At 69.7% G+C, this 57,671-nt stretch carries 53 protein-coding genes (1 of these 53 running past the window's edge); 27 read left to right on the top strand and 26 right to left on the bottom strand.

What is annotated here, in order from left to right; all coding sequences use genetic code 11:
- Positions 1-568 carry the 3' portion of a cobalamin-binding protein gene (locus OXN85_13045; GenBank protein MCY3600886.1) on the top strand. Its footprint begins 350 nt before the window's first position, so the window shows 568 of its 918 coding nt (coding positions 351-918); its start codon lies beyond the left edge, outside the window; the stop codon is at positions 566-568.
- Positions 569-577: 9 nt separating this feature from the next.
- Here OXN85_13045 and OXN85_13040 read toward each other — a convergent pair whose 3' ends face one another.
- Positions 578-994, bottom strand: coding sequence for a PIN domain-containing protein (locus tag OXN85_13040; GenBank protein ID MCY3600885.1), 417 nt, complete (start codon positions 992-994; stop codon positions 578-580).
- A 44-nt stretch (positions 995-1,038) separates the two neighbouring features.
- Here OXN85_13040 and OXN85_13035 point away from each other — a divergent pair, with 44 nt between their 5' ends.
- Positions 1,039-1,359 carry a hypothetical protein gene (locus OXN85_13035; protein MCY3600884.1) on the top strand — a complete coding sequence of 107 codons (321 nt, stop codon included), beginning with the start codon at positions 1,039-1,041 and terminating at the stop codon, positions 1,357-1,359.
- A 58-nt stretch (positions 1,360-1,417) separates the two neighbouring features.
- On the opposite strand, the gene OXN85_13030 is transcribed toward OXN85_13035, so the two are convergent.
- Together OXN85_13030 and OXN85_13025 are read right to left on the bottom strand one after the other, a co-directional pair.
- The gene (locus tag OXN85_13030) at positions 1,418-1,693 is read right to left on the bottom strand and encodes a hypothetical protein (GenBank protein ID MCY3600883.1); all 276 of its coding nucleotides are present in this window, start codon (positions 1,691-1,693) and stop codon (positions 1,418-1,420) included.
- A 2-nt stretch (positions 1,694-1,695) separates the two neighbouring features.
- Positions 1,696-1,959, bottom strand: coding sequence for a hypothetical protein (locus OXN85_13025; protein ID MCY3600882.1), 264 nt, complete (start codon positions 1,957-1,959; stop codon positions 1,696-1,698).
- Positions 1,960-2,081: 122 nt separating this feature from the next.
- Between OXN85_13025 and OXN85_13020 the strand changes: the two genes are divergently transcribed.
- Both OXN85_13020 and serA read left to right on the top strand, forming a co-directional pair.
- Positions 2,082-3,182 (top strand): alanine--glyoxylate aminotransferase family protein, encoded by a 1,101-nt coding sequence (locus OXN85_13020; protein ID MCY3600881.1) that lies wholly within the window; start codon positions 2,082-2,084, stop codon positions 3,180-3,182.
- Positions 3,183-3,210: 28 nt separating this feature from the next.
- Positions 3,211-4,821 carry a phosphoglycerate dehydrogenase gene (serA, locus tag OXN85_13015; protein ID MCY3600880.1) on the top strand — a complete coding sequence of 537 codons (1,611 nt, stop codon included), beginning with the start codon at positions 3,211-3,213 and terminating at the stop codon, positions 4,819-4,821.
- Between the two features lie 13 nt (positions 4,822-4,834).
- Here the strand turns inward: serA and OXN85_13010 are convergent, their stop codons facing one another.
- Positions 4,835-6,187, bottom strand: a complete 1,353-nt coding sequence (locus OXN85_13010; GenBank protein MCY3600879.1) for a sodium:alanine symporter family protein — start codon at positions 6,185-6,187, stop codon at positions 4,835-4,837.
- Positions 6,188-6,421: 234 nt separating this feature from the next.
- Between OXN85_13010 and OXN85_13005 the strand changes: the two genes are divergently transcribed.
- Positions 6,422-8,029: a DbpA RNA binding domain-containing protein gene (locus tag OXN85_13005; protein ID MCY3600878.1), complete on the top strand. Its 1,608-nt coding sequence runs from the start codon at positions 6,422-6,424 to the stop codon at positions 8,027-8,029.
- The gene (locus OXN85_13000) at positions 8,026-9,090 is read left to right on the top strand and encodes a potassium channel protein (GenBank protein ID MCY3600877.1); all 1,065 of its coding nucleotides are present in this window, start codon (positions 8,026-8,028) and stop codon (positions 9,088-9,090) included. Before OXN85_13005 ends, OXN85_13000 begins: the two co-directional genes overlap by 4 nt.
- 1 nt (position 9,091) lies before the next feature.
- Here the strand turns inward: OXN85_13000 and OXN85_12995 are convergent, their stop codons facing one another.
- Together OXN85_12995 and OXN85_12990 are read right to left on the bottom strand one after the other, a co-directional pair.
- Positions 9,092-10,591 (bottom strand): sodium:solute symporter family protein, encoded by a 1,500-nt coding sequence (locus OXN85_12995; protein ID MCY3600876.1) that lies wholly within the window; start codon positions 10,589-10,591, stop codon positions 9,092-9,094.
- A gap of 3 nt (positions 10,592-10,594) precedes the next feature.
- Entirely contained in the window at positions 10,595-11,263 is a 669-nt protein-coding gene (locus tag OXN85_12990) for a hypothetical protein (GenBank protein ID MCY3600875.1), read from the bottom strand.
- Positions 11,264-11,436: 173 nt separating this feature from the next.
- On the opposite strand from OXN85_12990, the gene OXN85_12985 reads away from it, so the two are divergent.
- The 6 genes from OXN85_12985 to OXN85_12960 all read left to right on the top strand — a co-directional run bounded on the left by OXN85_12985 (position 11,437) and on the right by OXN85_12960 (position 18,007).
- The gene (locus tag OXN85_12985; protein MCY3600874.1) at positions 11,437-11,772 is read left to right on the top strand and encodes a metal-sensitive transcriptional regulator; all 336 of its coding nucleotides are present in this window, start codon (positions 11,437-11,439) and stop codon (positions 11,770-11,772) included.
- A gap of 17 nt (positions 11,773-11,789) precedes the next feature.
- Positions 11,790-14,075 carry a heavy metal translocating P-type ATPase gene (locus OXN85_12980; protein MCY3600873.1) on the top strand — a complete coding sequence of 762 codons (2,286 nt, stop codon included), beginning with the start codon at positions 11,790-11,792 and terminating at the stop codon, positions 14,073-14,075.
- 80 nt (positions 14,076-14,155) lie between these two features.
- Entirely contained in the window at positions 14,156-14,497 is a 342-nt protein-coding gene (locus tag OXN85_12975) for an SPW repeat protein (protein MCY3600872.1), read from the top strand.
- A 210-nt stretch (positions 14,498-14,707) separates the two neighbouring features.
- Entirely contained in the window at positions 14,708-15,733 is a 1,026-nt protein-coding gene (locus tag OXN85_12970; GenBank protein MCY3600871.1) for a PAS domain-containing sensor histidine kinase, read from the top strand.
- Positions 15,727-16,380 (top strand): response regulator transcription factor, encoded by a 654-nt coding sequence (locus OXN85_12965; protein ID MCY3600870.1) that lies wholly within the window; start codon positions 15,727-15,729, stop codon positions 16,378-16,380. The genes OXN85_12970 and OXN85_12965 overlap by 7 nt, the downstream gene beginning before the upstream one ends.
- Positions 16,381-16,510: 130 nt before the next feature.
- Positions 16,511-18,007, top strand: a complete 1,497-nt coding sequence (locus OXN85_12960) for a hypothetical protein (protein ID MCY3600869.1) — start codon at positions 16,511-16,513, stop codon at positions 18,005-18,007.
- 988 nt (positions 18,008-18,995) lie between these two features.
- Here OXN85_12960 and OXN85_12955 read toward each other — a convergent pair.
- The 5 genes from OXN85_12955 to OXN85_12935 all read right to left on the bottom strand — a co-directional run bounded on the left by OXN85_12955 (position 18,996) and on the right by OXN85_12935 (position 25,385).
- On the bottom strand, positions 18,996-20,021 hold the full coding sequence (locus OXN85_12955) for a hypothetical protein (protein ID MCY3600868.1): 1,026 nt from the start codon (positions 20,019-20,021) through the stop codon (positions 18,996-18,998).
- Positions 20,022-20,233: 212 nt separating this feature from the next.
- Positions 20,234-21,688, bottom strand: a complete 1,455-nt coding sequence (locus OXN85_12950) for a carboxypeptidase-like regulatory domain-containing protein (protein MCY3600867.1) — start codon at positions 21,686-21,688, stop codon at positions 20,234-20,236.
- A gap of 129 nt (positions 21,689-21,817) precedes the next feature.
- Positions 21,818-22,924, bottom strand: a complete 1,107-nt coding sequence (locus OXN85_12945; protein MCY3600866.1) for a hypothetical protein — start codon at positions 22,922-22,924, stop codon at positions 21,818-21,820.
- Between the two features lie 97 nt (positions 22,925-23,021).
- Complete coding sequence (locus OXN85_12940) at positions 23,022-23,720, bottom strand: hypothetical protein (GenBank protein ID MCY3600865.1); 699 nt, start codon at positions 23,718-23,720, stop codon at positions 23,022-23,024.
- Between the two features lie 459 nt (positions 23,721-24,179).
- Complete coding sequence (locus tag OXN85_12935) at positions 24,180-25,385, bottom strand: 2,3-bisphosphoglycerate-independent phosphoglycerate mutase (protein ID MCY3600864.1); 1,206 nt, start codon at positions 25,383-25,385, stop codon at positions 24,180-24,182.
- 53 nt (positions 25,386-25,438) lie between these two features.
- Here OXN85_12935 and OXN85_12930 point away from each other — a divergent pair, with 53 nt between their 5' ends.
- From OXN85_12930 to OXN85_12905, 6 genes are all read left to right on the top strand, one after another.
- Positions 25,439-26,089 carry an ABC transporter ATP-binding protein gene (locus OXN85_12930; GenBank protein MCY3600863.1) on the top strand — a complete coding sequence of 217 codons (651 nt, stop codon included), beginning with the start codon at positions 25,439-25,441 and terminating at the stop codon, positions 26,087-26,089.
- Complete coding sequence (locus OXN85_12925; protein ID MCY3600862.1) at positions 26,086-26,766, top strand: heme exporter protein CcmB; 681 nt, start codon at positions 26,086-26,088, stop codon at positions 26,764-26,766. Before OXN85_12930 ends, OXN85_12925 begins: the two co-directional genes overlap by 4 nt.
- A gap of 10 nt (positions 26,767-26,776) precedes the next feature.
- Positions 26,777-27,436: a cytochrome c biogenesis protein CcsA gene (gene ccsA, locus OXN85_12920; protein MCY3600861.1), complete on the top strand. Its 660-nt coding sequence runs from the start codon at positions 26,777-26,779 to the stop codon at positions 27,434-27,436.
- A gap of 7 nt (positions 27,437-27,443) precedes the next feature.
- Positions 27,444-27,596, top strand: a complete 153-nt coding sequence (locus OXN85_12915; GenBank protein MCY3600860.1) for a heme exporter protein CcmD — start codon at positions 27,444-27,446, stop codon at positions 27,594-27,596.
- Between the two features lie 103 nt (positions 27,597-27,699).
- Positions 27,700-28,590: an RNA polymerase sigma factor RpoD/SigA gene (locus tag OXN85_12910; protein MCY3600859.1), complete on the top strand. Its 891-nt coding sequence runs from the start codon at positions 27,700-27,702 to the stop codon at positions 28,588-28,590.
- A gap of 40 nt (positions 28,591-28,630) precedes the next feature.
- On the top strand, positions 28,631-29,572 hold the full coding sequence (locus OXN85_12905; protein ID MCY3600858.1) for a creatininase family protein: 942 nt from the start codon (positions 28,631-28,633) through the stop codon (positions 29,570-29,572).
- Positions 29,573-29,587: 15 nt separating this feature from the next.
- Here the strand turns inward: OXN85_12905 and OXN85_12900 are convergent, their stop codons facing one another.
- From OXN85_12900 to OXN85_12870, 7 genes are all read right to left on the bottom strand, one after another.
- The gene (locus OXN85_12900) at positions 29,588-30,028 is read right to left on the bottom strand and encodes a vitamin K epoxide reductase family protein (protein MCY3600857.1); all 441 of its coding nucleotides are present in this window, start codon (positions 30,026-30,028) and stop codon (positions 29,588-29,590) included.
- Between the two features lie 3 nt (positions 30,029-30,031).
- A complete protein-coding gene (locus OXN85_12895) occupies positions 30,032-30,634 on the bottom strand; it encodes a thioredoxin domain-containing protein (protein MCY3600856.1) in 603 nt (200 codons plus the stop codon).
- Positions 30,635-30,818: 184 nt separating this feature from the next.
- The gene (locus OXN85_12890; protein ID MCY3600855.1) at positions 30,819-32,252 is read right to left on the bottom strand and encodes a hypothetical protein; all 1,434 of its coding nucleotides are present in this window, start codon (positions 32,250-32,252) and stop codon (positions 30,819-30,821) included.
- Complete coding sequence (locus OXN85_12885) at positions 32,249-32,971, bottom strand: HAD family hydrolase (GenBank protein ID MCY3600854.1); 723 nt, start codon at positions 32,969-32,971, stop codon at positions 32,249-32,251. Before OXN85_12885 ends, OXN85_12890 begins: the two co-directional genes overlap by 4 nt.
- Entirely contained in the window at positions 32,968-33,966 is a 999-nt protein-coding gene (locus tag OXN85_12880; GenBank protein ID MCY3600853.1) for a threonine/serine dehydratase, read from the bottom strand. Before OXN85_12880 ends, OXN85_12885 begins: the two co-directional genes overlap by 4 nt.
- Complete coding sequence (gyrA, locus tag OXN85_12875) at positions 33,963-36,479, bottom strand: DNA gyrase subunit A (protein MCY3600852.1); 2,517 nt, start codon at positions 36,477-36,479, stop codon at positions 33,963-33,965. The genes OXN85_12880 and gyrA overlap by 4 nt, the downstream gene beginning before the upstream one ends.
- Positions 36,480-36,572: 93 nt before the next feature.
- Positions 36,573-37,205 (bottom strand): metallophosphoesterase family protein, encoded by a 633-nt coding sequence (locus OXN85_12870; protein ID MCY3600851.1) that lies wholly within the window; start codon positions 37,203-37,205, stop codon positions 36,573-36,575.
- A 26-nt stretch (positions 37,206-37,231) separates the two neighbouring features.
- On the opposite strand from OXN85_12870, the gene OXN85_12865 reads away from it, so the two are divergent.
- Complete coding sequence (locus OXN85_12865) at positions 37,232-38,383, top strand: saccharopine dehydrogenase NADP-binding domain-containing protein (protein MCY3600850.1); 1,152 nt, start codon at positions 37,232-37,234, stop codon at positions 38,381-38,383.
- Positions 38,384-38,543: 160 nt separating this feature from the next.
- Here the strand turns inward: OXN85_12865 and OXN85_12860 are convergent, their stop codons facing one another.
- Positions 38,544-39,590, bottom strand: coding sequence for a glycosyltransferase (locus tag OXN85_12860; GenBank protein MCY3600849.1), 1,047 nt, complete (start codon positions 39,588-39,590; stop codon positions 38,544-38,546).
- A gap of 16 nt (positions 39,591-39,606) precedes the next feature.
- Positions 39,607-42,546: an excinuclease ABC subunit UvrA gene (gene uvrA / locus OXN85_12855; GenBank protein ID MCY3600848.1), complete on the bottom strand. Its 2,940-nt coding sequence runs from the start codon at positions 42,544-42,546 to the stop codon at positions 39,607-39,609.
- Positions 42,547-42,621: 75 nt separating this feature from the next.
- On the opposite strand from uvrA, the gene OXN85_12850 reads away from it, so the two are divergent.
- Together OXN85_12850 and OXN85_12845 are read left to right on the top strand one after the other, a co-directional pair.
- Positions 42,622-44,514 carry an ABC transporter ATP-binding protein gene (locus OXN85_12850; GenBank protein MCY3600847.1) on the top strand — a complete coding sequence of 631 codons (1,893 nt, stop codon included), beginning with the start codon at positions 42,622-42,624 and terminating at the stop codon, positions 44,512-44,514.
- Positions 44,511-44,729 (top strand): PLD nuclease N-terminal domain-containing protein, encoded by a 219-nt coding sequence (locus OXN85_12845; GenBank protein ID MCY3600846.1) that lies wholly within the window; start codon positions 44,511-44,513, stop codon positions 44,727-44,729. Before OXN85_12850 ends, OXN85_12845 begins: the two co-directional genes overlap by 4 nt.
- A 37-nt stretch (positions 44,730-44,766) precedes the next feature.
- Here OXN85_12845 and OXN85_12840 read toward each other — a convergent pair whose 3' ends face one another.
- Positions 44,767-46,098: a hypothetical protein gene (locus OXN85_12840; protein ID MCY3600845.1), complete on the bottom strand. Its 1,332-nt coding sequence runs from the start codon at positions 46,096-46,098 to the stop codon at positions 44,767-44,769.
- 70 nt (positions 46,099-46,168) lie between these two features.
- Between OXN85_12840 and OXN85_12835 the strand changes: the two genes are divergently transcribed.
- From OXN85_12835 to OXN85_12825, 3 genes are read left to right on the top strand one after another with little or no spacing between them, the layout of a single operon-like run.
- Positions 46,169-47,266, top strand: a complete 1,098-nt coding sequence (locus OXN85_12835) for a DNA adenine methylase (GenBank protein MCY3600844.1) — start codon at positions 46,169-46,171, stop codon at positions 47,264-47,266.
- Entirely contained in the window at positions 47,263-48,315 is a 1,053-nt protein-coding gene (locus OXN85_12830; GenBank protein MCY3600843.1) for an aminopeptidase, read from the top strand. Before OXN85_12835 ends, OXN85_12830 begins: the two co-directional genes overlap by 4 nt.
- Complete coding sequence (locus OXN85_12825; protein ID MCY3600842.1) at positions 48,312-48,599, top strand: Fe(2+)-trafficking protein; 288 nt, start codon at positions 48,312-48,314, stop codon at positions 48,597-48,599. Before OXN85_12830 ends, OXN85_12825 begins: the two co-directional genes overlap by 4 nt.
- A gap of 48 nt (positions 48,600-48,647) precedes the next feature.
- Here the strand turns inward: OXN85_12825 and leuS are convergent, their stop codons facing one another.
- Together leuS and OXN85_12815 are read right to left on the bottom strand one after the other, a co-directional pair.
- Positions 48,648-51,143 (bottom strand): leucine--tRNA ligase, encoded by a 2,496-nt coding sequence (gene leuS / locus OXN85_12820; GenBank protein ID MCY3600841.1) that lies wholly within the window; start codon positions 51,141-51,143, stop codon positions 48,648-48,650.
- Between the two features lie 316 nt (positions 51,144-51,459).
- A complete protein-coding gene (locus OXN85_12815) occupies positions 51,460-51,867 on the bottom strand; it encodes a DoxX family protein (protein ID MCY3600840.1) in 408 nt (135 codons plus the stop codon).
- Between the two features lie 77 nt (positions 51,868-51,944).
- Between OXN85_12815 and OXN85_12810 the strand changes: the two genes are divergently transcribed.
- The gene (locus OXN85_12810; protein MCY3600839.1) at positions 51,945-52,628 is read left to right on the top strand and encodes a hypothetical protein; all 684 of its coding nucleotides are present in this window, start codon (positions 51,945-51,947) and stop codon (positions 52,626-52,628) included.
- On the opposite strand, the gene OXN85_12805 is transcribed toward OXN85_12810, so the two are convergent.
- Both OXN85_12805 and OXN85_12800 read right to left on the bottom strand, forming a co-directional pair.
- Positions 52,625-53,497: a cation diffusion facilitator family transporter gene (locus tag OXN85_12805; GenBank protein ID MCY3600838.1), complete on the bottom strand. Its 873-nt coding sequence runs from the start codon at positions 53,495-53,497 to the stop codon at positions 52,625-52,627. The genes OXN85_12810 and OXN85_12805 overlap by 4 nt on opposite strands.
- Positions 53,498-53,507: 10 nt before the next feature.
- Positions 53,508-53,828, bottom strand: a complete 321-nt coding sequence (locus OXN85_12800) for a hypothetical protein (protein MCY3600837.1) — start codon at positions 53,826-53,828, stop codon at positions 53,508-53,510.
- A 199-nt stretch (positions 53,829-54,027) separates the two neighbouring features.
- Here OXN85_12800 and acs point away from each other — a divergent pair, with 199 nt between their 5' ends.
- Entirely contained in the window at positions 54,028-56,013 is a 1,986-nt protein-coding gene (gene acs, locus OXN85_12795; GenBank protein MCY3600836.1) for an acetate--CoA ligase, read from the top strand.
- 48 nt (positions 56,014-56,061) lie between these two features.
- Entirely contained in the window at positions 56,062-57,297 is a 1,236-nt protein-coding gene (locus tag OXN85_12790) for an MFS transporter (GenBank protein MCY3600835.1), read from the top strand.
- An 18-nt stretch (positions 57,298-57,315) separates the two neighbouring features.
- Here OXN85_12790 and OXN85_12785 read toward each other — a convergent pair whose 3' ends face one another.
- A complete protein-coding gene (locus OXN85_12785; GenBank protein MCY3600834.1) occupies positions 57,316-57,585 on the bottom strand; it encodes a type II toxin-antitoxin system RelE/ParE family toxin in 270 nt (89 codons plus the stop codon).
- Positions 57,586-57,671: the final 86 nt, after the last annotated feature.

Raw genomic sequence — 57,671 nt, 5'->3', positions numbered from 1 at the left:
CTCGCTCGACGCCCATACGATCGAGGACATCCTCGCCTCGATCACGCAGGTGGCGCGCGCCGCGGGCGATCCGGACGTCGCCCGGGACGCGGGGGGATCGCTCCGGAAGCGACTCGACGCGGTGCGCGAGGCGGTGGGGGACGCGGACGCGCCCGGGGTGCTCGGGATCGAATGGTTCGATCCGCCGTTCGCGCCCGGTCACTGGGTGCCCGAGATGGTCGAGCTTGCCGGCGGCCGGAACCTGGCGGGCGAGGCGGGGCAGCCCTCCCGCGAGGTGTCGTGGGAGGAGATGGGAGATCTCGATCCCGACGCGCTCCTCCTCATGCCGTGCGGCTACGGCTTGGAGGCAGCGCGGGCCGATGCCGACGCGCACGCCGAACGTCTGCGGGAGGTGGCGCCGCGCGCGGTCGCCGACGGCCGCACCTGGGTCGTCGACGCCTCCTCCTACTTCAACCGCTCGGGTCCCCGCTTCGTCACCGGCGTCGAGATCCTCGGCGGACTGCTCCACCCCGACCGCCTCCCCGCCCCGGATCCGGCGGTCGCCGCCGTGTGGACGCCCCCAGCCTGACGAGCCCGTTCAGGTCGCGGCGGGGACCATGACGAATCCCGCCGTCCCGAAGTGTCGATCGAGTGTCAACGCTTCGTGGATCCGCAGCTCGGACATGATAGCGAAGCTCGTGGCGTCGGCGAGCGAAAAATCCTGGTCCGTGAAACGTCGGATCCACTCGTCGACAGCCACGTCTTCGCGTGCCGGTGTCACATGCTCGATCCGATTTGGAGGTCGCCGGACCGCTTCGAGGAAAGCGAGCGCAACCTCTCGCCCCACGCGCCGCAGCAACAGCGCGTGGCTCTCGGCAACCACGAGGTTGGAAGTCACGACGGCGACGCCCCGCCGAACCCGGACGCGGAGAGCCTCGACAAGCGCCTGATGATCCGGGTGTGCGCCGTCAGCCAAGGGATACCAGGCGCTGGTATCGACGAATACCGCTCTCACTTCGAGCCGCCGCCGGACTCACCGCTCCGGTCGGATGACCACGAGTGGATCTCGGCGTCGGCAAGAACTTCATCGTGAGCGCGCGCGACATCCAGACTCGCTTCGCCTTCGCATGGCGTCCCGCGGAAGAGGCCAACGATCGAGAGCGCCGGGTGGCGATCCGGATCCAGGAGTTGGGATTCCAGCGCCTTGAGACCCTTCCTCAGCACGTCCGACTTGGTCGTATCGAGGGTTTCTCGCAGCCGCTCCAAGCGCCTCCGTTCGGAGGGCGCAAGGTAGACCTGGACAGGCTCGCGCGCCCGCCCCGCGTCACGCATCCGCTCGACCTCACGCTTGGAATCATGAATAGACATCATGATTCATGATATCGCGCGACATCAGGAAATGCGAATGGCCTCGAAACGCGGACCGGGATTCTGTCTGCTAGCCCCGGAAGGGGGGGTAGTGGCCGAGGTCGTAGGCGCGGATCGAGAGGACGCCGCGCGACCCAATCCCCACGTCGGCGAGGGTGCGCGTTTCGTCGCGGATGCGGCGCTCGGCGAACTCGGTGTAGAAGTCGCCCGGGTCGTCCGAGGAGCGCTGGAGCATCGCGCGGATTCCGAAGGCCTTGGCGTCGGCCACGGTCGTGTCGGCCGGCAGGTCGGCCACGTGCTCGAGCCAGCGGTCGGGCATGATGAGGCGAACCGTGATGGCGTTCATTCTCAGTGGACGTTGCGTAGGGTGTAGAGGAAACGCTTCGCGAGGTCGGTCACGTCGAGGCCCACGACGCGGTCCGTCTCCACGCGGACGTTCGTGTGGCCGCCCGCGCGGTCGACCGCGAAGCGGGCGAGACCGATCTCGCCGGCGAAGGTGACGGATGCGTCGGTCTCCTCGTGAACCCGAAGCCCGGAGTGCTCGCCGAAGAAGCTTTTCGCGCGGTCGAGCACATCTTCCGGGGACAGGTCGGTGATCGTGACGTATCGCATGTGGAGAACCCCCTGTTCGGGCCGGAAAATCTTGCCCCTCCGGCGGCGCGTCAACCGGACTGCGCGAGGACCGCGAGCGAACGATTGGCGACAGGCCCCCGGGGGCGATACCATCTCCCGCCATGAGCCCGCCCATCTCGTTCGGCCGCTTCTTTCTGCCCGGCCCGACCGAAGTCCCTCCGGATCTGTTCGACGCCATGCGGCGACCCGTCGTCGGGCACCGGAGCGCCGAGGTCTCGGGCCTCGTGGAAGCGATGCAACCGTCCGCGTCGCGACTCTTCCGGACGTCGCGCCCGGTGTACCTGTCGACCTCGTCCGCCACCGGCATGATGGAGGCGGCGATCACGAACCTCACGCGCCGCCGCGTCCTCTGCCTCACGAACGGGTCGTTCAGCAAGCGGTTCCACGCGATCGCCGAAGCGACGGGGCGCCCCGCGGACGCGCTCGAGGCGGAGTGGGGCGAGCCGAACCTGCCGGAGCGGCTGCGCGACGCGCTCGCCGCGGCGCCGGGCCGGTACGACCTCGTCACCGTCGTCCACTCGGAGAGTTCGACCGGCGTCCTCAATCCGCTGGAGGAACTCGCCGCCGTCGTCCACGAGTTCGACGACGTGCTGATCGCGGTCGATACGGTCTCATCCCTGGCGGGGGCGCCGGTGGAGACCGACGAGTGGGGATTGGACTTCGTTCTCACGGGGTCGCAGAAGGCGGTGGCGCTGCCCCCAGGCCTCGCACTGGCCGTCGCGTCCGAGCGGGCGCTTGCCCGCGCGAAGGAGGTCGAACACCGCGGCTTCTACTTCGACATCCTCAAGTTCGAGAAGAACCTTGAGCGCTGGCAGACGCCGAATACCCCGGCCGTCTCCCTCTTCTTCGCCCTCGAACGGCAGTTGAACCGGATGATGGAGGAAGGGCTGGAGGCGCGCTGGGAGCGACATGACGCGATGGCCCGCCGGACGTACGAATGGGTGGACCGAACGGCCGCGCGCACGGGCCGGCCGTGGCGCGTGCTCGCGCCGGAAGGCTACCGTTCGCCCTGCGTGACCGTCATCATGCTTCCGGACGGTCTGACGGGTCCCGAGGTCGTCTCCCGCGCGCTGGCGCACGGATACACCGTGGCGGCGGGCTACGGGCCCCTGAAGCAGCCGTCGTTCCGGATCGGACACATGGGCGAGCACACGCTCGACGAGTTGGAGGCGCTTCTGGCCGTCCTCGACGAAGTTCTGTGATATAGCCACATAACGTGAGCGAGACGTCGTGAGCGATTCGGCCGGGGACACGCAGCGCCTTCTCATCGCGGACCCCCTTCTCCCGGAGGGGATCGAGACGCTGCGCGCCGCGCCGGGGATCGCCGTCGAAGACCTCAGCGACGGGGACCGCGAGGGGCTCCTGCGTGCGCTGCCGGGCGCATCGGCGCTGATCGTGCGCAGCCGTACGAAGGTGGATGCGGAGCTCATCGAAGCCGGCGACTCCCTCCGGGTCATCGGCCGCGCGGGCGTTGGCGTGGACAACATCGATATCCCGGCCGCGACCCGCCGCGGGATCGCGGTGCTGAACGCCCCCGCCGCGAATACCCAGTCGACCGCCGAGTTGGCCTTCGCGCTCCTCCTCGCGGCGGCGCGCCGGATTCCGGAGGCGGACGCGAGCATCCGCGCGGGGGAGTGGCGGCGCAAGGAACTGCGGGGCATCCAGCTCAGCGGCAAGACGCTGGGGGTCATCGGGCTCGGCCGCATCGGGGCGGAGGTCGTGTGGCGCGCGCGGGCCTTCGGCATGCGCGTGATCGCCCACGACCCGTTCGTGAGCGCCGAGCGGGCGAGCGACCTCGGCGTCGAACTCGCCGACCTCGACGCGCTGCTGCCCGCGTGCCACGCGATCACCGTCCACGTCCCGCTCTCCGACGAGAACCGCGGCTTCATCGGCCGCCGGGAGATCGCGGCCATGCGGCCGGGTACGATCCTGATCAACGCGGCGCGGGGCGGGCTCATCGACGAGGCTGCGCTGGCCGACGCACTGCAGAGCGGCCACCTGGGCGCGGCCGGGCTCGATGTGTTCGCGACGGAGCCGCTCCCCGCCGACAGCCCGTTGCGCGACGCGCCGCAGCTCGTATGCAGCCCCCACCTCGGGGCCTCGACCTTCGAAGCCCAGCGGCAGGTCTCGCGGCAGATCGCCATCTCCGTGCGCAACGCGCTGATCGAGGGCGATTTCAGCGCCGCCCTCAACGCCCCGTTCGAGGCCGAAGATCGGGACGGAGCGGGACCCATCATGTACCTCGGCCGCTGCCTGGGCCGACTGCTGGCCGGGCTCGACGACGCGGCGCCGAGCCGGATCGAGGTCCGTTACGGCGGGCCGCGCGACGGCGTCCTCGGCCCCCTCGCGGCGAGCGTGGCGGTGGGCTTTCTCGAACGTCGGGTCGACCCGCCGCTCAACGTCGTGAACGCGCTGTCGATCGCGGGCGAGCGCGGTCTGGAGATCGTGCGCGTCCGCACGCAGGCCGTGGGGGACTACACGAACTACGTCGAACTCGGAGTGCGGTACGGCCGGCGTGAGACCGAGGTCGTGGGAGGGGCGCTGATGGGGGCGGGGATGGAACCGCGGATCGTGCGCGTGGGGACGTTTCGCGTCGACACGCAGCCGCTCGGCACGTGCCTCTTCATCCGCAATCGCGACCGGCCGGGCGTGATCGGTGCCGTGGGCACCGTGCTCGGCGAGGCGAACGCGAATATCGCCGAATACCACCTGGCGCGGCGGCGCGGCGGGGGCCGTTCTCTCGGCGTCGTGCGGATCGACGGAGAAGTTCCTCCCGAGGTGCTGCGCGGCCTGAGCGAACTCGAGGGGATCGACGAAGTCCGCCAGATCCACTTCGACTGAACGCTAGCGAACTCTAGCGGCTGAAGTAGCTCCGGGTCTCGCGCCATACGACGCCGGACAGGAGCAGGAGTCCCACCAGGTTCGGCGCCGCCATGAGGCCGTTCAGGATGTCCGAGATGAGCCACACGACATCCAGTTCCACGACGGCCGCGAGCCCGACCACGATCACGAACACCAGCCGGTAGGGGCGGATCACGCGTTCGCCGAACAGGTAGGCGAAGCTCCGTTCTCCGTAGTAGGACCACCCGAGCATCGTGCTGAAGGCGAAGGTCGCGAGGCCGAGCGCGACGACGATGTCCCCCGCGCCCGCGAGCAGGCTCGTGTCGAAGGCGAGTTGCGTCATGTTCGCGCCCTCGGCCCCCGACTGCCACGCGCCCGTCGTCAGGATCGCGAGTCCCGTCAGGGTGCAGACCACGATGGTGTCGATGAACGTCTGCGTCATGGAGACCAGGGCCTGCCGCACCGGCTCGCGCGTCTGCGCCGCGGCGGCGGCGATCGCCCCCGTGCCCAGTCCGGATTCGTTCGAGAAGATCCCGCGCGCGACGCCGAAGCGCATCGCCTGGAGCACGGTGTAGCCGAGCGCCCCGCCGGCCACCGCCTGCCCCCCGAACGCGTGCTCGAACACGAGCCGGAAGGCCGCCGGGATCTGTGCCGCGTTGGAGATGAGGACGACAGCAGCGACGCCCATGTAGAGGATGATCATCGTCGGCACGATGACGCTCGCCACCCGCCCGATGGACCGGATCCCCCCGATGATGACGAGGCCGACGGCCGACGCCGTGACGAGTCCCATGACCCAGTGCGGCACGTGAAACGACTCGTTCATGGCGTCGGCGACCGCCTGCGACTGGACGCCGTTGCCGATCCCGAAGGCCGCGAGGGTCGCGAAGAGCGCGAAGGCGATCGCCAGGCCCCGACCGATGCTGCCCCGTCCGAGACCGTGCTCGAGGTAGTACATGGGACCGCCCGCCTTCTCGCCCCGGGCGTCCGTCTCCCGGTAGCGGACGCCGAGCACCGCTTCCGCGTACTTCGTCGCCATCCCGAGGAGTCCCGTCACCCACATCCAGAAGAGCGCCCCCGGGCCGCCCGCGCCGATGGCCGTCGCGACGCCCACGATGTTCCCGGTGCCGACCGTGGCGGCCAGCGCGGTCATGAGTGCCTGGAAGTGCGAGATGTCGCCCTCGCCGCCCGGTTCGCGGCGCTTGACGAGCGCCAGCCAGAGCGCGTGCCCCAGCCGGCGGAACTGGAGGCCCCGCAGCAGCAGCGTGTAGACGAGGCCGGTGGTGAGGAGGAGGATGATGAGGGGGACGCCCCACACCCAGGCCTGAACCGCCTCCAGCATTCCGATGGTGGAAATTGCTGTCACCTCGTACTGGAGGTCATCGGGGAGAGCGCGCCGGACGGTCGCGCCGGGCGACCACGGCGAGCGAACCGTGACGTTAGACGCGTGTCCGAGCCGCCGTCAACGTAACGGGACCTGCGCGGGGTTTCCGCCGGTGGGCCCGCACTTTGGACGGACGGACGGCTTGCGTACCTTCCTGCCGCTGGGCGAAGGCCCGCGTACGACCCCTTGTCCAATTCGTTCTTCGGGATCCCGCGCTTGAACCAGGACCAGTCGGAGCCCGCGGCGGGAACGGTCCCGCCGCAGCCGGAAGCGCTCGAGACCCTCTCGGGCGCGATCGAGCGGGGGCGTCACCTCGCGCTCATCGCCGCCGAGGGAGCGGGCCTTGCCGCCCTCTACGCGGCTGCCGCCGTGCGGGACCTTGCCGCCGGCGAGGCGGAGGGCCGCGCCTTCGTGCTCACCGCAACGGTGGACCGCGCGCGGCGCTGCGCGGCGGGCATGCATGCCGTCGCGCGGGCCGCCGGACGCGAGGTCGTCGTCGTGCCGGGCGCCGCGGGCGGGGCGGTGGCGCGGGCGCCGATCCTGGTCGGGCCTCCGGCGGTGCTGCTGGAGGGCGTGCGCAGGGGCGACATCCCGGCCGCGGCGCTGTGCACCCTGGTCCTCGATGATGTGCGTGCGCTCGAGCCGGCGCGGGCGGCCGTCGAGGCCGTGGTGCAGGCCTCGGGCGACGGGGCCCGTCGGATCGCGACGACCCACGCCCGGGATGCGGCGTTCGACGAGCTGGTCGAGCGCTGGCTGCCGCGCGCGCGCCGGTGGCCGAACGAACTGTTCGCCGAGTCGCGGGCCGGGGAGTCGGAGGCGGGCCGCGCGGCCGGCCCTGCGATCGCGGTCGCGAGCCGGGCGACGCGCGAGGGGCGGCTGGCCCGCGTGGCCGAGTTGCTTCACGACCTCACGCGGGGCGGAGCGGCCGCCGTCAGCATCGAGACAGCCCACGACGCCGTCGCCGATGTGAGCGCCGCGCTCTCGCTGGCCGGGCTGCGCGTCGCCGGGTCCGACGCAGCCGGCACGGCGGAAACGGACGACGGAGAGGCCGAGACCGGGGGCGGCGCGGGCGAGACGGACGGCGACGCTGCCGAGACGGACGGCGGCGACGCGGTGCGGGTCGGGGGGTGGGGCGAGGTCGACCCCGCCGCCCATGCGGTCGCGTTCGAACTGCCGCCCGCGCCGGAGCCCCTCGCCCGCGCGGCGGCGGCTGCCGAGCGCTGTTACGCCATCGTCGACTCGCTGCACGAACGGCAGCTCGAGCTGACGGCGTTGCGGGCCGGGCTGCGGGTCGCCCCCCTGGCCGAGTCCGCCGACCCCGCGCTCATGGACGACGTTGCCGCCTTCCGGGCCCGCGTCGCCGACGCGCTGGAGCAGCAGGACCTCGCGAGCGGCGCGCTCCTCCTCGCCCCTCTCATCCGCGAGCACGGCGCCGCGCGCGTGGCCGCCGCCCTCGCCGGACTCCTCCGGGCGGCGGACCGGCCGGCCGCCGGGGAGAGGGAGGCCGCACCCGGCGGCGCACCGCCCGGCGACGCCGCGACCGCGCCTCCCGACAGGAGCGCCCGGCGCGCCACTCGCCCCACCTGGACCAAGGTCTTCGTCGGCGTCGGCAAACGCGACGGCGCGGGCCCCGGCGACCTCGTCGGCGCGATTACCGGCGAAACGTCCGTGGCGGGCGGGCAGATCGGCCGCATCGACATCCGGCAGAACTTCACCCTCGTCGACATCGATTCGCTGGCCGCCGACGCCGTGGTCCGCGGCCTCGACGGCAGCCGGATCAAAGGGCGTCAGGTCGTCGCGCGCCTGGACCGCGGGGCGCGATGAGTCGGATGGGCCTCGTGCGGCGCCTGTTCGACTTCAGCCGGTTCGAAGGCCGCCTCCTCGGCGCCACCGTCTTCACGGTGAGTCTCACGATCATCGGGACGATCGGCTTCGCCGCCATGCCCGACTACAACCTGTCCGACGCATTCTTCATGACCGTGATCACGGTCTCGGCGGTCGGGTACGGCGAAATCCGGACGCTCACGGACGGCGGCCGCATCTTCGCGAGTTTCATGATCGCGGGCGGCATCGTCACGCTCGCGATCTGGTTCGCCCTCATCACCGCCACCCTCGTCGAGATGGACCTGACCCAGTCACTCAAGAGACGAAGAACGATGAAGAGGATCGACCGCCGCAGGGACCATGTGATCCTGTGCGGGGCGGGCCGCACCGGCCTGGCCGCGCTCAAGAGGCTCGCCACGCGCGGGACTCCGTACGTCACCATCGAACACGACCCCACGCAGATCGAGGAGGCACGCCGGATCGACCCCGACGCGCTGGTCATCGAGGGGGATGCGACCGATGACGACGCGCTCCTTTCGGCCGGGATCGAGCGAGCGCGCGGGCTCATCGCCTCGCTGAGCGCGGACACCGACAACGCGTTCGTGTGCCTGGCCGCGCGCGAACTGAACCCGGACCTGACGATCGTGGGGCGGGCGCGTTCCGAGGACGCGGTGAGCAAGCTCAAGAAGGCCGGCGCCGACCGCGTCGTCACCCCGAACTCGACGGGCGGCATCCAGATGGCCTCGCTCGTCCTGCGGCCCGACGTCACGCTCTTCGTCGACTTCGATACCCCCGGCAACGCCGGCGGCATGGGGCTTCTGCTGGAGCAGGTATCCGTGCCGGAGTCCTCCGAGGTCGCCGGACTCACCCTGGCCGAAGCGAAGATCCAGGCCAAGACGGGCCTGCTCGTCGTCGCGATCCAGCGCGGAAGCGAGGGGGGCGGCGACGCCGATGGCTTCGTCTACAACCCGGGACCGGATGAGAAGCTACGGGCCGGCGACGATCTCGTGGTGCTCGGACCCCGGTCCAGCTTCGCCGAACTGCGCAACTTCCTGAGCTGACTCAGAGCTTCTCGGGGTTCTCCTGGAAGAAGGGCCGCCACTTCTCCTCGGGCGAGGGCGGCGTCAGGAGGCTCACGACGATCAGGAGTCCGAGCGACATGAGCACGCCGGGAATCACGATGTAGTCGCTCGAAGCGAAGTCGAACGCGGTCCCCCCGATCGTGGCGGTGAAGTTCACGCCGAACTGGGACAGGAGCGCGATCCCAACGATGCTTCCGAGTCCGCCCGCGATACACGCCACCCCTCCCTGCGGCGTCACGCGGCGCCACAGGAAGGCGGCAAGGAGCGCCGGCGTGAGGCTCGCCCCAACGAGCGAGTAGGCGTAGAGCGCCATCTCGAGCACGGTGTCGAACCGCGTCAGCAACACGAGCCCCAGCCCGCCGAACAGGACGACGCACAGGCGCTGCAGCGCCAGCTTCCGCCCTTCGCTCGCGTCCGGATCCACGAAGCGTTCGTAGAGGTCCCGGCTCACGTTCGTCGAGGGCACGAGCAGGAAGGTGTTGCCTGTCGAGAGGACGATGGCGACCGCCGCTGCGAGGAGAATCGCGCCCCCGACGATCGGCAGGCCGTTGGCGGCGATGTGAAGGATGATCGTCTCCGATGCGGCGCGACCGACGAGCGACACCTGCTCGGGGTCCGCGAGTTCGGGGAAGACGGCGCGGCCCACGATCGCGATCAGGGCCAGCGTCGTCTCGATGAAGACGACCCCGAGGAACATGCCGACCACGGCCTTCTTGGCGGATCCCGCGTCCTTGGCGGAGAAGAACTTCTGGTACATCCCGCTCTCGCCCAGGATGAGCAGGAAGGTGGGCATCGCGACGCCGATGACCCAGAGCACGTTGTGCCCCCCGAGGACCGTGAGGTGCTCCTCCGGGAGCCCGGCCGCGATCGCGCCCACGCCGCCGTTGGAGAGGACGAGATAGGGGAGGCCGATGACGATGCCGAGCGTGATGATGATCCCGTTCAGGATGTCGACGGAGACGATGGACACCATTCCGGCGAGCGCCGTGAACGCCACGATCGTGACGCAGGTGATGATCATCCCGGTGGTGGGCGAGATCGCGCCGTCGGTGACGATGCTCAGGATCCAGCCGCCGCCCCGGAACTGGTAGGCGGCGATCGTGACGTAGGCGAGGATGATCGCGACCGTGCCGAGGATGCGCGCCGCCGCGTTGTAGCGCTGTTCGAGGATGTCCGGGACGGTGTACTTGGCGATCGAGCGCACGCGGGGCGCGAGGTAGAAGGCGACGAGGAGCCCGACCCAGGCGCCGAAGGAGAACCACAGCTCCGCGATCCCCGTGCGGTAGGCCAGGCCGGCCCCGGCGAAGAGCGACCCCGACCCGATCCAGGTGCAGATGAGTGTCCCCACGAGGAGCACCACCGGCACGTTCCGGCCCGCCACCATGAAGTCCGCGTGGCTCTTGATCTGCCGGGAGCGCCACACGCCGATCGCGATGAGGATGAGCGGGTAGCCGAAGACGGCGATCGTCAGCAGGTCCATCCGCTACTCCCCTTTCGACATGCGACGCTTCAACTCCTCGAGCATCGCGTCCGCCCGCGCCTCCCGCAGTTCCCGCTCGGCCACGAAGTCCCGCTGCGGCGCGCCGGCCATCGGATCGAGCGCCTCGTCCACCTGGCGGCGCGCGTCGTCGAGGTCGCCCTTTCCCTCCATCTTCTCGGCCATGCGATCGAACGCATCCACCGAGTCGAGCCGGTCGGTGGAGTGCTGGATCGCCTGCGCGCGCCGTTGCTGCACGCTGAGCGAATCCCGCCGCGCCATGGCGCTCTTCAACTGTTCCGCGCCCTGCGCCGCCTCGGCCTTCTGCTGCTCAAGTTCGGCCTGCGTCCCCTCGGCCTTGAGAACGAGCACCTCGAGCCGCTGGCGGTGCCGCGCCGCGAACCGGTTCGCGACCTCGACCGTCTCCGCGTCCCCGATTTCGGCGGCCTTCGCCGCGCGCCGTTCGGCGACCCGGGCCGCCTCCCCTTCCTTGTCGGCCTGGCGCACCTGCGACTCCAGCAGCCCCTCGAGTTCGGAGATCCGCGCCCGCGTATCGACGAGTTCCTGGCGCATGGCGCGGATGACGCGGTCGATGTCGTCCTCGGACGCCCCGGGCTGCTTCGCTTCCATCCGGTCGAGCGCCTCGTCGACCATCTGCCTGAGTTTTCTGAACATGGCCCTAGTTTAGCAGCCCCCGGCAAAACGCCGCCACCGCTCGCGTCCCGATGTCGCGCCGCGGTTCGGGCCGGGTTTCGCGGGTTGCCGTCGATACAATACCCCTGTATAGTATATTTCACGTAAGGACGACCGCAGACCGATTCGACGGATCGAAGTCGGATGGCCGGTCGATGATGGACGCGAGCGTGGAGGGAATGGCGGTGAGCGACGCGGGGCCGCATGCGATGGGGATCGCGGAGGGGACGAAACACGACCTCGGCCGTCGGTTGGCCCGTATCCGGGGACAGGTCGGGGGCATCGCCCGCATGGTGGAGGATGAACGGTACTGCCCGGACATCCTGCAACAGTTCGCCGCCGTTCACTCCGCGCTTCGCGCGGCCGAGAAGGAACTCCTGCTGAACCATCTCGAGCGCTGCGCCACCCACGCCATCGAGGAAGGCGGCGACGACGCCGCGCGGGTGCGCGCGGAGATCGCGGACCTCTTCATGCGCTTCGCCGGAAAGTAATCACCGGAAGGATGACGATGGACGGATCGACCGCCACACCGACCCCTGAGCGGAGGACTTATCGGATCGCCGGCATGCACTGTGCCGGTTGCGTCGGCTCCGTGGAGAGGAGCCTCAACGCGGTCGACGGCGTGGAAGCGTCGGTGAGCCTGCCGGCCGAATCCGCGACGCTGACGTTCACCCGGGACGTGGGCTTCGAGGAACTCGCCGCGGCCGTCGAAGGGGCCGGCTACGAGATCGAACCCATCGCGGACGTGGACCGCGGAGAGGCGGAGCGCTCGCGCCTCGCGGAGGCGGAAGCCCGCTCCCGCGAGGCGCGGAAAACCATGTGGACCGCGTGGGCACTCACGGTCCCGGCCATGGTGTGGATGCTGCCGGAGATGATCGCCGGGGTCCGCTGGCCATCGCCCCTCGTCTTCGACCTCGGCGTCACGGTGCTCGGGGCCGCCGTCCTCTTCGGGCCGGGGGGACCCACGCTGCGCAGCGCGTGGCGTTCGGCGCGCGGCCGCACGCCGAACATGGACGTCCTCATCGCGCTCGGGGCCGGCGTCTCCGTGCTCACCGGGGCGTGGGCGATCCTCCACGTGCTCGGGTTCGCCCCGATGATCATGAACTTCGCGCCGGTGGGCGCGATGATCGCCGCCATCCACCTCACGGGCCGCTACGTGGAGGCGAAGGCGCGCGGCCGCTCTTCGTCGGCGATCCAGGCTCTGCTTTCGCTCGAGGCGCCGATGGCCCGCGTCGAGCGGGAGGGCGCCGTACTCGAGGTCCCGACCCGCGACGTCGCCGTGGGCGACGTGATGATCATCCGCCCGGGCGAGAAGATCCCTACGGATGGCGTCGTCCTCGAGGGAAGGAGCGCGGTCGATGAATCGCTCGCGACGGGCGAGTCGATCCCGGTCGAGAAGGAACCCGGCTCCTCCGTCCTCGGTTCGACGGTCAATCACTCGGGTGCGCTCCGCGTGCGGGCGACCGGCGTGGGCGAGGACACCTTCCTCTCCAACGTCATCCGTCTCGTGGAGGAGGCGCAGGCGAGCAAGGTCCCGATCCAGGAGTTCGCGGACCGGGTGACCGCCATCTTCGTGCCCGTCATCCTCGTCGTCGCGCTGGCGGCCTTCGCGGGCTGGTTCGTCGTGCCCGGAGTCTTCACGGAGGCCGCGCGCTGGGCGTCGGGGTTCATCCCGTGGGTGAACCCGGAACTGGGCCGCCTCTCGCTCGCGCTCTACGCGGCGGTCGCGGTGCTCGTCATCGCCTGCCCCTGCGCGCTCGGGCTCGCCACCCCCACGGCGCTCATGGTCGGGACCGGCCTCGGAGCGACCCGCGGCGTCCTCATCCGGGACGGGGCGGCCGTGCAGACGCTGGATCGCGCGGACACGCTCGTCTTCGACAAGACCGGCACCCTGACCCGCGGCGCTCCTCGCGTCGTCGAGATCTTCGCGACCGATGAAGCCGCCGAGGGGCGCGTACTCGCACTCGCCGCCGCGGTGGAGGACGCCTCGGAGCATCCCCTCGCCCGCGCCGTCGTCGACGAGGCGCGCGGGCACGGCATCCCCTTCTCCCGGGCGGACGGCGTCGAGGCCCGGGTCGGGATGGGCATCGTGGGCGAGGTCGATGGCCGGCGCGTCTCCGTGGGGAGCGCGCGGCTGCTGCGCGAGGAGGGCATCCCGGAGGAGGACATCGCCGAGGTGGAGCGGCGTTTCCGCGACGCCGCGCGCACGATCGCCTGGGTGGCCGCCGGCGGGCGGCTGCTCGGCGCGATCGCGATCGCCGACCCGGTGAAGGACGACGCACGGGAAACCCTCGTCGAGCTGAGCCGCCGCGGCTTCCGGACCGTGATGCTCACCGGCGATCATGAAGCCGTGGCGGCCGCCGTCGCCGAGCATCTCGGCATCGACGACTTCCGGGCCGGGCTGCTCCCCGCCGACAAGGTCGAGGCCGTGCGGCAACTCCGCGCCGGCGGCCGCACCGTGGCCTTCGTCGGCGACGGCATCAACGACGCCCCCGCCCTCAAGGCGGCCGACGTCGGCATCGCCGTGGGCACCGGCACCGACATCGCGATCGAAGCCGCCGACATCACCCTCGTGCAGGGAGACCTGCGCTCCGTGCTGCGCGCGACGAAGCTCTCCCGCGCCACCTTCCGCAAGATCCGCGAGAACCTCTTCTGGGCCTACGTCTATAACGTCGTCGCGATCCCCGTCGCCTTCCTCGGCCTCCTCCACCCCGTGCTCGCGGAGGCCGCCATGGCGCTGAGTTCGATCTCCGTCGTCACGAACGCGAACCGCCTGCGCCGCGCCCGCCTGTAGCGACGTTGCCTTTGCCCCTTCCGGCGCGCATCATAGGCGCCGGTTTCGTGGTTCATCCGGTTTCTTCCGAGAGAGGTTCGATGGCCTCACGCTGGGTCGGTCTCGCGCTGGGACTCTGGTTCCTGGGCGCCCCGTTCATCTGGGGATACCCGTTCGGATTCCTGTGGTGGCACAGCGTGGTGCTCGGCGGTTCCATCCTCGTCGTCACCATCACCTTCAACCTCGGCATCAACCGGATCAGCGGCTGGGGACTCATCGCCCTCGGCGCGTACAGCATGCTGTCGCCCTTCATCCACGGGTATCTCGCCAACGCGCAGGCCCTGTTCAACGACCTCATCTTCGGCGTCATCACCGTGGGCACCGGCACCGCAATGGGCGGAGCCGGAATCGAACACTCCGAGCAGGAGCCAAGCACCGCCTGACCCCTTACGTTCCCGCGGGAACGTAAGGCTTGCCTACGGCAGTCTGCGGAGGACCATAGCACGTCGACATTACCGGAGTTGATTGCGTGACAGCACTTTGAAAAGTGTCATGTTTATGCGTCGGACAATGACACTATCAACTCAAATATATACGCTCCTTACTTATTTTGGGGGATATCCGCCCACTCTCCGCACTGGAAGCGGACGATCGTGCTGACCGAGAGGGACTATAGGGCCGTTTTCGACGCCTCGCCGGACGCGATGCTCATCGTGGATTCGGAAGGGACGGTTCGCGACCTCAACCCGCAGGCCGTCGCGATGTTCGGCTGGAGTCGGGAGGAGATGGATGGCTACCCCGTGGAGCGGCTGGTTCCCGCAGCTAGCCGTACCCGGCATGAGCGGCACCGCCGACACTACAACGAGACGCCGCGTGCCCGTCCCATGGGGCAGGGATTCGAGTTGCTGGCGTTGCGCCGGGACGGCACGACCATTCCGGTCGAGATCAGCCTGAGCCCCGGGAGACTGGCGTCGGGTCAGGAGCATGTGATCTGCACGGTCCGGGACATCACGGGCTGGAAACGGATGCGGCAAATGTCCCGAGCGATGGTGACCGCCATCGAGAATGAGCGGAAGCGATTGTCCCGCGACTTGCACGACGAGTTCCTCCAGTACCTGGCGGCCCTCAAGATCAGGGTGAAGCTACTAGCGTCCGAGCCGACGGCGGGGGACAGGGAGCAGGCGCGGGCGCAGATCGCCGGCGAGATCGATGACACGATCCGCGGCGTGAAGCGGATGATCCGGGGGCTGCTGCCGCCGGAACTGGAACGCCGGCGGCTTTCGTCCGCGCTCGAGTCCGTCTTTCGGGACATCGGCGAGGTGCATGGATTCACGGTCGACGCGAACCTCGACCGAGTGGACGAGGAACTGGACGCGGCCGCCGCCCTCGCCCTGTACCGGATCGTTCAGGAAGCCGTGACCAACGCAGAGAGGCACGCGGGCGTCACTGAAGCGACGGTGACGCTCCGGTCGGCGGGCGGGGCGGTCATCGCGGAGATCCGCGACGAGGGTTGCGGGTTCGAGTTCGATAGTCACAAGGGTCTCACCAGCATGCACGAACGGGCGGCGCTGGTCGGAGGCGGCCTCTCCGTGGATACGGCGCCGGGCCGGGGGACCACGATTCGGGTCACCGTGCCGGCCGTAGGTCCGGAAGACGAGAGGGATCGCGGCGGATGGTGAGGGTGCTGCTGGTCGACGACCACCCCGTGGTGCGCGCCGGCCTGAAGGCGTTGCTCGAGATGACGGAGCACGTGGAGGTGGTGGGCGAGGCATCCTCCGGCGAGGAAGCGGTGGAGAAAGCCCGGACGCTGGAACCGGACATCGTCATCATGGATCTGGCGCTGCCCGGCATGGACGGAGTCCAGGCGACGCGGCGCATCACCGGGCTTGGACTCGGAGCGAAGGTCCTGGTCGTCACGATCCACGACGAGGATGACTACGTCGTGCCCGCCCTGAAGGCCGGCGCGGCGGGCTTTCTGAACAAGTCCGCCGCGGATACGGATCTCATCGGCGCCATCGAAGCCATCTTGCACGGGCACTCCTACCTGCCCCAACAGGCGGCGGCCCTGCTCGCGCGACGGAAGACGCAGGACCATTCGAGCCGCGAGACGGGACCCGACGTGCTCACAGCGCGCGAGCTTGCCGCGGTCGAGTTCTACGCGAGCGGCTTTTCGGCTGCCGAGACGGGCAAGGAGATGGGTCTCAGCCCCAAGACCGTCGAGGGCTATCTCGCCCGCGCCAAGGCAAAGCTGGGCCTTCACACCCGCCGCGAGGTCGTGCGCTTCGCGCTCGAGGCCGGACTCCTGCACACCGAGGACGAACGCTAGACCTACTCGGCCCTCTGCGGACGCCCGCCAACTTTCCGGCCGTTCACAGTCGCCCGCGTATAGGTAGCAGTCAGGTGTACCGCGCAAGCAGTGGCCGCGGCGGTTTCACGCCGTTCTTGGTGTGCTGCTAGTGATCGGGATCGTGTTGGGCCAGGAGGCGTGTTACCCGGATTCCGATTCTCTCGCCGCGCCGGACTTCGAACGTCCGACTATGGCAGAAGCCAGCAACGAACCGATCTTGTTGGCCGATGTATCGGCGGATGCCCTTATGGGAACCGACAAGCGGTTCTTTGAGATCAGTCAGATCGTACCGGAGTTCGGTGGCTACTGGATTGATGAGCGCGGGGACGCGGTGACTGCGCTGACCAATCTGACCAAGCAGACAGCGGTGGCAAACGTCACGAGATCGGAAATCGACAGCAAGCTGTCCAGTACGGGCGGTTCCCGTCGGTACACGGAGGTGACCTACACGTTTTCCCAGCTCATCGGATGGAAGGAGAACATCACCGGACTCTTCGGTGCACGGAGCGACGTTGCGTACCTCGACATCGATCAGAAGAACAACCGGCTTCTGGTCGGCTTGGTAAGCGTTTCCGCTGCTTCGGCTGTGCAATCTCTGGCGCGAACCGTTGGTATACCAGACGGTGCGATCGCAACCACGGTCTCTGGTCGGGCTGAGCCGGATCGAGCGCCACCCATCAGATACGAGGGCGGATCCGCGCAGTCTTACCACTCGCTTCGACATCGGTTCAACAGGACTCTCGGTGGTATCATGGTGCGTCACGGAGATACAACTGGCGTTGACCGTTGTACACTCATGTTGGGCGTGACGATGGGTTCGTCGGAGCGGTATGTCACTGCGTCTCACTGCGCAGGAGACGACGCCTTCGCATCCCTCGACACCGATCTTCCGATCTACCAATCCGGCACGAACACGAGTGACCGGCTAGGGTATGAACTCGTGGATCCCCAGCAGACATGTTCGATTAACGGTGGCGGTACGCCTCCCGCTCGCTGTCGGTGGGCCGACGCCGCGTTGTTCGGTCAGGACGACTCCAACGACAAATTCGCGCGTGGATGGATTGCGACCACCAAGGATGACGCGGATGAGATCGTCGAGTCGGGTGGCGAGTTGATCGGGTCACCGTTCGATGCTTGGAAGCATAACCACAAGCATGGCGACAGCCTGTATGTCATGACATCCGAAGGTGGCGAGATTCCCACCACGCAGGTCACTGGTCAGAGCTTGATCAAGATCGGAGCGTTCTCCGGTCGGACACACGGTAGAGTCACGCATGATTGTGTGGACATCTACAACTGGCCGAGCCCTGCGCGCGATTACGGAGTCCGGTGTCAGAATCTTGCGAATTACCTCCGCACGGGGGGCGATAGCGGTGGACCGGTGTTTGCCAGCGACGGAAGATTCTTTGGCCTCCACGTTGGCAGATTCACCAATAGCAATTCTAGCGAGGACGACGTCGACGCGTCACCTTTCTACTCGCCGATTGCGAATATCGAGGAGGATCTGGGTTCGATGAACACGGAGGGCGAGGAACACCTGGCGTTTTTCGTCCCCTACAGCGTGTGGCAGGCCGTGGTCGCTGATGATGGAGGCGATCAGCAATGATTCAACGATGTGCCTTGACGCTCACCGCAGCCGGTCTCATGGCCGGCTGCGGTGGCGTGGTCTCATCCGAACCGCAGCGCGGTGAGATCGTCGGTGCGATCTACGGTGACATGGAATCGGTTGTCTCCGTACCGGACACGGTCCGTGTGGATCAGTCGTTCCCGGTATCGATTCGGACGTTCTTTGGTTGCAACGTGGAGCCTGGACGAACGGAGACCGAAACGACGCGGCTTCACGCGACGATCACACCGTACATGAACTGGCGGTACAGCTCGAGTTGTCCGGACCATGGGATAGGTAACGATCTTCGGCAGATCTACGTGCGATTCGATCGTGCCGGAACAGGCGAGATCACGGTGACGGGACTGGACCGGATTTCGTGGCCCCCGCACGAGCCCCCGGGCGACACGGTTCGCGTTTACCGTACGGTCCGGGTGGTGCGCTCCAAGTGAAGTCTCTCACAGTGTCAGCCGTACCTGCTGCGGGTGCCGAAACTGCAGGCAGCTCGGGTCGTTGAGCGATACGGGAAGAGCTGGCTGGTTTCAACCCGATCCCGATTCCAACCACGCAGTGATCCTCGTTTCCCCGGGGTCCGAGCGGCGCTCCCGGATCCCCCGAGTCATAGTCCGCACGTGCAAGACGTTTCAGTGGCATGAAGATTGTCCGGAATTTTGCAACACTGTACGCTGCGGAACAAGATTCGACGTATCTGCCGACTCCTGGGGGCCGGCAGTGCGTCCGCTCACGGCGGGCAGAGATCCGCGCATTCGTCGTCGTAGTACCTCCTGAGCCCGGCCAACTCCTTCGGGTCGGCGAGGGAGTCTCGTAGATGCTCTGGTATTGGCAGCGCTAATGTCGCACGCGAGCCGAAGATGCCGAGGACGTTACCACACCCCGAGTTCGCGAGGACAAGCGCAAGCACTGGAAGCAGACGCCTAAGCCCACTGTGCCTGACCCCCGGACGTTCCCGGGTGAACGTCTCGTCTGGCTAGCAGCCCCCTAAGCCGGTCCACTCCTCCACGACGAAGCCTTCGATGGTGTGGATTCCCAGTTCGTTGAGCCGCACACCCCAGATCGTGTCGCGCAAGACTTCGTTCGGGGTGAACAGGTGCGGTAGGAGAACGTCGGAGGGTGGAGAAGCCTCTACGACATCGTCGACCCTCCGGAGCGTCCACACTCTCCAGCGGCTGTGCTCCCGCCGATTCGCTTCCAGCAGTATGGACTCCGGATCCAACCGTGCCCACACGCGGCCATCCGACATGAACTGAAGATCGTGCACGGCTGGATGCCGCTCCGGTACGGGCAGGAGGTTTCTCAGATCGAACTCCTCCTGACGTGCGTCCGGGAAGAACGTCGAGAAGAACGCGTCCACCTCCTGCTCCGTGATTCTCGGCCCACGCAGGGAGTCCCGGATCGCACCGACCACGTCGCCGAACCTGTCGATCAGGACGATCTCGAGCCGCCTTCCCCCAACCGACACTGCCGCCAGCCCTCCGCAGGCCGCGCTCACATCCGCGTGTGGAGGCGCATCGAACGGCCGGATGAACGCGGACACGCTCATCGACCTTCCATCGCCCGACCACACGCCAACAGGACCCCACGGCGGCACGTGCCCGAGGGTGTCGATCGCATCGGAGTCGAAGTGCTCGAGTTCGATGGCGGTCGGCGGTTCATCGTCCTCTGCGGGCGGGTTCATCGCATCCAGGACGACTCCGGAGATCACGAGCCGCCGATGGCCCAAGTCGAATACCTCGCGCGCCATCCTGCCGGGCCGCTGCTCCACTGCGATGGTCTCCCCTACTTCGGCGTTCGGTCGAAACCGCGTCAGGCGTCGCGCGATACGATCCCACACCGTCGCGCCGCCCGTGATGTTCGGGGACAGACTCAGCGGCAGCCGAAACTCCCCGGGGCCATCGCCCTCCCGTCCAACCGCGTACACGCTGTCGGGTGTGCGAATCACGATACGTAAGTTGCCCGCGTCGAGAATCCAGAGATCATCGCCGACACGACTCACATGTTCCGGCCGGAACAACGGCCCCGCGGTTTCGGCCTCCGTCAATTGCCGCACACGAGTCGCAGTCACGACCGGAAGCGTTCTCGCCGTCCCGACGGCCTCGGCGCCGCCGTCACAGCCCGCGACCCCGAACGTGACCGTGCAGACGAGCCCAATAGGTCCACTCTTCGTGAACACTCCGACGAGGCGCTCGGCGCCACCCGACTGGGCGGTCAGTTGTCGCAGCGGCGTAGATCGCGGCCGGAGCGGTCCTTGGGCTCCAGGACGAGGAGGACGCGGGCCTGCCCGGCCTCCGAGACGACGACCCGTGGCGTCGGCGACCCGAAGCCTCCGCAGTCGGCCCGCACCTGGTACGCGCCGGGCGGCAGGTCCTCCATCGCGAAGCGGCCGGCAGCATCGGTCACGACCCGGATGTCGGTGCCGACCAGTATGACGGGCACGGCCGGGAACCCCCGCCCCGTGTTCCCGTTCACGACCCGCCCGGCGACCGATCCCGGCATCGTGACGGGGACAATCAGACGCGCCACCTCACCAGATTCGGCGCGGAGCGTGGCGACCTCGCCCGGATGGGGACCGTAGGAGGGCGCCAGCGTGACGTCGGTTCCCGACGGGAGGTCGCAGAGCCGGAAGCGGCCGGTCGAGTCGGACCGCACCTCGATCTCGGAGAGTTCGAGCGGCCCCTCCTCGCCGGCCGGCGCGAACGACGCCCGGATGCGGGCCGCCGGCAGCCGCACCTCGGTGAGCCGGTCCTCCACCGTCCCGTCGAGCGTCACCTCGGCGGCACCACCGGCCGGCTCGCAGAGCTTCACGTCAATCTGCGGAACCTCGCCCCCCATCTGCGCCATCCAGTCCGACCACAGGATGATGACTCCGCAGTAGAGCGTGGTGTCGTTGAGCGCGAAGAGCGGGATCGGAGACGAAGGCGGATACAGCTCGGCGGCGCCCAGATCCGCCACGGACAGTTCGTCCAGCAGTCGCGAGGACGGCTCCACGGGGGACTGGTGCCTACCGGCCGGGTTGAGCGACACCGGCTTGCTGGTCCCCCAACCAGCCGCTTCGCCGATTCGCTTCCGGTCGTGCCAGACCTGCACCTTGGGACAGCGGGACAGGGGGGCCCGCATCTGCAGGTTCGACACGAAGTGCGACAACCGGGTGAAGCCCGCGCTTCGGGTTCTGATCCACTCCGGCTCGAAGTACGTGCCCCAGCCCTCCTCCAGCCGGTCGTAGAAGCCCGTCTCGACCAGGCGGAGCGGCCGACCCTCGACGTCCACCTCGAGCGGCGCCACCTCGACCGGGTCCAGGGACAGCCGCACGTCGAGCGAGGCCGGCCCGTCCGGCCCCACCGCCAGCGGCACGCCGTACGCGGCGAACCCGATGCGCCGGACGCCGAGCACGTACTCGCCCGGCGCGATGCCGTCAAAGGCAAAGGCGCCGCTCGCTCCTGTGACGGTCTCCGCCACCACGACGTCCCCTCCCGCCAACCGTACCGCGGCACCCGCCACGGGCTGGCCGGTGTCCTCGGCGCGGACCACGCCCGCCACCCGCCCCGGCTCCTGCCCCGCCGCCGTCATCGGCCATCCAACACACAGCGCGAGCGCCATGAGCGCCAGCCGCCGCGTCACGCCGCGGCCGCACGACCGCGCGATGCCTGTCGCGCTGGCGCCCATCGTTCAACCTCCCTCTCGAGTTGCCCCGAACTTCCCCTTCCTCCCCTGCTCCGGATCGAAATCTGACGCCTGCGGGCGGGGGGTGCGAGTAGCACCGCCGGACCCCGCACGTTCCCGCGGGAACGTCTCCTAGTGCGGTTCCACCCCCAGCGCCCGTACGAAGGCAGCGTAGTCCACCATGATGATATGCGGGACGGGAAAGCTGGCCTCGAGGAGCACCGCTTGACCAGGCTGGGCGTCCAGCAGCGAGACCCTGCTGCTCGTGTAGGAGGCGGGAGATCCGCCGCGAGCCGGGATGAAGTGCGTTCCGGACTCCGTTCCCGATTCGACGATCTTCCACGCGGACAGGATCGGTGTTCGATTCAGGATCGCGGCGCCCGTGAAGATGTAGCTCCCGAGTTGTAGCGTCCGCACGGCTCCGCCCGTGACCCTCTGTTCGCGGCCAACCACAGGTTCCGTGAACTCCGGGACGGTGTCCACGGTGGATGTGCGGACGCCGGGGCAGGAGAGCGTGAACGTTTCCGGGGGGTCTCGTCCGTCGTGGTGGAGTACGGCCAGCCCTCCCGCGCGAGCGAGACGGCTCGGGCGGCCCCGGTCGCGGCTCCGGTAGGCCGAAACCTCCGCCGGACTCGCGCCCTCGAGGATGGAGACCGGAGTCTCTTCGAGGGCCTGGAATGACCGGAGCCAGACGATGGACCCATCGTCGTAGGCGCCGGGACCGTAGACCAGAAAACCGTCCGCGCAGCCACGCGCGGCAGATGTCGGCCAGAAATCGATCGGCCGGTCCTCGACGAGTTCCCCGTCCAATGTGAGCACCGAGGCGCGGCCGGGTTCCAGCACGAGGATGCGGTCGTTCGACACCGCCAGCGCCTCGGGACTCTCGGCTTCGCCCGGTCCCTCGCCGCGCGGCAAGAAAGCGGCTTCGAGCGATCCGTCGGGGTTGAAGACACGCACGAATGGCGGACTAGCATCGAGCGCCACGACGAAGCGGCCGTCCGGCGTCAGCTGCGCATCGAGAATCCGCCGAAAGGCCTCGGCCTCCGAATCAGGGTTCACTTCCGCCCCGATTCGCACGCCGGACCCGATGAGCGCCTCCAGCGACGCGGAGACGTCAACCACCTCCCGGTCGTCCGCAACTCCCAACTCCGTGAAGTCGCCCTCACTCCCACAAGCGAGGAGGCCCGCCAGGAGCAGCAACGCACCGCAGGTCAGGTCCGCTCTAGGGCTGTACGGCATCGGGGAGTCTACGGGAGTCCGAACTGCGTGAACACTCCGGCGAGCCCCCCAGCGCCGCCTGACCCCAGGCGGTCCGGCCGGAACGCGTCCGACTCGGTCAGCGCTGAGAGGCCAAGTGGGTCACGTCGTACCAGTCCACGCGGCGCTCGCGGACTACGCCGCCGGTGTCGCGCTCTACCAGCACGGCGAGCGTGTTTCCGAGTACGTCCATCCCCACCACCTTGTCCGCCACCTGTAACGTCAGCGCGTACTCGGGGCCTGTGTCGGCGAGTCGGAACACGTCGATGTGGCTGAACGCCGGTATCACGGCGGGCTCCGAATTCCATTGCGACACCGCCCAGAACCGTCGACGGTCGTCCACGACACGGGAGCCGTACCAGACCCTCGGCCGCTCCCGGATTCCGTCCTCGCTGGTGTCTGGACGCCAGCCACCCGCGGGAATGGAATTCAGCCTCTCCAGTGCCGCCTCCACATCCTCGTCCGTCGGATATCTCTCGACATACGTGGAGCGTACGATGGCATCCGGTTCGTCCGCCTCCCGGTCGCCGTACCACACCAGGAACTCGCCGTAGCAGGTCACGAACAGACGACCGCCGCCTCGGTCATCGTATCCCAACGAAAGCTGGCGACGGCGAGATCCGGGCGTAGGGGTCGAGCAGTCGACGACGGCGGCTTCGTCAGGGAACGCCCGCTCCCATACCACACGACCTGTGCCCGGATCGATCTCCACGTTTACCCAAAAGAAACCGCCATCCGGGTCGCGCTTCAGGTGGGTGCCGACCAGCGTCCCGGCCATCTCCTGTGACCCTCCGCCCAGAAACCCGCGCGGGAGTCCGGGAGTCGAAGTAAGGAATTCGCCCGCTTTCGAGAACACCGACAGGCGGCCAAGTCCCATGTCGACAACACCAATCGTTGCCCCCGGGCCGCGAAGGATCGCGAACGGGTCCGTGAGCTCGCCCGGTCCTTCGCCTTCCTTGCCGACCTGAAGGACTCGCCGCCCGGATCGGTGCAAGCGACACGGTACCAGTAGGTATCGATGACGCAGGCCAAGTCACCTTCCAGCAGCACGATCTCGTCGATCATGCTCGGCGGCGCGATCACGGACGCATACGGGTCGAGTTGGACGGTGTGCGACACGGAATCCGTCGGCTCTCCACAGCCTGCGGACAGCGCGACGGCCACGAGTACGATTCCTGGCCTACGCAACGTCGGCGGGTGACGGTGATCCCGGGCTGTACGGGGCCATACCACGCGGCTAGGCTCCGAACTTTGCGAGGCGGCCGGCGCTGGCGGCGGCGAGGCGCATGAGGTCGCAGCCTCGGACGCGGCCGTGGACGCCGGCGCGGCAGGCGGTCTCGCCGAAGGTGGTGGCGGCGTCGTTGCGGGCCGGGGGGCCGTGGAGGAGGAAGGGCACGGGGTGCCAGCTGTGGCTGCTCATGACGGAGGGGGTCGAGTGGTCGCCGGTCACGAGGATGACGTCGGGGCCCGCATCGACGAGGTCGGGGACGATGACGTCCGCTTCCTCGATGGCGGCTACCTTGCGGTCGAAGTCGCCGTCTTCTCCGGCCTTGTCGGGAGGCTTGAAGTGGAGGAAGAAGAAATCGTAGTCGGCGAACCGCGCCTTCAGGGCGTCAACGAGCGGGGGGGCGCCCGCGGGCACCGTGCGCGCGTCCATGCCGACGAGGCGCGCGACCCCGCGGTACATGGGATACGCGGCGGCCGCGGTGGCCCGCATGCCGAACACGTCGCTGAAGCGGGGCCAGCCGGGCTGGCTGGAGACGCCGCGCAGGAGCGCCATGTTCGCCTGCGTCCGGCCGGCGAGCCGCTCGGCGGCCGCGTCGAGCCACGCGGCGAGGAGCCGCGCGGTCGGCTCGGATGCCGCGTTCCGCGCCACGGGGGCCCGGGTCGGCAGACCGGGCTGGCCGGGGTCGGTGTCGTTGACGGCGTCGCCCGCGGGGGCGTCGGGGTGCAGGACGAGGACGAAGCGGTGTTCCTTCACGTGGCGCACGGTGCAGCGGGCGCCGTCCAGTTCGATGCCGTTGAGCCGGGCGGCCAGGGGGGCGGCTTCCTCGCACGGGATGCGGCCCGCGCGGCGGTCGGCCACCCGGCCGTGGGGGTCGAGGGTGCAGAAGTTGGCGCGCACGGCGATGTCGCCCGGCCGGAGCGGGAATTCGATGCCGAGGGCCTCAAGCACGCCGCGGCCGGTCTCGTACACGAGGGGGTCGTAGCCGAACAGGGCCAGGTGGCCGGGGCCGCTGCCCGGGGTGATGCCCGGCGCAACGGGGTCGTGGAGGCCGCACGTTCCGGCGCGCGCGAGTTCGTCGAGGTGCGGGGTGCGGGCGGCCTCGAGTTCGGTCGGTCCCCCGGGCTCGCGCGGCAGGCCGCCCAGCCCGTCGAGCACGTAGAGCAGCACCTTGCCTCCGCCGCCTCCGGCGAGACGGGCGATCCGGTCGAGTTCCATGCGGCGGAACGTATGAGCGGCCCCGGCGGCAGGCCAATCGCGCGGGCGCGCCGGTGAGCCTCGCGGTCGCCGCGGAGGGCGTCACCCGGCGCTTCGGCCGGCGCTGGGCGCTGCGCGGGGTCGACCTCGCCGTGCCGCGCGGGGCGGTCGTCGCGCTGCTCGGCGCCAACGGGACGGGCAAGACGACGCTGCTCCGCGTGATCTCGACCGTGCTCAGGCCGACCGCGGGCCGGGTGGAGGTCCTGGGTCACACCCTCCCCGCGGGCGGGGACGAGATCCGGGCGCGCGCCGCGTTCATGACGGCCGGTGGGCACGCGTACGAGGAGTTGACCGGGGTCGAAAACCTGCGCTTCGCGGCGCACATGTCCGGGACGGAGGCCACGGACGACGACCTGCGGGGCGCGCTCGCCGCGGTCGATCTCGGCGGCGCGGCAGACGTCCCGGTGCGGGCGTGGTCGACCGGGATGCGCCAGCGCCTCGAACTGGCGCGGCTCCGGCTCCGCCCGCTGGAACTCGTGCTGCTCGACGAGCCCTTCGTGAGCCTGGACGAGGACGGCGTGGGGCTCGTCCACGAGGCGGTCCGCGGGTGGCGCGAGGCCGGCGCCGCCGTGGTCATCGCCTCGCACCGGGTCGAGGACGCGACTCGCCACGCCGACGAAGTCGTGCGGCTGGTGGGCGGCCGGGTGGCCGCCGAGACCGCATGAGCGCGCTCGCGCGGCGAGCCGCCGCCATCCTGTGGAAGGATATCCTCTCGGAGACCCGCACGCGGCAGGGCTTCACGGCGATGCTCTCCTTCGCCGCGCTCGTCCTCTTCATGTTCAGCTTCGCCATCGGCGTGGACAACGACCTGCTCGGACGGCTCGCGGGCGGCCTCCTCTGGGTGGCGATCGTCTTCACCGGCACCCTCTCCCTCGGCCGGACGTTCCAGAACGAGGAACTCGCGGGCGGCACCCACCTGCTGCGGCTCTATCCCGGCGACGTGCGGGCGATCTACCTGGGCAAGCTGGCCGGCAACCTCGTCGTGCTCGCCGCGCTCGAGGTCCTCCTCTTCCCCGCCGCCGCGATCCTGTACAGCGTCGACTTCGCCGCGCAGGCCGGCCCGCTCCTGCTCGTGGCCGTCCTCGGCACGTTCGGCTTCTCCGTCATCGGGACGTTCTTCTCCGCCCTCACGGTCCACCTCCGCGCGCGCGAACTCCTGCTGCCGCTCCTCCTCTTCCCCGCCCTCGTCCCCGTCGTCCTCGGGAGCGTCGGGGCCACGGAAGCGTTTCTGGCGGGCGACCCGCTCGGACGGGCCGGCGGGTGGCTGAGGTTACTCGCGTCCTACGACGTGATATTGTTCGTCGTCTGTGTCTGGATCTTCCCCGTCGTCCTCGAGGAGTGATGCGGGTTCAATGAATAGACTGACCAAGCTCGGGTGGCTTGCGATCGCCCTCATCGCCGTCAGCACCGTGCTCGGACTCGCCGTCCTGCCCGCCGACGGGCTGCAGGGCGAAGTCCAGCGCCTCCTCTACGTCCACGTTCCGATCGCGTGGGTGATGATGCTCGCCTTCTTCGTCGTCTTCCTCATGAGCATCCTCTACCTCGTGCAGCGCCGGCTGAAGTGGGACCTGCTCGCGGTTTCCGCCGCGGAACTCGGGGTGGTCGCCGCTGTCCTCACGCTCATCCTCGGCACCCTGTGGGGCCGGCCCACGTGGGGGATCTGGTGGGCGTGGGACCCGCGAGTCACAACCACGGCGCTCCTCGTACCCATCTACACGGGCTACCTCGTCGTGCGGTCGATGGCGGAGGATCCGGACCGGCGGGCGCGCTGGGCGGCCGTGATCGGTCTCATCGCGTTCGTCCAGGTCCCGATCGTGTACCTGTCGGTGTTCTGGTGGCGGAGCCTCCACCAGCCCCCGTCGTCCCCGCAGTCGATGTGGAGCGCGTACGGGCTCGTGATGCTGCTCGGATTCGTCGCCTACACGCTCGCGTTCGCGTACCTGTGGCTGCGGCGCTACCGGCTGGCTGCAACGGAACTCGAACTCGAACTGTCGGGACCGGAGGAAGGGTGAACCGGGTATGAACGAACACTGGCTGTTCATCGGCGCCGGATACGGCATCACCTGGGTCACCCTGTGCTGGTATCTCCTCCGCCTGCGACGCCGGGAACGCGCGGCGGCCGCGGCTTCGGGCCGGGGCGGCGAGGGAGCCGGAGCGGGGGGTTCGGGGTAGAAGCAGTCGGGAAAAGGTGCGGCTCGCTCCAATTTCCTCTATCATTTCAAGTTTGTATCAAGAGCGATCGGACAACCGACCCGGGTCAGGATTCGGATTTCATATGGCGAAGACGGCTACCGGCCGACGCATGTTCTTCGACACGCACGCGCTCGACTCGTTCGACCAGTATCTGCAGGATGTCGAGCGTTATCCGCTCATCGAGAACCCGCAGATCGAGCGGGAGATCGCCCGGAAGGCGCGGGCGGGCGACCGTCACGCGGCGGAGCGCCTCGTCACGGCGAACCTGCGCTTCGTGATCTCGTATGTGAAGAAGTACCAGGGCCGGGGGCTCAACCTGGCCGAACTCGTCTGCATCGGGAACGAGGGTCTGCTCAAGGCCGTCAAGAAGTTCGATCCCGACAAGGGCGTGAAGTTCATCTCCTACGCGGTGTGGTGGATTCGGCAGACGGTGCTCCAGGCGCTGGCCGAGCAGACCCGCTCGGTGCGCATCCCGCTGAACCAGAACTCCAACCTCGTCAAGCTCTCCCGGACGGAGACGGCGCTCACGCAGAAGCTGGGGCGCTCGCCGACGGACCGTGAGATCGCCGAGGAGATGGAGGAGCCGGTGGAGACGGTGCGGGCGCTGCGGCGCGTGGCCTCCGCCGAACTCAGCCTCGACGCGCCGCTCGACAAGTCCGACCGCGACAGCGCGTCCTTCGGCGAGCGTTTTTCGGGGATGGACGACGCGGACATCGAGGAGGATGTCGAGGACCAGGCGCGCCGGGAGTTCCTCGAGAAGATGTTCGAGCGCTACCTCACCGAGCGCGAGCGGAAGATCCTCGTCCTCTACTACGGCCTCGACGACGGCGAGGAGATGACGCTGGAGGAGATCGGTTCGCTCCTCGGCGTGACCCGCGAGCGCATCCGGCAGATCCGAAACCGGGCCTTCGACAAGCTGCGCGCCTCGCCGGACGGAGAGGCGCTGGAAGGGTTCTGGCGCGCCACCGCCTGAGACCCTCCGGGGGGCCTACCAGCACGACAGGAGAGGTCCCATGCGACGGTCCCTGCCCGTCTCGCCGCTTTCGCTGGTCTTCCTCTTCTTCCTCGCTCCGGCGGCGTCCGCGCAGACGAACCCGCTGTGGACGCAGGAGAAGGTGAAGAACTACCTGCCGCACATGACCGTGCCGGAGGTGCGCGATTTTCTCGCGCGCAGCGACATGGTCCTGATCCCGGTCGCCGCGCTGGAACAGCACGGCAACCACCTGCCGATCGGCACCGACTACCTGAACGGGGTCGAGCAGGCGAAGCTTGTGGCGCAGCGGGCGGACGTCCTCGTGGCTCCGATCCTGCTGCCGGGACAGTCCCCCTATCACATGGGGTTCGAGGGGACGATCACCCTGCCCTCGACCCTGATCCAGGAGGTCTACGTCGAGGCCGTGAAGAGCCTCATGGCGCACGGCTTCAAGCGCTTCCTGATGCTGAACGCGCACGGGGGGAACCGGGCCATCACGACGTTCATCGTGGACCGCATCAACCAGGAGACGGCGGGGATCGCCGTGGACCTGGGCGCGGTGTCGGGACGCTTCCGGGATCGGGACCGGATGGCCTCCGTTCCGACGCCGCCGCCGGACGAACTCGACCGGCACGGCGGGACGCCCGAGACCTCGAGCTCCCTCTATCTCATGCCGACGCTGGTGGACATCGACGCGGCGGTCCCGGCGGAGGTCACGATGCCGGCCCACCTGGAGGCGATGCTGCCCGACGTGCTGGCCGGCGACCCGACGGCGCTCGCCGTGTTCCTCGCCGAGGGACTCAAGGACGAGTCGACGGGCAAGGGCACCTCGTCCGCGGAGATGTCCTCCACGGGCGTGTGGGGCACGCGCCATCCGGCCGAAGCCACGGTCGAACGCGGCCGCATCGCCACCGAGGTCTTCGTCGACGCGGCCGTCGCTTTCATCGAACGCTGGAACGAACTCCGCCCCCCCGGTTCCTAACCCGGCTCGGGCGCGTCAGGTCGAGCGGCGGAGCGCTCGGAACTCGGGGAGGGTGAGGAGGAAGATTCCGAGGGTGATGACGGCGCTGCCGACGCACCAGCGGCAGATGGCGTGGATGACCCACAGTTCGAGGGCCGTCAGGTAGATCGTGAAGGCGAGTCCGCCCAGGGCGAGCAGGGCCAGCGCGCGCGGGATCCAGCCGGCGGCGCCGATGCCGTCCCGGGTCCCCAGCATCGAGACGCCGAACACGGCCACGTACCAGCCCACGCCCCAGCCCGCCACGGGGAATCCGAGGAAGCGGGCCCAGCGCGACCCCTGTACCAGATCGCAGCCGCCGCCCGCGCCGCACACGAGTTCGCCGTAGTAGCCGAGCGCGTAGAGGAAGAGGTAGGTGGAGAGGAAGGCGCCGGCCAGCGCCAGGAGCGCGATCCCCCGGCGCCGGTTCAGTTCGCTCATGGGTTACGGCGCTCCCTGACCACTCTCCGAGGCATCGCTCCCGGAGGACAGCTCCTCCAACCGGCTCCGGATCATCCCCTCCAGGAACGTGTACGGGTCCGCGCCCTGCCAGTTCACGCGCTCTCCGTCCACGAAAATCGTGGGGGTGGAGTTCACGCCCCGCGACTCGGCGACCCGCTGCGACTTGGCGACGTCGTCGAGGTAGCGGCGCTCACGCATGCACTCGTTGAAGGTGTCGGCGTCGACGCCCCCGTCCCGGGCGATTTCGGCGATCGCGCCGGCGGGATCCTGTTCCAGGTACCAGCGCGTCTGGCGAGCGAGCAGCAGGTCGTGTACGGGCCAATACAGACCCTGCTCGTTCGCGCAGCGCTCGGCCAGCGCCGCGGCGATCGAGTTGGGGAAGGTGCCGAGAATGATGGTGTACGCAACCCAGCGCACCGGGCCGTTGGCCGGCTCGACGTAGTTCTGCCGCAGGAGCTTGCCGTGGAAGCCCGAGAACTGCGCGCAGGCGGGACACGACGGATCGTAGAACTCCTCGATCGTGACCGGCGCCGACTCCGCCAACTCGTAGCCGACCGCGGGATCCGCGTCTGCCGCGGCAAGCACTTCGGCCAACTCGGCCGGGGTTGGCGGCGGACCCGAGCTACTTTGTCCGCCCCCCACGAAAAGCCAGTATCCGCCAGCAGCCACGACGACGACCAAGGCGATCGGGAACCACCGGTTTTTGCGCGCGGGAGCGCTCGTCTGCTGTGCCATCTTCCTTGCCATCTGTCGTACTCCCTGTCCTGATTCAGATCCCGGGCCAGCCAGGGATCAGGTCCCGGGCCAGCCAGGCCAGCGCGGCAGCGACGAAGAACATCACTATCGCGAGAATCGCCCATCGGCTCCGCTTCGACAAGCGTCGGGCGCGAAGGGCTGCCAGCGCCCGGAGGCCGGGAATCATGCGATCGGACCACAGGGCCCCGATTTCGAGGAGCGCCGCGGCGGCCGCGGAGACGTATCCCCGGTCCAGCTTCATCACCTCGTCCGTCCAGGCCTGGATCGCCTCCTCGACGCTCGCTTCCTCCGCCTCCGGCGGGGCGAGATCGCGCGCGTGCAACTGCTGCAGGAGGAGCTGCTGCCGGGCCAGCGCGGTGTCGAACGCGGGCTTCAGGGCGTCGATGTGCTTCGACATCGCGTCCCGCAGAGCGGGTTCCTCCGCCGCGGCCAGCGCCTTCTCGCCCTTGTCCCGGTCGAGACGCCTGGTCCTGACGACCGCCTCTACCTCAGCGGTGTACACTCGTATCAACTCGTCCGTGACACCGCGAAACGCGGCGGTGGCGTCCTGCCGCATCTGCTCCGCGTCCATCGCCTGAACGGCGCCGGCGACGGAGTCGGCTTCGAGCGCGGCGGAGCGCCGCAGCATGAGGGGGCCCAGCGCGATCTCGCCGAGCGTCCGGAAGTGTCGCTCGAAGTAGCGTCGATCGAAGCTCTCCCCGATCGAAGGGTCGATCCGCACGCGGTCGACCGCCGCCTCGGTCACCCGTTGCAGCGTGTCCGCGCCCACGGAGAAATCGGGCAGGCGCGCCCGCACCGGACGCGCAACTTCCCCCTTGTCGAACATCTCCAAGGCGGTGTCGGTGTCGGGAGGCGCCGGGACGGTGCCGGCAACCTCGACGATGGCGCGGATTTCCTCCGGGAAGAGATAGCGCACCTCGAAGGACGCATCCCCCTTGGCGAGTTCGAGGATGGGGCGACCATCCCCGTGGGCGTCGGCGGCGGCTTCGGCCGCGTGCTCGGTCGGCCAGCGCAAGGTGTACTCGTGTTCTTCGGCGAAGAGATGAAGCCCCCGCCTCGTGAACACCGCGAGGTAGAGTCCCTCGAGGGGCGCGTCGCCGATCCTGCCCGCGATCTCGGTGCCCGCCGTACACACGACGACGTCAGCGGCCAACGGCCGGAGGAGGGCTCGGCGGCCCGCCACGTCGCTACCCCGTTCCACGGTGCGGGCGAAGTCCTCCAGGTCTCCGCTCTCCCCAAAGAAGGCGACGGTGTGCCGGCGGGCGAAGACGAGAATGAGGCCGGCCCGCCTCGAGACCCAGAAGACGGACGCGAGCGGAATCTGCCGGTCCTCGAAGTGAATTCCGGCCGGCGTGCAGACAACCGAGACCTGCGACCGCACCTGCTCGCCCCCGAGGTGGACGTCGAATCGATACGCCCTCGGGTCGCGTTTCGGGCTCCGGTTCATGCGCTCGCCAGGACCGACATCACGCGGCGGGTGTCCCGGAGATCAGGAAGGGCTTCGTCGGCGCCGGCCCGGCGGAGGTCGTCGACGGAGAAGCGTCCGGTGGCCACGCCGAGCACGGACAGGCCGGACCTGCGGGCGCACTCGATGTCGTGCGGGGTGTCCCCGATGATCCATGTGCGGCCGGGGCCGTAGCGCGTTCCCGTGTGGCGGAAGGCCCGCTCGAGCGCGATGGGCGGCAGGCGGTTCCGGTCCGCGTCGTCGCACCCGAAGGCGCCGAACGGAAAGCGGCTCCAGAGCCCGACCGCCGAAAGCTTCCCCTCGGCGCCGGCGACGATATTGCCCGTCAGGAGCCCGAGCGCCGCCCCCTCCGCCTCGAGCGCGTCGAGGATCTCGGGAACGCCGGGCGTCGGGCGCATCCGTTCGCGCCGCTCGTCGATCTCGTCCTCCAGCCGGGCGGCGTACGCGGGCCACAGCCGGTCGAACCCCGGCGCGATCTCTGCTTCGGACAGGCCTTCGGCGCGGAGGAGCGTGCGCACGATCTGCGGGTCGGTCATCCCGTCGAAGGGGAGATCGTCGATGGGACCGGGCGTCCCGTATACCTCGATCATCGCGCCCTCGATGGCCGCGCGGCCGACCCCCGCCGCGTGCACCAGCGTCCCGTCGATGTCGAACAATACGAGCTGCGCAGCACATCCCGGAGTCCCGTTGGAGGCGGTCAACCGCCGATCCACTCCGCGAGGAGCGCGGGCTCGATGTTGCCGCCGGACAGGACCGCCACGGTCTCCCCCCGCTCCGCGGGCGCCACCGCGCCGTTGAGCAGCGCCGCCACCGTGGCCGCGCCGGAGGGCTCCACCACCAGCCGCAGGCCGAAGAGCCAGCGGACGGCGTCCCGGATCGCCTCGTCGTCGACGGTGATGACGCGGTCCACCAGGTCGCGGCAGTGGGCGAAGGTGAGATCGCCGGGGCGGACCGGCTTGAGGCCGTCGGCGACCGTGGACACACGGTCGAGCGTGACGGGCGCGCCGTGCTCAAGCGAGCGCAGCATCGAGGCCGCCCCCTCGGGCTCGACGCCGATCACCTCGGCCTCCGGGCAGCGGCGCCGCACCGCGGCCGCGACGCCCGACAGTTGCCCGCCGCCGCCGATCGGCGCCAGCACCATCCCCGGTTCGCGGGAGCCGAGTTGCTCGATGATCTCGAGCGCCACGGTCCCCTGCCCCGCGATGATGTCGGGGTCGTCGAAGGGCGGCACCATCGTCCCGCCGACTTCCCGCTGAATCTGCTCGGCGCGCGCCTTGCGCTCAGCCGACGTCGTGCCCTCGAGTTCGACCTCCGCCCCGAGGGCGATCGTCGCCTCGCGTTTCACGTCGGGGGCATCGACGGGCATCACGATCCGCGCCGGCACCGCGAACGCGCGGGCGGCCCACGCCACGGCCTGCGCGTGATTGCCCGACGAGTAGGTGAGGAGCCCCGCGGCCCGCGCTTCCGGCGAGAGCCGGCTCACGTAGTTGTACGCGCCACGCGCCTTGAAGGCGGAGACGCGCTGGAGGTTCTCGCACTTCAGCCACACGCCGTCAGGCGCGTCGGTCGCCCCGCGCCCGTCCGCCCGCGGGAACGGGGCGGGGATAAGGGGCGTGCGCCGAACCGCGCCGCGAATCCGCTCGTGCGCGGCCTCGACGTCGGCGAGTGAAACGAGGGTCGCGGTAGCGCCGCTCACTCGGTGTCCTCGACGTCGCCGGCCTCGACTTCGGCGCCGTCAAGAGCGTCGGCTTCCGCAGGATCGTCCGCCGCGGGATCCGTTCCGATCGGATCGATCAGGCACGCAACGTCCACGAGTTCATCTCCTTCATCGAGCGCGACCAGCCGCATCCCTTGCGTGGCGCGTCCGATTACCCGGATTCCCTCCGCCTGCTGCCGATTGATGACTCCGTTCCGGGTCACGAACATCAGCTCGTCGTCGTCCGTTACCTCTCGCACGGCCGCGACCAGGCCGGATTTGTCCGTCGGCTTGAGGTTGATCACACCCTGCCCCCCGCGGTGCGTGATCCGATAGTCATCCACATCGCTGCGCTTGCCCATCCCCAATTGCGTCGCGGTCAACAGGGAACCGCCCCGCCGCGCGACCACCATCGCGACGACGGTGTCCCGCCCCTTGAGCCTGATGCCGCGCACACCCTGAGCGACGCGTCCAACCTCTCGTATGCCTCCTTCCGAAAACCGGATCGCCCTCCCGCGGCGCGTCGCGAGGATCACATCGTTCGCGCCATCGCTCAGCTTCACATCGATGAGCCGGTCGTCCTCGAGGATGTTGATGGCGCGCAGACCCGGCGCCCGGACGTTCCGATACGCGGCGAGGCTCGTCTTCTTCACGAGGCCCCGGCGGGTGGCGAAGATGAGGAAGCGGTCGGCGGAGAACTCGCGCGCCCTGACGATGGAGGCGATTTTCTCGCCCTTCTCCATCCTCAGCAGGTTCACGATCGGTTTCCCGCGCGCCGTCCGGCGTGCGAGCGGGATCTGGTACACCTTGAGCCAGTACATGCGGCCCGCGGTCGTGAAGATGAGGAGATAGTCGTGGGTCGAGGCGAGGAAGAGGTGCTCCACCCAGTCCTCTTCCTTCGTGCCCATGCCCGCGATCCCGCGCCCGCCGCGCCGCTGCGCCCGGTAGACCTGGGGCTCGATGCGCTTGATGTAGCCGGAGTGCGAGACGGTGATGACCATCCGCTCTTCGGCGATGAGGTCCTCGTCCGTGAGGTCCGAGGTGTCGGGCACGATCTCGGTGCGGCGCTCATCCCCGAACTTGTCTACGAGAGCCGACAGCTCATCCCCGACGATCTCCATCCGCCGGGCGCGCGAGGCGAGGATGGCCTCGAGTTCCTGCCGGCGCGCGCGCACCTTCTCCAGTTCCTCCTCGAGTTTCTCGATCTCGAGTCCCGTGAGGCGCGCGAGCCGCATGTTCAGGATCGCGTCGGCCTGGCGTTCGCTGAGATCGAAGACTGACCGGAGTTCCGCGCGCGCGACCTCGGTCTCGGCGGAGGCGCGGATGATGCGGATGACTTCGTCGATGTTGTCGACCGCGACCTTGAGCCCCTCGAGGACGTGTTCCCGGTCCTTCGCCACCCCGTACTCGAAGCGCGTCCGCCGCTCCACCACCTCGTGCCGGTGCTCGAGGAAGTGCCCGAGCATCGTCTTGAGGTCCATCACCTGCGGCTCGCCGCCGACGAGCGCGAGCATGATGACGCCGAAGGTGGACTGGAGTTGCGTACCCTTGAAGAGCTGGTTCAGGACGATCTGCGGCACTGCGTCGCGTTTCAGTTCGATGACGACCCGGATCCCGTCGCGGTCGGACTCGTCGCGCAGGTCGGAGATGTCCGTGACCTTCTTGTCGCGCACGAGACCCGCGATCTGCTCGATGAGCCGGGTCTTGTTCACCATGAAGGGGATCTCGCGGATGATGATGCGGTCGCGGCCGTCCCGTCCCTCCTCGATATCCGCCTTCGCGCGCATCACGACCCGTCCGCGGCCCTGCCGGTAGGCTTCGCGGATCCCGGCCCCGCCAAAGATCGCGCCCCCGGTGGGGAAGTCGGGGCCCCGGACGATCTCCATCAACTCGTCGAGCGTCGTGTCGGGCGCCTCGATGAGGCGGTGACAGGCAGCGGCCACCTCGCGGAGATTGTGCGGGGGGATGTTCGTGGCCATGCCGACGGCGATGCCCGACGATCCGTTGACGAGGAGGTTGGGGAGCGCCGAGGGCAGGACGGTCGGCTCCTGAAGCCGATCATCGAAGTTCGGCGTGTGGTCGACCGTCTCCTTGTCGATGTCCCCCAGAAGCTCGCTGGCGAATCCGGCCAGCCGGGCCTCCGTGTACCGGTAGGCCGCGGCGGAGTCACCGTCCACGGACCCGAAGTTGCCCTGCCCGTCGACGAGCGGGTAGCGGAGCGAAAACTCCTGCGCCATACGGACGAGCGAATCGTAGACAGCCGAGTCGCCGTGCGGGTGGTACTTGCCGATCACGTCGCCGACGACGGTGGCGCTCTTCCGGTAGGGCCGGGTCGGGCCGAGGCCCGCCTCGTGCATCGCGTACAGGATCCGCCGGTGGACCGGCTTCAGGCCGTCGCGAACGTCGGGGAGGGCGCGCTGCACGATCACGCTCATCGAGTAGTCGATGAACGATTCGCGCATCTCTTCTTCGAGCGGTCTCTGCTCGACGCGTTCTATACTCTCGGTGGTCATGGATTCCCGCTGGAACTGGCGTGTTCGAGATCCTCGAGGACGCGGCGGCCACAGGCAGCTCCGGAGGAGCCCGGCCGCACTCGGTAAGACCCGCTAATCTACAGGGTTTCCGGGCATTCCGCGACTTTCGATACGCCACTCCGCGCCTGCGGGGCCGGCGTTGACGATCGGGGTGTCTCCGGCCCGGGAGCGGACGCCCCATGAGCCGTGGATGTGGCCGCAGACGACGAGGCGGGGGCGGGTGCGTTCGATGGCTTCCAGTACCGCGGTGCTGCCCATGTGGCGACCCGACGCGTCGGCGTCGGCGTGGCCGAGCGGGGGGGAGTGGGATACGAGGACGGCGCCCGCGGGGCACGGCGCGAGGAGGTCCCGCGCTTCGTCTTCCGTGAAGTCGTAGCTCCACGGGCCGAAGGGGGTCACCGGCACGCCGCCGCCGAGACCGAAGAAGGGCACGCCGCCGATGTCGACGCCGTCTCCGTGCAGGACGTGGGCCGCCGGCCAGCCTTGGCACGCCGCGGAGAGTTCCTCGGCGGACTCGCCGTTTCCGGGCACGAGGACGGTGGGGGTCTCGATCGCGGCCAGGACTTCGACGATCCCGGCCAGGCCGCGCCGCTTGACCGCGAGGTCGCCGGCCCCGACGACCGCGTCGAAGCCGGCGGCCCGCTCGACGATCGACGCGGCGGCCGCGAGATCGGTGTGGAGATCGCTGAACAGCAGGAGACGCATGGCGAGTCGCTCCGTAGTTTGGGGACATGCGTGAATCGAAACTGCTCATCTACGGCGCCACGGGATATACCGGGCGGCTCGCGGTGGCCGAGGCGGTGCGGTCCGGGCTGCGGCCGGTTGTCGGCGGCCGGGATCCGGAGAAGCTCGCCGCGCTGGCGTCACCGGGGGCCGTGGCGCACGGGCTGGAGACCCGGGCCTTTGGACTGGACGACCCCGCTACGCTTGCCGGCGCGCTGGAGGACGTTGCGGTCGTCCTTCATTGCGCGGGGCCGTTCTCGCGCACCGCTCTCCCGATGTACGACGCCTGCCGGAAGACGGGCGCGCACTATCTCGACATCACCGGGGAGGTCGATGTGTTCGAGGCGCTGGCCGCGCGCGGGGCGGAGGCCGCCGCGGCCGGCATCATGGTCCTGCCGGGCGTCGGGTTCGACGTCGTCCCGAGCGACTGCCTCATCGCGGACCTCGCCGCGCGGCACCCGGGCGGCCGCACCCTGCGGCTCGGCCTCGCGGCCCGCAGCGGCGCCTCCCGCGGCACGATGCGCACGGTAGCCCAGGCGATCGGGCAGTTTCGGATCCGGCGCGACGGTGCGATCGCGACGGTGCGACCCGGTCAACTGCGTCACGCGTTCGATTTCGGACCCCCGCCGGGCGCCGCGCTCGTCGGGGTGCTGGGAGACGTGACGACGGCCTTCCATTCCACGGGAATACCGAACATCGAGACCTACCTGCAGGCAACCCGGAGCTTCACCCGCCTCACGAGGATCCTGCGCGGCTTCGGCCCGCTGCTGGCCGGACGAACGGGAAGGGCGCTGCTGAACCGCCTGCTCGATCGCGCGCCGGAGGGGCCGAGCGAATCGGCGCGCCAGACGGCGCACGGGATCCTGGTCGCGGAGATCGAAGACGCGGAGGGGAGGCGGGCGGCGGCGCGCGTGCGGACGCCGGACCCCTACGGCTTCACCGCGACGGTAGCCGTCGCCATCGCGGGACGCGCGCTGGCCGGTGATTTCAAGCCGGGCTACCAGACCCCGTCCTCCGCCTACGGCGCGGATCTGTTGCGGGAGTTCGATGATGTGACGTGGGAAGTACTCGACCATGACTCCGCGCCTCGGCACTCTGGTGGCCGGTGGCATGATCCGACGAGCCTTCGAAAGAGGGGTGCAGATTGTCAATCGGAATGACAATCTGCACCCCCGGATGCACAGTTAGGTGGAAGGCGACTACGTGCAGGAGGAGTGCCACCGCGTCCTCCTTCCGTTCGCCGGGTAGAACCTCCCCGTACGTGACCCGCGACGCGCCTCAACCGCTCGCCCCGGTGAACAACCATCGTGGCACCTACAACTAGGCCACGGCGCGGTAGTCGTCGATCTCCCGAAAACCCAGGGCCTCCAGCGCCTCGCGGATCTCGCGGCGCGCGCCGGGTGTGCCCACCGCGAGGAGCACGTACGGGCGGACGGACGCGCCGAACGCCGGGAGATCCTGCGGGCGGAGGACGACGGCTCCGTGGATGTTCTGCCCGATCTTGCGGGGGTCCAGGTCCACGAACGCCTCCACCGGGCGGGCGCGAGTCGCGGATCCGGCCTGTTCGAGCCAGCCGCGCGCGAAGGCCTTTCCGACCTTGCCGGCGCCCCAGATCACGAGCGGCCGGCCCGCCGGTACATGGCCGTCCGCCAGGTGCGCGATCTTCAGACGCCGGAACGCGTCGGGGCTGTAGCGGTCCGACCGCTCCGACAGCCGGTGCGGACCCAGGCGCCACTCGTGGAGGATCTGCGGCACGTTCGTCATGCGATGGCCCGCCGTGGCCAGCCGCAGGATGAGGTCGTAGTCCTCCGGTCCCCCGGCGTCGCGATAGCCGCCGACGCCCTCGAAGGCGTCGCGCCGCACCATCAGCGTGGGGTGGGCGATCGGACATTCGACGAACAGGTCCCGCTCGACCGCGGCGGGCTCGGTGAGCCCGTTGATCCAGCGCTCGTAGCGGAGGTAGCCCGAGTTGGGCCGGGGCCGCGGGAAGTAGCGGACGCCCGTGCCGCAGGCGGCGACATCCGGGCGCCGGGCGAGGAGGCGGAGTTGCGCGGCCAGCCGGTCGGGCCGTGCCACGTCGTCAGCGTCCATGCGGGCGAGGAGCGGCGACCGGGCCTCGCCCGACAGCCGGCGCAGCGCCGCGACGATCCCCGAACCGTCGCGATCGACGAGACGGACGCGGGGGTCGCGGTCCGCCCACGCCCGCAGCAGCGGTCCGGTCCCGTCCCTCGAACCGTCGTCGAGCGCGAGCACCTCGAAGCGCGGCTCGGACTGGGCGGCGAGGCTTTCGATGCACGCGCCCAGGAAGGGCTCGGCGTCCCGGCACGGCAGCAGGATGGAGACGCGCGGCTCGTCCACCTGGGTCACGCCGACTCCGCTTCGGTCACGCCGACTCCGCTCCGGCCACGGCGGCATCGAGGCCGAGGCGTTGCGCCCGCGCGCGGAGGAAGGCACCGGTGAGGGAGGCCTCGGACTCCGCGATCTCGGCGGGTGGACCCGCCGCCACGATGCGGCCGCCGTCCTCCGCGGCCCCGGGCCCCATGTCGATGACCCAATCGGCCTCCGCGACCACGTCGAGGTTGTGTTCGACGACGACGACCGCGTGCCCTTCCTTCACGAGTTCGCGCAGTACAGCGACGAGGGTGCCGACTTCCGCCACGCCGAGGCCCACCGTGGGTTCGTCGAGGATGTACAGCCTGCGCCCCGCGCCCCCTCGGCGCGCGAGTTCCCGGGCGATCTTGAGGCGCTGCGCCTCCCCTCCGGAGAGCGTCGTGGCGGGCTGGCCGAGCCGAAGGTATCCCAGACCCACTCGTTGCAGTTGCCACAGCCGGGCTCCGAGACGGTCGTGGCGGATGAAGAAGCGGATCGCTTCGTCCACGGTCATGTCCAGTGCGTCGCGGATCGAACGGCCGCGGATCCCGATCTCCAGCACCTCCGGACGGTAGCGCGACCCCCCGCACGCCTCGCAGGGCACGGAGACGTCGGCCAGGAAGACCATCTCCACCGTCTCCTCCCCCGCGCCCTTGCATTGCTCGCAGCGCCCGCCCGGGCGGTTGAAGGAGAAGTATCCCGCCTCGTAGCCGCGGGAGCGCGCTTCCGGGAGGGCGGCGTATGCGTTCCTCAGCGCCGTGAAGGCTCCGATGTAGGTCGCGGGATTCGAGCGCGGGGTGCGGCCGATCGGCCGCTGGTCGACGAGCACGACATCCTCCAGGAGTTCCGCCCCTTCGAGCCGGTCCCAGGCGCCGGCGGGCTCGCCCAGGTGCGGTTTGGCGGAGGACCGGTCCGTGATCTCCCGCTCGAGGGCGTGGTACAGCACCCCGCGGATGAGCGTCGACTTCCCGGAGCCGGAGACGCCGGTGACGAGCGTGAGCGCCCCCAGCGGGACCGCCACGTCCACATCCCGCACGTTGTGCAGGCGGGCGCCGCGCAGGACGAGTTCGGGACCGCCGCCAGGCCGAGCGCCGCCAGGCCGAGCGCCGCCCCGCCCTGTGCCGCCCCGCCCTGTGCCGCCCTGCCCGGCGGCGGCCGCCCGCTGCTGGAGGGCCTGGCCGGTTCCGGTCTCCGCCGCGAGAAGATCGGCCCAGCCGCCCTCGAACACGATCTCGCCGCCCTGTTCCCCGGCCCGGGGGCCCAGTTCCACGATGCGGTCGGCGCGCTCCAGCACCGCGGGCTCGTGCTCGACGACGAGGACGGTGTTGCCGCGGCTCGCGAGCCGTTCGAGGACGCCGGTGAAGGCGTCGATGTCGTGCGGATGAAGGCCGATCGTGGGTTCGTCGAGGACATAGAGCGTGCCGACCAGCCGGCTCCCGAGACAGCTGGCGAGGCGGATCCTCTGCATCTCCCCCCCGGAGAGGGATCGAGCCTGCCGGTCCAGCGTCAGGTACCCGAGCCCGACTTCCGCGAGAAACGAGGTCCGGTGCTCGAGTTCGCGCAGGATCGTCGACGCCACGTGACGCTGGAAGGGGGTGAGGTCGAGTCCTTCCGCGAGCCAGGCGGAGAGATCCTTCACCGTCCAGCGGGCGACTTCGGCGATGTGTCGCCCGGCGACGCGCACGTTCAGCGCCTCCGGCTTCAGGCGGTAGCCCTCGCAGCCGGAACACCGCTCCGGAAGCTGATACTGGCGCAGGAAGACACGGATGTACGCTTTATACCGCTTTTTTTCCTTCGAGCGGAGAAACGGGATCACGCCCCGAAAGCGCTCCTCGGCGTACCGCCCTCCGTTCAACAGGACGTCGCGGCCTGCCTCGGGAAGCGCCTCCCACGGGAGAGTCGTGTCGAGCCCGGAGGCGGCGGCGAACTGTCTCAGCCGCGCGCGCTCGCGCCGGTAGCGGGGCTTCGACCATGGATCGAGGGCTCCCTCTTCCAGTGAACGGCCCGGGTCGGGAACGATCAGTTGGGGGGAGTACTCGAGCACGGCGCCGAACCCCGTGCAGGTGTCGCACGCTCCGGCGGGGCTGTTGAAGCTGAACAGTTGGGGGGTGGGGCGCGGAAACGCGGCGCCGCACGCTCCGCAGCGATGGGCCTCTTCGAAGTCGCGGCGCTCGGGGGTCGAGGTACCGCGCCGCCAGACGAGCGCGACGGCGGCGCCCCTCCCCTCGGCGAAGGCGGCCGCGAGCGAATCCGCGATCCGTTCCCGGTCCTCCGCCCGGGACCCGACCCGGTCCACGACCACGAGCGCCTCCCGCGCCTGCGTCAACGCGCGCGTGGCGTCCCCTCCTCCCTCTTCTTCTTCTCCTTCTTCTCCCTCCAGATCGATGTCCGGCAGGTAGAGTTCGCGGCCGTCGGCGAGGAGGCGGACATACCCCCGCGCCCTGAGGTTCTGCACCACCCTCGCGCCGTCCGCGCGCTCCTCGGGGGGGACGGGGAAGGCGATGGCGAGCCGCGCGTCGGGACCGGCATCGAGGAGCGCATCGGTGGCCGACGTCACGGTGTCCGGCACGACGACACGCCCGCACTCCGGACACACGGTCGTCCCCACGCGCGCCCACAGCAGTCTCAGGTAGTCGTAGACCTCCGTGATCGTGCCGACGGTGGAGCGGCTCGACTGCACGCGGTTGCTCTGGTCGATGGCGACGGAAGGGCTCACGCCCTCGACGAGATCGACGGCGGGCTTCGGCATCCGCTCGAGAAACTGCTTGGCGTAGGTGGAGAGCGACTCGATGTACCGCCGCTGTCCTTCGGCGTAGATCGTGTCGAAGGCGAGGCTGGATTTCCCCGAGCCGGAGGGCCCCGTGAGGACGGTGAGGGCCCCGCGCTCGATGTCGATGTCGATGCCCTTCAGGTTGTGCTGCCGGGCGCCCCGGACCCGGATCCGCTCGCTCATGGAAGCATGATGGCCGGCGGCGGCGGGGCGCGCCAACCTGATTGGACCGCGGGCGGCGAGTTCGTACTATGGGGCATGCAAGCGCCTGACGGTCCCCTCCAGGAAGAAGAAGCGCTCGGGAAGGCGTACGACGCCCGTCTGATGAAGCGCCTGCTCTCGTACCTGAGACCGTACCGGGGCAGGGTCGCGCTCGCCGTGCTGATGCTCGTGGCCGCCTCGGGGCTCGCGCTCGTCGGCCCCTGGCTGACGATGGAGGTCATCGACCACGCGATTCCGGACGGCGACTTCGGTGCCCTCCGCACCTTTGGGATCCTCTTCTTCGTCACGCTCCTCCTCTCCGGACTGCTGGAGTACGGGCGCACGATCCTGACCACGTGGATCGGGCAGAACGTGATGCTCGACCTGCGGCAGGAGATCTTCCGGCACCTGCAGCGCCTGCGGCTGGCGTACTTCGACCGGAACCCCGTCGGACGCCTGATGACGCGGCTCACGAGCGACGTCGAGGTTCTGAACGAGATGTTCACCTCCGGGGTCGTGACGATCTTCGGGGACGTGTTCACGGTCGCTTTCATCATGATCGCCATGCTCGTCATGGACTGGCGGCTCGCCCTCGTGACGTTCGCGGTCCTCCCCCTCGTGTTCATGGCCGCGTGGCTCTTCCGGAAGAAGGTGCGCGAGGCGTACCGCGACATCCGGATCCGGCTCGCGCGCATCAACGCCTTCCTGCAGGAACGGATCACGGGGGTGCGCGTCGTGCAGTTGTTCCGGCAGGAGCGGGCGGCGACGCGCTGGTTCGGCGACATCAACGATGACCACCTCGAGGCCCACCTGCGCTCGATCACGTACTACGCGCTCTTCTTTCCCGTCATCGAGGTGCTCGCGTCCGTCGCGCTCGCGCTGATTATCTGGTACGGGGGCAACCAGGCCCTCCAGGGGACGCTCACGATCGGGGTCATCGCGGCCTTCCTGCAGTACGCGAAGCGGTTCTTCCGGCCCATCCAGGACCTGTCCGAGAAGTACAACATCCTGCAGGGGGCGATGGCGAGTTCGGAGCGGATCTTCCGGCTCCTGGACGAGGCGCCGGGAATCGAGGACCCGAAGAACCCGACGGAGCTTCCGGCGCGCGTGAGGGGCCGCATCGAGTTCGAGGACGTCTGGTTCCGGTACCTGTCGCCGGAGGAGGACGCGGCGGGGGTCACCACGCCCGCCCTGGCGCACGCGGCGGCCTGGGAAGGGGCGGAGGGGCGGCTCGACGAGGACGCGCCTGACGACGGCTGGGTGCTGCGCGGCATCAGCTTCACGGCGGAGCCCGGACAGCGGCTCGCGGTCGTCGGGGCGACCGGCGCGGGCAAGACAACGCTGTTCAGCCTCCTCATGCGCTTCTACGAGCCGCAGCGCGGGCGCATTACGCTCGACGGGGTCGACATCCGGGAGCTGCGGCTCTCCGACCTCCGTCGCCGGATGGGCCTCGTGCTGCAGGACGTCTATCTCTTCTCGGGCTCCGCCGCGAACAACATCGCGCTCGACCGCAAAGCGGTGGGGCGGGACGAGATCCGGGAGGCGGCCCGCCAGGTCGGGGTCGACCGGCACCTCGCGCGGCTGCCGAAGAAGTACGACGAGCCGCTGAGCGAGCGGGGCGGGAATCTGTCGGTCGGCGAGCGCCAACTGGTGTCCTTCGCCCGCGCGCTCGCGGGGGATCCGCCCATCCTGCTCCTGGACGAGGCGACGAGTTCGGTGGACTCGGAGATCGAGGCGGAGATCCAGGCGGCGCTGGAACGGCTGATGAAGGGGCGGACGAGCCTGGTGATCGCGCACCGGCTCTCCACCATCCAGGGCGCTGATCGCATCCTCGTGCTCCACCACGGACGCATCAGCGAATCCGGCACGCACGACACGCTGATTGAGAGCGGCGGGCTCTACGCGCAGCTCCACCGCCTCCAGTTTCAGAAGCCGACGGCCGCCGCATGAACGCCGCGTTGGACTGGGCGGCGACGCTGGACCCGCGCCTCGTGCTCCTGGCGCTGCTCGCGGCCCTGAACCTCTGGGCGACCGGCATCACCGCGCTCTCCGACGCGCCGAGGCGAGAGAAGACGCTGTGGGTCGCGGTGATCTTCCTCTGCCCCATCGTCGGCAGCGTGCTCTGGTTCGTGTTCGGCCCGAAACTCTGGGCGGAGAGGCGCTAACGGGTCACAGGCCGACGGCTGCGCCCCGTGCCGCGGGTCAGGACGGCCAGAGGGGGCGCAGCAGTTCCACCGTACGGTCGGCGGCGCCGGCGCCCGCCTCGGCGAACGCGCGGGCGGCCCGGGCGTGGTGTTGGCGGCGAGGCGGGCGGGCCAGCCCGGTCAGGGTGTCCGCGAGCGCGCCGGCCGGAGAGACGAGCCCGCCGCCGGCCGCCGCGAGGGCGCGGGCGTCGGCCCGGTCGTGGCGCGGGCCGAAGACGACGGGCAGCCCGGCTGCGGCGGGCTCGAGCACGTTGTGGAGCCCGGTGCCCCCGAGGCCGCCGCCGACATAGGCCACGTCGCCCGCCGCGTACAGCTCGGCCAGCCGGCCGACCTCGTCGAAGACGATGACGGAGGCGTCGGGTCCGGCGTCGGGCTCCGCGGCGGCCTCGCCGATCCGGCTCCAGCGGATGACGCGTTCCCCGCGGGCCGTGCACGACGCGACGAGGGCGTCGACGTGCGCGGCGGTCGGCTCGTGCGGCGCGATCACGAGCTGCCATCCCGGGCCGCCGCCTCGCCGCACGGCCGCCGCGGCATCGAGCAACGCCTTCTCGTCCGCGGGCCACGTCGAGCCGGCAATGAGCCGCAGGGCCGCTCCGTCCGCCGCTCCGAGCGCGGCGCGGAAAGACGCGGCCGAGCCGTCGCTCCGAGCGCGGTCGGCCCGTTCGAGCGCCAGGTCGAACGCCGCGTCCCCCGTCACCGCCAGCGCCCCCGGCCGAACGCCGAGCGCTTCGAGTCGCCGTGCGTCCTCCGGGCTCGCGGCGCCGACCGCGTCCAGCCCGGCGTACGACGCGCGGAAGAGCCGGCGGGCGAGGGCGCCGGAGCGGCGGCTCCCGTCGCGGACAGTGCCGTTGATGAGCGCGGCGGGCACTCCGGCCCGCGCGGCCGCCGCCGCGAGTCCGGGCCACACGTCCAGCTTCGCGAACACGAGGAGGCCGGGCCGCACGGCGGCGAACGCCGCATCGCAGTCGCGCGCGCGGTCGAGCGGCGGCGCCCCGGAGTGATCCGGATCGAGCCACACGAGCGCCGCCCGGCCTGACGCCGAGCCGTGCGTGACGACGAGCTGCACGCGCCCGCCGGCGCGCGATCCGGACCGTGCGCCGCGCAGATGCCGGATGGCCGGCGCCGCGCCGAGCAGCTCGCCAGCGGAAGCGCCGTGGAGCCACACGAGCGGCCCGGGCTCCCGGCCCCGGCCCCAGGCGGCCAGCTCCGCGCCACCGCGCCGCCGGACCTCCACCGCCCGCGCGATGTGCGGGCGGGCGCGCCGGAGCAGAGGCGCCGCCGCGAGCGCGACGCCAGCCGCCGCCTCCGTGAGCCGCGCTCCAACGTTCACGGACGCACCCCGGCGTTCACAACCGCGCCCCGGAGCTTTTCGCCCGCATCCCGTCTCCATATTCTCCCGCGTGCGCTATCTCGGGAACAAAACGAAGCTCGTCCCCTTCCTGCTGGAGACCGTGGACCGGTTCCAGGAGGCGCCCGGCGTCGCTTGCGACCCGTTCGCCGGCACCGCCAGCGTGTCGGCGGCGCTCAAGGAGAAGGGCTGGCAGGTCCACGCGGGCGACCTGATGGCGTCCTCCTACGCCCTCCAGATCGCGCGGGTGCAACTGGACGCGCCCCCGCGCTACCCTGCCTCGCTCCTCCCGGCGGCGGCCCGCAACGGGAGGCGGGAGATCGGCTACCGCGCCCTGCTCGAAGGGCTGGCCGACCTCGACGGGCCGGACCGCCGCGGGTTCATCTCCGAGCACTACACGAGCGACGAAACCACCGGCCGCGAGCACGGGCGCATGTACTTCTCTCCCGAGAACGGACGGAAGATCGACGCGGTCCGGACGCGGATCGAACGCTGGATGCGCGGGACCTCCCACAGCGAAGCCGCGGCGCAGCTCCTGATCGCGACGCTCATCGAGGCCGCCGACCGCGTGGCGAACACGACAGGCGTGTACGCCTCGTTCGTGAAGACGATGCAGCCGAACGCCCTGCGCGCGCTCGAACTCCGCCCCATCGAACCGACCCCGCGCAAGGAAGGGGCCGGCGCCTGCAGCGCGTTTCGCGGACCCGCCGCCCGCCTCCTGGAATCCGTCGGTCCCGTCGATCTCGTCTATCTCGACCCCCCTTACAACGGCCGGCAATATCCCGCGTATTATCACATCCCCGAACTCCTCGCGCTCGGCTGGGCCACGCCGCCGGAGATCCGCGGAAAGACGGGACTCATACCCGACGAGGCGCAGCGCTCGGACTGGTGCCGCAAGCACCGGGCTCCGGACGCGCTGCGGGAGGTGCTGGAGGCCGCGGACGGACGCCACATCCTGTTCAGCTACAACGACGAGGGGCACCTGGCCCGCGCCGCGATCGAGGAGGCGCTGCGCGAACGCGGCCTGCCCGACACCTACGCGTTCCACCACCGGCCCTACCGCCGCTACCGGAGCGACGCCGACGGCCCGCGGCGGAGCTACCTGCGCGACGACGTGCGGGAACACCTCCACTACGTGAAGTGCGCGTGAGCGCGGCGCGCTGGAGAACCGCGCTCCTGCTGCTCCTGCTGTGCGCGGGCGGCTGCTCGCCGGCGTACGTCCTGCGCGCCGGCTGGGAGGAGGCCCGCATCCTCTCGGCGCGCCGTCCCATTCGGGCCGTGATCCACGACACGACCGTGGCCCGCGAGACCCGCGACAAGTTGCGGCTCGTCCTCGACGCGAGAGACTTCGCCGAACGCGACCTGGGGCTGCGCGCGGGGGCGAGCTACGAGTCGTTCACGCAACTCCACCGCGACACGCTGGTCCTGATCGTGCTCGCCGCCCCGGAGTTCGATCTCCGCTGGAAGACGTGGTGGTTCCCCATCGTCGGCCACGTCCCGTACAAGGGATACTTCGACTTCGAGGACGCCCACGCGGAGGCCGCCGGCCTGGCCGAGGAAGGCTACGACGTCTCGGTGCGGCCGGTCGCCGCTTTCTCGACGCTGGGCTGGTTCCCCGACCCCATCATGTCGACGACGCTGCGCCTCGACAGCCTCGGGATCGTCGAGACGGTGATCCACGAGATCACGCACAGCACGTACTTCCCCACCGGCCAGGCCGATTTCAACGAGAGCTTCGCGAACTTCGTCGGCTACCGCGGCGCCATCGAGTTCTTCTGCGAGGCGGTGGCGGACGAGAGCGCCTGCGTGCGGGCGCGGTGGAGGTGGGAGGATACGCGCCTGTTCGGCGACTTCTTCCATTCCATCCTCGCGCCGCTGGAGGAGGTGTACGCCTCCGCCATGCCCGACGACGCGAAGCGGGCGGCCAAACGCGAGGTGTTCGAGGCGGCGGCCCATCGCTTCGAGACGGAGTACAAGCCGCGGCTGCACGCGCAGTACGGCTCGATCGACCCGGACGGTCTCGACAACGCGTGGATGATCTCGCGCCTGCTGTACTACACGAGACTGGACGACTTCGAGCGCGTGTACGAGTCGCACGGCGGCCTGGTGCCCTCCGTTGAAGCGCTGATGCGGGAGGCCGAATCCGGCGACCCGTGGGAGGCCCTGACGCGCCTGGTGGTTCGGGAGGGTTCGAGATGACGGAACCGTTTGTCTGCGTGCGCTGCGGCCGCGACGACCAGGGCCGGATCGAGCGCTTCCCGTTCCCGAGCGCGCTCGGCGAGCGGATCGTGGCCGAGATCTGCGCCCCCTGCTGGGAGGAGTGGAAGAAGCGGCAAATGCTCCTCATCAACCACTACGGGCTCAAGCTCCACGAAGCCGCGGCGCGCGAGTTCCTCTACAAGAACCTGAGGATCCACCTCTTCGGCGAGGAGGGCACCGCCGCCCCCATCGACACCGGCGCGGAAGGGTCCGTCGAGTGGTAGGCGGTGGGCGGCGGACGCCCTGGGGTCGGGCTCGAAGCTGACGCCGCGCTACGAGACGACGAGGTTGAGCATGCGGTCCGGGACGTGGATCACCTTCCGGATCGCGACCCCGTCGAGGCGCCGGATCACGTTCGCCTCGGCCAGCGCCGCCTCGCGAACGACATCTTCCGGGGCTCCGCGCGCGACGCGGATCGTCGCCCGCAGCCGGCCGTTCACCTGCACCGGAAGCTCCACCTCGTCGACCATGAGCTTGCGCTCGTCCCAGGCCGGCCACTCGGCGTGATCGAAGAGGCTCGATGCGCCGCCGAGGCGGGCCCACAGCTCCTCCGCAATGTGGGGCGCGACGGGCGCGATCAGGATCACGAGCGGCCGCACCTCGTCGATCGAGGCCGTGCGCCCGCCGGCGCGCAGCGTGTTCAGGTAGTCCATGGCCGCGGCGATCGCCGTGTTGTAGCTCAGCGCCTCCAGGTCCTCCGAGATCTGCCGGATCGTGGCGTGCAGCGCCCGCTCCACCCCCGGATCGTCGAATCCCGTGCGCCCCGCCTCGGCCGCGGCCGTCACGCTGTCCCACACCTTCTTCAGGAAGCGCTCGGGACCGGCCAGACCGCTGTCGCGGAAGTCCCCGCCGCGCTGGAAGGGGCCGAGGAACATGAGGTACATGCGGAACGTGTCCGCGCCGTAGCGTTGGATGTACTGGTCCGGCAGGATCACGTTGCCGCGCGACTTCGAGATCTTGGCGCCGTCCCGGATGAGGAGGCCGTGTTTGCGGAAGCAGTCGTACGGCTCCTCGAACTCGAGGTGCCCGAGGTCGTGCAGCACCATCGTGAGGAAGCGGGAGTAGAGGAGGTGGAGGACGGAGTGTTCCTCGCCTCCGATGTAGCTGCTGACGGGTAGCCACGCCTGCGTCCGCTCGGGGTCGAAGGGGCGATCGTCGAACTCGGTCGAGGGATAGCGCAGGAAGTACCAGCCCGAGTCGAGGAAGGTGTCGGAGACGTCGGTCTCGCGCCGCGCGTCGGCGCCGCACGCCGGACACACCGCCGTGTAGAACTCCGGGTCGCGCGCGAGCGGACTCACGCCCGTCGCCGTGGGGCGGAAGTCCTCCACGTACGGGAGGACGACGGGGAGGTCCTCCTCCGGCACCGCCTGCGGACCGCAGCTGTCGCAGTAGATGATGGGGATCGGGGGTCCCCAGTACCGCTGGCGGGAGATACACCAGTCGTGCAGCCGGTAGTTGACCTCTGCCGCCGCGAGCCCGCGCTCCGCCAGCCACTCGGTGATCGCGCGCCCGCCCGCGTCGGCCTCCATCCCGCTGAAGCGCCCGGAGTTCACGAGCATCTCATCGGCGGTGTGCTCGACGAAGGCGGCCTCCGCCTCGCCTCCTCCGATGTCCGCGGGATCCGCACCCTCCGGGAGCGCCGCGCGGGAGCACACGACCTGGACGATGGACAACCCGAACTGGCGCGCGAAGTCGAAGTCCCGCTGATCGTGCCCGGGCACGGCCATGATCGCGCCGGTGCCGTAGTCCATGAGGACGTAGTCGGCGACCCACACGGGGATGTCCTCCCCGGTGGCCGGGTTCCGCGCGTACCCGCCGGTGAACACGCCCGTCTTGTCGCGATCGTCCGTCTTCTGCCGCTCCACGAGATCGACGGCCGCGGCCGCCCGCACGTAGGCCTCCACCTCGGCGCGGCGCTCGTCCGTCGTGAGCCGCTCGACGAGGGGATGCTCCGGCGCCAGCACCATGAAGGTCGCGCCGAAGAGCGTATCGGGACGGGTGGTGAACACCTCGATCCGGTCCGCGCCGCCCGAGCCCTCCGCGGCGTCCGAGGCTCCCGCAGCGCCCGAGAGCGGGAAGTGCAGCCGCGCGCCGTCGGAGCGGCCGATCCAGTTGCGCTGGGCCGTCTTCGTCGTCTCCGACCAGTCGATCCAGTCCAGGTTGTCGAGCAGGCGCTGCGCGTATTCCGTGATCCGGAAAAACCACTGGCTCAGCATCCGCTGTTCGACCGCGGCGTCGCACCGCTCGCACAGCCCGGCGATCACCTGTTCGTTCGCGAGGACGGTCTGGCACTGCGGGCACCAGTTGACCGCCGCCTCCTTCTTCTCCGCGAGGCCCGCCCTGAAGAGCTGGACGAAGATCCACTGCGTCCACTTGTAGTAGCGGGGGTCCGTCGTATCGACCGTGCGGGACCAGTCGGTCATGAGCCCCGCCGCCCTCAGCATCCGCTCGAAGTTGCGGATGTTCGAGGGGATCAACTCCATCGGGTGCGTGTCGACCTTGAGCGCGTGGTTCTCCGAGTGGATGCCGAACGCGTCGTAGCCGATGGGCTCGAAGACGTCGTCGCCCCGCAGGCGGCGGAAACGCCCGTAGATGTCGGCCCCCGTGAAGGCGTACAGGTTGCCGACGTGCAGCCCCTCGGCCGACGGGTAGGGGTACATCATGAGGTTGAAGAACGGGCGCTCGGCGGCGTCGAGGTCGGGCTCGTTGGTCCCGTTCTCCTCCCACCAGGCCTGCCACCGGGCTTCGATGGCGATCGGGTCGTACATGGGTCGCGGGTCCGCTCCGTCTACGGGATCACGCCGGGGAGATTAGCAGGCCGTGGCAAAAGCCCCGCTGCGTTCGAGCGGCGCTGCATCTCGCCTGAAACGCTGCGCTCTGCGTCGCTCCTCGGTCACGTAGCGCTGCTATGCTCCCTCGTCGCTCCTTGTCAGGCGAGCGCTTCGCCGCTCTCGGCGCTGACGCGGGGTTTTGCCACGGCCTGCCGGCAGCCCGTGGCAAAAACCGAGACGGCGGCACCCTGCGGAGGCCGCCGTCCGGCCGCACAAAATGGGGCCGGAACGGCGGCCGAACAACTTGCGACGCTTAGCTCTCCCGGCCGGGACCGGGAACCCTGTCGTCGAGGCTGAACTTTCCGCTTCCCGTCGTCCACAGGAAGAGGAAGATGGCGCAGTACAGGACGGCCAGTTCTCCGCCGTTCACGATCGGCCAGAACTCCATCTCGCGGGCGAAGAAGTGGCGCCACCAGTAGACAACCGCGAAGTGCCCCGTGAGGACGAAGGCGACCCAGCGCGTCCGGATCCCGAGGATGATGAGGATCGGCAGGAAGAACTCGATGAGTCCCGCGATGCCCACCGGCCAGGAAAACCAGTTTCCGACGGCGTCCCTTCCGAACATGCCGAGGAGCTTCTGGGCTCCGTGCTGCCACAACATGAGGCCGGCGGTGACCCGGAGCACGGCGTGAGTGGTTTCCTTCGAGACGGGTGCATTCATGACGCCTCCCATAAAGGGGGGCTCCGGCGTCCGGCGCCGCTTGCAGGCCCGGAAGTACCGCCGTAGCCTTGCGACCCATGATGCCGGTTGATTCTCCGCGCGCACAAGACGGGGAGCTCGAGGGCGAGATCCCCGTTCGCATTCCGCTCGCCCTTCTGCTGACCCTCAAAGACCTCGATACCCCCGAAGATCCGCGGGAACTCGAGGAAATGGACCTCTCCCTGAACCTGCGCCGGCGGCTGGGGCTGTCGAGCGTCGTGCTCAAGCAGATTCGCCGTTACGAGGAGGAGGGCGGGGACGTGCCCGCCGCCGAAGTCGCGAGCCTGTTCGAACTCGTCGCGCGGCGGGTCGATGCTCCGGAGATCTTCGCCTCCACGGGACGCCGGATCACGCGTGAGGCCTTCGGCCCCGGCGGGCGCGTGATGCTGCGCTTCGGGTGGCGGCTGATCCCCCTCGGTCTCCGGCGGATCCTCGCCTGGGGGCAAGCGAAGAAGATCGCCCGCCGCCTCAGTCCCTCCTCGGAGATCCGGATGGAGAAGGGGTTGAACGGGCTCGTGATCCGGCGCGGCCTCCCACTGCTGGCCACAGCGGCCAAGGACGGACGCGGCTGCGAGATCCTGTCCGGGATCATCGACGAGTCGTTCCGGACGTATCGGGCAGTCGAGAGCGACGTCTCACACCCACGGTGCGAAACCCTGGGGGAGGATCACTGCCTCTGGGTGGTCGACGTGGCCGACGCGGTCGACGCGACCGCGGGCTAGCCGTGCGGTTCGACGTGCACGGTCACGTCGGTGAAGCCGATCTGGGCCGCGACCCGCCGCTCCACTTCATCGGCGATTTCGTGCGCACTGACCACCGTTTCCTCGGGCGCGACCCGGATCGTGAGTTCCGCGAAGCGCCCGACCGACTTGCCGCGCGAGCGGACCCGGGTCACGGCGCGCACGCCGGACACGCGGCCCGCCACGTCTTCGATCTCGCGCGGATCGACGGCCCGTTCATCGACGAGGACGGGGATGGTCTCGCGGAAGATCTTGTATCCGGATCGAGCCACGACGAGCGCCACGGCGAGGGCGAGCCATGCGTCGGCCGGGGCCCAGCCGGTCCAGTCGGTGATCGCGAGCCCGACCAGAACTCCCGCCGTCACCAGGACATCGGACGCCGTGTGCCGGGCGTCCGCGGCGAGGATGTCGCTCGACAGCCTCCGGCTCGCCCTCGCCTCGCCGAGGGCGACCGCCCCGTTCACGATGAGGGCCGCGAGGAGCAAGATCATCATCGCCGGTTCGAGATCCGGCGGAGCGCCGCCGCGGATGAGGCGCTCGAAGGCGCTCTGAACGAGTTCGAAGCAGGTGACCGAGAGGAAGGCCGCCACGGCAAGCGCCGCGAGCGTCTCGAACTTGCCGTGTCCGTAGGGGTGTTCGGCGTCCGGCGGGGCGGCCGCGAGGCGCATCGCGGCGAGACCCACGACGTTGTTGATCGCGTCCACGCCCGAGTGGGCCGCGTCGCCCAGCACGGCGATCGACCCCGAGCGGAGCCCCACGATCAGCTTCGCCGCGATCACCGCCACGTTCGCGAGCAGCACCCACCGGAGTATGCGGCGCACCCGTGCGTGGCGGTCCGCCGGCGAATTCACCGCTTCGGACTCATCGCTGGAAGCGCCGCCCCCGGCTGAAGTCCGGTTTCGGCGAGTACCGCTCGGGCTCCTCCCCCTCGTCCCCCCTCTCGTCTTCCCCCTCTTCGCCTTCCGCTTCCCGCATTACCGCGTCGAAGCGGCTCGAACGGGCGCGCTGCCGTCCCCCCAGCAACCAGCGCCAGGGCGACTCGCGCGGCGCCCTTCCCGTCGGCGCATGCTTGTCGTAGAGCCCCGGAGAGCCGAGTCCCACCCAGATGCCGAAGGCGAGGGCGATGAGCGCGCCGAGCGATCCGGCGATGATCAGGATCAGGGCCAGCGTGTCTTCGGTCATGAAACTCCGTGCTTCGTCGCGCCGGGGCGCCGGGTTCTTGCCTGCGCCGCCGGGCGTCGTCTACTGTCACGCTACTGTCACGCCACGCGGCCCCCGGCCGGCCCGTTCGTGTCGACACCGGGTCGACACTAGATGGCGTCGCCGGCGGCTCCATGACAAGCGCGCCCGTCCGTCTCTCCCCTCCCATTCGAGCGATTCCATGACAGAACAGCACCGGGAAATCGATGTCCTGCTGGACGAACAGAGGACTTTCGAGCCGTCGGCGGACTTCGTCGCGGCCGCCCACGTGGGCGATCGCGGCCCCTACGACGAGGCCGGCCGGGACCGCGAGGCGTACTGGGAGGCGTGGGCGCGCCGGCTCGACTGGTTCTCGCCCTGGGACACGGTGCTGGAGTGGGATCCTCCCTTCTCGAAGTGGTTCGTGGGCGGCACGCTCAACGCCGCGTACAACTGTCTCGACCGCCACCTCGAAGCGCGCGGCTCGAAGACGGCGCTGATCTGGGAGGGCGAGCCGGGCGACGTGCGGCGCTACACGTACCGCGAGTTGCACGAGGAGGTGTGCCGCTTCGCGAACGCGCTCAGGGGGCTCGGCGTCGGGAAGGGGGACCGGGTCGCGATCTATCTCCCGATGGTTCCGGAGGCCGCCGTCGCCATGCTCGCCTGCGCGCGCATCGGCGCTCCGCACTCCGTCGTCTTCGGAGGCTTCTCGCCCCAGTCCCTTCGCGACCGGATCGAGGACGCCCACGCCACCTGCGTGATCACGGCGGACGGCGGATATCGACGCGGCGGGATCATCCCTCTCAAGGCGAGCACGGACGCGGCCATCGAGGGTCTCGACTACGTGAAGAGCGTCGTCGTCGTGCAGCGCTCCGCCGTGACCGACCCCGGGGCCGCGCCCCACGGCGACCGGGTGGACACGCCGTCGTGCGCGATGACCGCGGGCCGGGACCACTGGTATCACGACCTGATCGCCGCGGCGGACGCCGATGGCCCCGCCGAGCCGATGGATTCGGAGGACCTGCTCTACATCCTCTACACCTCCGGGACGACGGGGAAGCCGAAGGGCGTGATGCATACGACCGGCGGCTACATGACGCACGTGACCGCGACCGCGAAGTGGGTGTTCGACCTCCGGGAGGACGACATCTACTGGTGCACCGCGGACGTGGGGTGGGTGACGGGCCACTCCTACATCGTGTACGGCCCGCTCGCGAACGGGGCGACGGTGGTGATGTACGAGGGATCGCCCGACTGGCCCGACCGGGGCCGCTTCTGGGAGCTGTGCGAGCGCTACGCGGTGACGGTGTTCTACACGGCGCCGACGGCGATCCGCGCTTTCATGCGGTGGGGGGACGACTGGCCGGCGGGCTACGACCTCTCGAAGCTCCGGCTGCTCGGGACGGTGGGCGAACCCATCAACCCCGAGGCGTGGGTGTGGTACGACCGCCACATCGGCGGCGGCCGCTGCCCGATCGTGGACACGTGGTGGCAGACGGAGACGGGCGGGATCATGATCACGCCGCTCCCCGGAGCGATCACCACGAAGCCGGGGACGGCGACGGTCCCCTTCCCCGGCATCGAGGCGGCGATCCTCGACGAGGACGGGAACCCGGCGGAGTCCGGCTACCTGGCCATCACGTCGCCGTGGCCGGGGATGCTGCGGGGGGTGTGGGGAGACGAGGCACGCTACCGCGAGACGTACTGGTCGAAGTGGCCCGACATCTACTTCCCGGGCGACGGGGCGCGGGTGGACGAGGACGGCTACTACTGGATCATGGGCCGCGTGGACGACGTGCTGAACGTGGCCGGCCACCGGATCGGGACCATGGAGGTGGAGTCGGCGCTCGTCGACCACGAGGCGGTGGCGGAGGCCGCGGTCGTGGGGCGTTCGGACGAGATCAAGGGACAGGCGGTGGCCGCGTTCGTGAGCGTGGTGGAGGGGACGGAGACGTCCGAGGCGCTGCGGCAGGAGCTGCGGGGGCACGTGGCGGCGCAGATCGGCGCGATCGCGCGGCCGGCCGACCTCATCTTCGCCGCCGAACTGCCGAAGACGAGGAGCGGGAAGATCATGCGGCGCCTCCTGCGCGACGTGGCGGAGGGACGGGCGCTGGGCGACACGACGACGCTCGCCGACCCCGCAGTCGTGCGAAGCCTGCAGCAACAGTTCGCCGACAGCGAGGGCTAGCCGAGAGGACCGACCGACGCCATCGCCCGCCCGCCGCCGCCGACGCTCATGACCCCGCGCTCTCCGGACACCGGCGCGCGGGGGGCGGGACAACTCGCGCTGCTCGCGCTGGTCGATCTGCTCGCGATGAGCCTCTGGTTCTCGGCCAGCGCGGTCGTGCCGGAGCTGCGCGAGGCGTGGGGGCTGGACGACGCCGGGGCGGCCTGGCTCACCACCTCCGTGCAACTCGGCTTCGCGACGGGCGCCGTCCTCTCGGCGCTGCTCACGCTCTCGGACGTGTGGGACCCGCGCCGGCTCATCGCGGGGTCCGCCCTCCTCGGCGCGGCCGCCACCGCCGCGATCGCCCTCTTCGCGGACGGTCTCGGCCTCACCATCGTCCTCCGGTTCGTGACGGGGGTCGCCCTGGCGGGCGTCTATCCGCCCGGGATGAAGATGGTCGCCGGGTGGTTTCGCGCCGGGCGCGGGATGGCGATCGGGATCCTCATCGGCGCCCTCGCGGTGGGGAGCGCGATGCCCCATCTGCTCCGGCCGCTCGGAGGGATCGGCGCCTGGCGGCCGGTGCTCCTGCTCGCCTCGGGCCTCGCGGTCGTGGCGGCGGTGCTCGCCGCGACCGGGCTCCGGGCGGGCCCCCACCAGGCGCCGGCCGCGCCCTTCGATCCGCGCGCCGTGCGGCGCATGTTCGCCGACCGGGCGACGATGCTCGCCAACGGCGGCTATTTCGGGCACATGTGGGAACTCTTCGCGATGTGGACGTGGATCCCCGCCTTCCTGGCGGCGAGCTTCGCAGCCGATTCGAGCGCGGGCACGACCCCCTCCCTCGCCTCGTACCTGGCTTTCGCGACGATCGCCGCCGGAGGGCTGGGCGCCGCCGCGGCCGGCATCCTCGCCGACCGCGTGGGCCGGACCGCCGTGACGAGCTGGAGCATGGTGGTGAGCGGCGCCTGCTGCCTGGCGATCGGGCCCCTGTTCGGCGGTCCCGTGTGGCCGGTCGCGGCGGTCTGTTTCGTGTGGGGGTTCGCGATCGTCGCCGATTCCGCGCAGTTCTCCGCCTGCGTGAGCGAACTCGCCGAACCCGAGTACGTCGGCACCGCGCTCACGCTGCAGACGGCGATCGGCTTCCTGCTCACCGTCGCCACCATCCGCCTCGTCCCGGTGTGGGAGGCGGCGCTGGGCTGGGAGTGGGCCTTCGCCCCCCTCGCCATCGGCCCCGCCCTCGGCACCTGGAGCATGCTGGTGTTGCGACGCCGCCCCGAAGCCGCTCGCATCGCCGACGGCCGCCGCTAGGAGCTGCGTGGGTGACCTCTACTGATATATGTCGCGGCGATGGGCGATTCGGATTACCAGGATGCGGATAGTTTCGTCGTCGATCCGAGTCAGAATTCGATAGTCGCCAACGCGGTATCGCCAGAGATCGCGGTATCTTGAGCCCTGCATCGCGGTGCCGAGTTGACGAGGGTTGTCCAGCTTCGCCAATCGATCTTCGAGGAAGGTGCGAAGTCGCCTGCAAACAGGGGGATCCAGTTTGCGCACGGATTTCTGGACGCTCGCGGCATACTCAATCCTCCAACTCACGCCACATCTCTTCCGCACTCACCACCTCTTCCTCCCCCTTCCGGATGCGGTCCAGAACCTGTTCGGCCAGATACACGTCTTCCAGA

The organism is Candidatus Palauibacter australiensis (genome assembly GCA_026705295.1).
Lineage (GTDB): Bacteria > Gemmatimonadota > Gemmatimonadetes > Palauibacterales > Palauibacteraceae > Palauibacter > Palauibacter australiensis.
The sequence above is the reverse complement of the archived record's forward strand: the minus strand, read 5'-3'. Positions and strand labels throughout refer to the sequence as shown.

Coding starts and splice junctions, on each gene's coding strand:
- OXN85_13030 (MCY3600883.1), bottom strand. CDS start 1,693: ATGAACGCCATCACGGTTCGCCTCATCATGCCCGACCGCTGGCTCGAG.
- OXN85_13025 (MCY3600882.1), bottom strand. CDS start 1,959: ATGCGATACGTCACGATCACCGACCTGTCCCCGGAAGATGTGCTCGAC.
- OXN85_13020 (MCY3600881.1), top strand. CDS start 2,082: ATGAGCCCGCCCATCTCGTTCGGCCGCTTCTTTCTGCCCGGCCCGACC.
- OXN85_13000 (MCY3600877.1), top strand. CDS start 8,026: ATGAGTCGGATGGGCCTCGTGCGGCGCCTGTTCGACTTCAGCCGGTTC.
- OXN85_12995 (MCY3600876.1), bottom strand. CDS start 10,591: ATGGACCTGCTGACGATCGCCGTCTTCGGCTACCCGCTCATCCTCATC.
- OXN85_12990 (MCY3600875.1), bottom strand. CDS start 11,263: ATGTTCAGAAAACTCAGGCAGATGGTCGACGAGGCGCTCGACCGGATG.
- OXN85_12985 (MCY3600874.1), top strand. CDS start 11,437: ATGATGGACGCGAGCGTGGAGGGAATGGCGGTGAGCGACGCGGGGCCG.
- OXN85_12980 (MCY3600873.1), top strand. CDS start 11,790: ATGGACGGATCGACCGCCACACCGACCCCTGAGCGGAGGACTTATCGG.
- OXN85_12975 (MCY3600872.1), top strand. CDS start 14,156: ATGGCCTCACGCTGGGTCGGTCTCGCGCTGGGACTCTGGTTCCTGGGC.
- OXN85_12965 (MCY3600870.1), top strand. CDS start 15,727: ATGGTGAGGGTGCTGCTGGTCGACGACCACCCCGTGGTGCGCGCCGGC.
- OXN85_12950 (MCY3600867.1), bottom strand. CDS start 21,688: ATGGGCGCCAGCGCGACAGGCATCGCGCGGTCGTGCGGCCGCGGCGTG.
- OXN85_12945 (MCY3600866.1), bottom strand. CDS start 22,924: ATGCCGTACAGCCCTAGAGCGGACCTGACCTGCGGTGCGTTGCTGCTC.
- OXN85_12940 (MCY3600865.1), bottom strand. CDS start 23,720: ATGGCCGGGACGCTGGTCGGCACCCACCTGAAGCGCGACCCGGATGGC.
- OXN85_12935 (MCY3600864.1), bottom strand. CDS start 25,385: ATGGAACTCGACCGGATCGCCCGTCTCGCCGGAGGCGGCGGAGGCAAG.
- OXN85_12925 (MCY3600862.1), top strand. CDS start 26,086: ATGAGCGCGCTCGCGCGGCGAGCCGCCGCCATCCTGTGGAAGGATATC.
- ccsA (MCY3600861.1), top strand. CDS start 26,777: ATGAATAGACTGACCAAGCTCGGGTGGCTTGCGATCGCCCTCATCGCC.
- OXN85_12915 (MCY3600860.1), top strand. CDS start 27,444: ATGAACGAACACTGGCTGTTCATCGGCGCCGGATACGGCATCACCTGG.
- OXN85_12910 (MCY3600859.1), top strand. CDS start 27,700: ATGGCGAAGACGGCTACCGGCCGACGCATGTTCTTCGACACGCACGCG.
- OXN85_12905 (MCY3600858.1), top strand. CDS start 28,631: ATGCGACGGTCCCTGCCCGTCTCGCCGCTTTCGCTGGTCTTCCTCTTC.
- OXN85_12900 (MCY3600857.1), bottom strand. CDS start 30,028: ATGAGCGAACTGAACCGGCGCCGGGGGATCGCGCTCCTGGCGCTGGCC.
- OXN85_12890 (MCY3600855.1), bottom strand. CDS start 32,252: ATGAACCGGAGCCCGAAACGCGACCCGAGGGCGTATCGATTCGACGTC.
- gyrA (MCY3600852.1), bottom strand. CDS start 36,479: ATGACCACCGAGAGTATAGAACGCGTCGAGCAGAGACCGCTCGAAGAA.
- OXN85_12870 (MCY3600851.1), bottom strand. CDS start 37,205: ATGCGTCTCCTGCTGTTCAGCGATCTCCACACCGATCTCGCGGCCGCC.
- OXN85_12865 (MCY3600850.1), top strand. CDS start 37,232: ATGCGTGAATCGAAACTGCTCATCTACGGCGCCACGGGATATACCGGG.
- uvrA (MCY3600848.1), bottom strand. CDS start 42,546: ATGAGCGAGCGGATCCGGGTCCGGGGCGCCCGGCAGCACAACCTGAAG.
- OXN85_12850 (MCY3600847.1), top strand. CDS start 42,622: ATGCAAGCGCCTGACGGTCCCCTCCAGGAAGAAGAAGCGCTCGGGAAG.
- OXN85_12845 (MCY3600846.1), top strand. CDS start 44,511: ATGAACGCCGCGTTGGACTGGGCGGCGACGCTGGACCCGCGCCTCGTG.
- OXN85_12825 (MCY3600842.1), top strand. CDS start 48,312: ATGACGGAACCGTTTGTCTGCGTGCGCTGCGGCCGCGACGACCAGGGC.
- leuS (MCY3600841.1), bottom strand. CDS start 51,143: ATGTACGACCCGATCGCCATCGAAGCCCGGTGGCAGGCCTGGTGGGAG.
- OXN85_12815 (MCY3600840.1), bottom strand. CDS start 51,867: ATGAATGCACCCGTCTCGAAGGAAACCACTCACGCCGTGCTCCGGGTC.
- OXN85_12810 (MCY3600839.1), top strand. CDS start 51,945: ATGATGCCGGTTGATTCTCCGCGCGCACAAGACGGGGAGCTCGAGGGC.
- OXN85_12800 (MCY3600837.1), bottom strand. CDS start 53,828: ATGACCGAAGACACGCTGGCCCTGATCCTGATCATCGCCGGATCGCTC.
- acs (MCY3600836.1), top strand. CDS start 54,028: ATGACAGAACAGCACCGGGAAATCGATGTCCTGCTGGACGAACAGAGG.
- OXN85_12790 (MCY3600835.1), top strand. CDS start 56,062: ATGACCCCGCGCTCTCCGGACACCGGCGCGCGGGGGGCGGGACAACTC.